Here is a 55,827-nt window from a genome sequence, read left to right on the forward strand (position 1 = left end):
ACGTCGATCGACGCGCGCCCGCCCGAGCAGGTGATGCGCCGCCGGTCGATCACGAACAGCCGGTCGGCGATCAGCAGGTCGGGGTCGGCGGCCGGGAAGCGCTCGATGAAATCCCAGTAGTGGAACCAGCTCACGCAGGTGCGATGCCCGTCGAGCACGCCCGCGCGCATCAGCGTGAACACGCCGGTGCAGATGCCGACGACGGTCGCGCCGTCGGCGGCCGCGCGGCGGATGAAGCCGAGCGTTTCCGGCCCGGCCTGCGGCCCCGAATGCAGCAGGCCGCCGACGACGACCACGTAGTCGAACGGCTCCGCATCGTCGAAGGTCTCCCACGGCGTGACCTGGATCCCGCAGCTTGCGCGCACCGGCGCGAGGGTTTCCCCGATCACGCTCCATGCGCAGCGCACCGGCTTGCTGTAATCGCCGTCGTCGGCGGACAGCCGCAGCATGTCGACGAAACCGGAGAACGCGGTCAGCGTGAAGTTCGGCAGCAGCACGATGCCGAAGCGGATGCGTTTCGGCGCAGGTTCGGCGAGGGGGGAAGCAGGTACGTCGGGTGTCATCGCGGCAAATCTCGTCACGGCTCGCGGGGGCGGGCGGGTCTCACTCTATACAGGGGCGGCACGGGCGGCACGGGCGGCACGGATGTCCCAGCGTCGCCGATCGATGGCGCGCGGACTTGCGTTTTTCCGTCGGGAACCATCGTCAAAACGCACATTCGGGCCAGGCGGCGCGGCGCTTGGCGGCGGCGTCCCACGCCGATGCCGTTTTTGTTCTATCGGCCGATTTTACGCTTTGGTGTACTGGCGTCCAACGTCACTTCACGTGTGTCCATCCAGAGGAAGCCAGATGAACGTCAGCGTCTTCGACCTGTTCAAGATCGGCATCGGCCCGTCCAGCTCGCATACGGTCGGCCCGATGATCGCCGCTTGCCGCTTCGCATCGCATATCGAGGACGCCAACCTGCTCGGCTTCGTACGGCGCGTGCGGGTCGAGCTGTACGGCTCGCTCGGCGCGACCGGCAAGGGGCACGGCACCGACAAGGCGGTGCTGCTCGGCCTCGAAGGCCATCTGCCCGATTCGATCGACCCGGACCTGATCGAGCCGCGCCTCGCGGAGATCCGCGCCGGCAAGTCGCTTTCGTTGCTCGGCAGGCAGGCGGTCCGCTTCGAAGAGAAGGAGCACATCGGCTTCTACCGGAAGCTGATGAGCGGCACGAGCATCGTGCATCCGAACGGGATGCGCTTCCAGGCGTTCGACGAGCACGGCCAGCTGCTCGTCGAGAAAGAGTATTACTCGATCGGCGGCGGCTTCGTCGTGAACCGCGACGGCGACCGCGTGAACGGCGTGCGCGCGGCGGCCGAGGTGCCGTATCCGTTCCGCACCGGCGACGACCTGATGCGCCAGTGCCGCGAGCACGGATTGTCGATCGCCGAGCTGATGCTGCGCAACGAATGCGCGCTGCGTTCCGCCGACGAAGTGCGCGCGGGCCTGCTCGCGATCTGGCGCACGATGGCCGCATGCGTCGAGCGCGGCTGCAAGGTCGAGGGCGAGCTGCCGGGCCCGATGCGCGTGAAGCGCCGCGCGGCCGAGCTGTACGGGCGGCTGCGCGCGCGTTCGGAAGAGTCGCTGCGCGACCCGCTGTCGATGCTCGACTGGGTCAACCTGTACGCGATGGCCGTCAACGAGGAGAACGCGGCGGGCGGGCGCGTCGTCACCGCGCCGACCAACGGCGCGGCCGGCGTGATCCCGGCGGTGCTGCACTACTACGTGAAGTTCGTGCCCGGCTCGAACGAGACCGGCATCGTCGAATTCCTGCTCACGGCTGCGGCGATCGGGATCATCTACAAGGAAACCGCGTCGATCTCCGGCGCGGAAGTCGGCTGCCAGGGCGAGGTCGGCGTCGCGTGCTCGATGGCCGCGGCCGCGCTCGCCGCGGTGATGGGCGGCACGCCCGACCAGGTCGAGAACGCCGCCGAGATCGGCATGGAGCACAACCTCGGGATGACCTGCGATCCGGTCGGCGGGCTCGTGCAGATTCCGTGCATCGAGCGCAACGCGATGGGCGCGATCAAGGCGCTGAACGCGTCGCGCATGGCGCTGAAGGGCAACGGCCAGCACTACGTGTCGCTCGACTCGGTCATCAAGACGATGCGCGAGACGGGCGCCGACATGAAGACGAAATACAAGGAAACGTCACGCGGCGGTCTGGCCGTGAACGTCATCGAATGCTAACGAAGGGTCAATCATCATGAGCCGCTACTCGATATTCAGCCTGTTCCGCAACGGCCTCTCGTATCACGAGAACTGGGAAAAGCAGTGGAAGAGCCCGGAACCGAAGAAGGAATACGACGTCGTGATCGTCGGCGGCGGCGGCCACGGCCTCGCGACCGCGTACTACCTCGCGAAGGAGCACGGCATCACCAACGTCGCGATTCTCGAGAAGGGCTGGATCGGCGGCGGCAACACCGCGCGCAACACGACGATCGTGCGCTCGAACTACCTGTGGGACGAGTCGGCCGCGCTGTATGAAAAGGCGATGAAGCTGTGGGAAGGGCTGTCGCAGGACCTGAACTACAACGTGATGTTCAGCCAGCGCGGCGTGATGAACCTCGCGCACACGCTGCAGGACGTGCGCGACACCGAGCGCCGCGTCAATGCGAACCGGCTGAACGGCGTCGACGCGGAGTTCCTGACGCCCGCGCAGGTCAAGGAAATCGAGCCGACGATCAACCTGAACAGCCGCTACCCGGTGCTCGGCGCGTCGATCCAGCGGCGCGCGGGCGTCGCGCGCCACGATGCGGTGGCCTGGGGTTTCGCGCGCGGCGCGGACCGCGCGGGCGTCGACATCATCCAGAACTGCCAGGTGACGGGCATCCGCCGTGAAGGCGGCGCGGTGGTCGGCGTCGACACGGTGAAGGGCTTCATCAAGGCGAAGAAGGTCGCGGTGGTCGCGGCCGGCAACACGACGACGCTCGCCGACATGGCCGGCGTGCGTCTGCCGATCGAAAGCCACCCGCTGCAGGCGCTCGTGTCCGAGCCGATCAAGCCGGTCGTCAACTCGGTGATCATGTCGAACGCGGTGCACGCGTACATCAGCCAGTCCGACAAGGGCGACCTCGTGATCGGCGCGGGCATCGACCAGTACACGGGCTTCGGCCAGCGCGGCAGCTTCCACATCATCGAAGGCACGCTGCAGGCGATCGTCGAGATGTTCCCGGTGTTCTCGCGCGTGCGGATGAACCGCCAGTGGGGCGGCATCGTCGACGTGTCGCCGGATGCGTGCCCGATCATCAGCAAGACCGACGTGAAGGGCCTGTACTTCAACTGCGGCTGGGGCACGGGCGGCTTCAAGGCGACGCCCGGCTCGGGCTGGGTGTTCGCGCACACGATCGCGCGCGACGAACCGCACCCGCTGAACGCGCCGTTCGCGCTCGACCGCTTCTACACCGGCCACCTGATCGACGAGCACGGCGCTGCCGCCGTCGCGCACTGACCGTCATCCACTGACAGAGGAGAAAGAAACATGTTGCTGATCGAATGTCCGTGGTGCGGGCCGCGCGCCGAATCCGAGTTCTCGTGCGGCGGTGAAGCCGACATCGTGCGCCCGGTCGCGAACGAGAACATGACCGACCGCGAATGGGGCGAATACGTGTTCATGCGCGAGAACAAGCGCGGGCTGCACAAGGAGCAATGGCTGCACACGCAAGGCTGCCGCCGCTGGTTCAAGGTCACGCGCGACACGGTGACCTACGACATCAAGAGCTACGAAAAATTCGGCGGAGCCGCCGCTAACGCTAAGGAAGAGGGCACCAGCAAATGAGCCAGAAAGACCGTCTCGGCACCGGTGGCCGCATCAATCGCGCGATTCCGCTGACCTTCACGTTCAACGGCCGCACCTATCAGGGCTTCCAGGGCGACACGCTCGCGTCCGCGCTGCTCGCGAACGGCGTGCACTTCGTCGCGCGCAGCTTCAAGTACCACCGCCCGCGCGGGATCGTGACGGCGGACGTCGCGGAACCGAATGCCGTCGTGCAGCTCGAGTCCGGCCCGTACACCGTGCCGAATGCGCGCGCGACCGAGATCGAGCTGTACCAGGGCCTCGTCGCGACCAGCGTGAACGCGGAACCGTCGCTCGAGCACGACAAGTACGCGATCAACCAGAAGCTGTCGCGCTTCATGCCCGCCGGGTTCTACTACAAGACCTTCATGTGGCCGCGCAACATGTGGCCGAAGTACGAAGAGAAGATCCGTGAAGCGGCCGGCCTCGGCAAGGCGCCCGAGGTGCTCGACGCCGATCGCTACGACAAGTGCTATGCGCACTGCGACGTGCTCGTCGTCGGCGGCGGCCCGTCGGGCCTCGCGGCCGCGCATGCGGCGGCGACGGCCGGCGCGCGCGTGATCCTCGTCGACGACCAGCGCGAGCTCGGCGGCAGCCTGCTGTCGTGCCGCGCGGAAATCGACGGCAAGCCCGCGCTGCAGTGGGTCGAGAAGATCGAGGCCGAGCTGCGCAAGCTGCCCGACGTGACGATCCTGTCGCGCAGCACCGCGTTCGGCTACCAGGACCACAACCTCGTGACGGTCACGCAGCGCCTGACCGATCACCTGCCGGTGTCGATGCGCAAGGGCACTCGCGAGCTGCTGTGGAAGGTCCGCGCGAAGCGCGTGATCCTCGCGACCGGCGCGCACGAGCGGCCGATCGTGTTCGGCAACAACGACCTGCCGGGCGTGATGCTCGCGGGCGCGGTGTCCGCATACATCCATCGCTTCGGCGTGCTGCCGGGCCGCGACGCGGTCGTGTTCACGAACAACGACCGCGGCTACCAGGCGGCGCTCGACCTGAAGGCATGCGGCGCGAAGGTGACGCTCGTCGATTCGCGCGCGTCGAGCAACGGCGCGCTGCCCGCGGCGGCGAAGCGCCAGGGCGTGACGGTGATGAGCGGCGCGGTCGTGACGGCCGCAGCGGGCAAGTGGCGCGTATCGTCGGTCGACGTCGCGTCCTACACGAACGGCCAGACGGGCGGCAAGCTGAAGACGCTGCCGTGCGACCTCGTCGCGATGTCGGGCGGCTTCAGCCCGGTGCTGCACCTGTTCGCGCAATCGGGCGGCAAGGCGTGCTGGAGCGACGAGAAAGCCTGCTTCCTGCCGGGCAAGGCCGTGCAGCCCGAGGCGAGCATCGGCGCGGCGGCGGGCGAATTCGGCCTCGCGCGTGCGCTGCGGCTTGCGGTCGACGCGGGCGCGGAAGCGGCGAAGGCTGCCGGCTTCTCCGCCGCGCAGCGCCCGGCCGCGCCGAAGGTCGCGGAAGTCACGGAAGGCGTGCTGCAGCCGTTGTGGCTCGTCGGCAGCCGCGAGGCCGCCGCGCGCGGGCCGAAGCAGTTCGTCGATTTCCAGAACGACGTGGCGGCCGCCGACATCCTGCTCGCCGCGCGCGAAGGCTTCGAGTCGGTCGAGCACGTGAAGCGCTACACGGCGATGGGCTTCGGCACCGACCAGGGCAAGCTCGGCAACATCAACGGGATGGCGATCCTCGCGCAGGCACTCGGCAAGTCGATTCCGGAGACGGGCACGACGACGTTCCGCCCGAACTACACGCCCGTGTCGTTCGGCACGTTCGCGGGCCGCGAGACCGGCGATTTCCTCGACCCGATCCGCAAGACCTGCGTGCACGAATGGCACGTCGAGCACGGCGCGCTGTTCGAGGACGTCGGCAACTGGAAGCGGCCGTGGTACTTCCCGAAGAAGGGCGAGGACCTGCACGCGGCGGTGAAGCGCGAATGCCTCGCGGTGCGCAACAGCGTCGGCATCCTCGACGCGTCGACGCTCGGCAAGATCGACATCCAGGGCCCGGACGCGGTGAAGCTGCTGAACTGGATGTACACGAACCCGTGGAACAAGCTCGAAGTGGGCAAGTGCCGCTACGGGCTGATGCTCGACGAGAACGGCATGGTGTTCGACGACGGCGTGACGGTGCGCCTCGCCGACCAGCATTTCATGATGACGACGACGACCGGCGGCGCGGCGCGCGTGCTCACGTGGCTCGAGCGCTGGCTGCAGACGGAGTGGCCCGACATGAAGGTGCGGCTGTCGTCGGTGACCGACCACTGGGCGACGTTCGCGGTGGTCGGCCCGAAGAGCCGCAAGGTCGTGCAGAAGGTGTGCCAGGACATCGACTTCGGCAACGAGGCGTTCCCGTTCATGAGCTACCGCAACGGCACGGTCGCCGGCGCGAAGGCGCGCGTGATGCGGATCAGCTTCTCGGGCGAGCTGGCCTATGAAGTGAACGTGCCGGCGAACGCGGGCCGCGCGGTGTGGGAAGCGCTGATGGCCGCGGGCACCGAGTTCGACATCACGCCGTACGGCACCGAGACGATGCACGTGCTGCGTGCGGAGAAGGGCTACATCATCGTCGGTCAGGACACCGACGGGTCGATCACGCCATTCGACCTCGGTATGGGCGGGGTGGTCGCGAAGTCGAAGGACTTCCTCGGCAAGCGTTCGCTGTCGCGCTCGGATACCGCGAAGGAGGGCCGCAAGCAGTTCGTCGGCCTGCTGACCGACGACGAGCAGTTCGTGCTGCCGGAAGGCGCGCAGATCATCGCGAAGGACACGCAGGTGTCGACGACCGAGCCGACGCCGATGATCGGCCACGTGACGTCGAGCTACTACAGCCCGATCCTCAAGCGCTCGATCGCGCTTGCGGTGGTGAAGGGCGGCCTGAACAAGATGGGCGAGAGCGTCGTGATACCGCTGGCCAACGGCAAGCGCATCACCGCGAAGATCTCGAGCCCGGTTTTCTACGATACCGAAGGGGTGCGCCAGAATGTGGAATGAAACCAGAAACCAGACGCAGGTGGCGGGCGCGGGCGGCGTGCAGCTCGAATCGCCGTTCGTCGGCGCGGCCGACCTGCTGAAGGCGCAGCAGGCGCGCGCATCGAAGAAGTTCACGCTGCGCGAGCGGCCGTTCCTCGACCTCGTCAACGTGCGCGGCGAGCTGAGCGACCCGGCGTTCGTCGCCGCGTTCGAGCGCGTGGTCGGCTGCCGGCCGCCCGCCGCGCCGAACACGGTTGCGCGCGGCGCCGAGTACGACGTGCTGTGGCTCGGCCCCGACGAATGGCTCGTGCGCTCGAACGGGCCCGTGCAGGCGGGCGTGCTCGAGGCGGCGCTGGCCGAGGCCGTGCAGGGCGCGTATGCGGCGGCGGTCGATGTCGGCAGCGGCTATACGGTCGTCGAGGTCAGCGGCGAGCGCGTGCGCGACGTGCTGGCGCGCGGCTGTCCGCTCGACCTGCATCCGCGCCTGTTCAAGGCGGGGCAGTGTGCGCAGTCGCATTACTTCAAGGCGTCGATCGTGCTGGTGCCGACCGGTGACGACACGTACGAGATCGTCGTGCGCCGCAGCTTCGCCGACTATTTCGTCCGCATCATGTTCGACGCGGCCGCACCGCTCGCATCATGAAGCCGGTCGACGAACCGTTCGTGTCGATCGACGCGTCGCGCCTGCGAGGGCGCGGCTGGAGCGTGTTCGTCGACGAACTGAAGGTGCCGGCGCGGATCGGCATCCATGCGCACGAGCATGACGCGCCGCAGCCGATCGTGATCGATGCGCAGCTCGGGTATCGCTGCGAGCCGAGCGAGGCCGGGGAGTGGATCGATTACGACGGGTATTGCGCGCGGGTGGCGGCGTTTCTCGCGCACAAGCCGCATACGCGTCTGCTCGAGACGCTGGTCGCCGAGATCGCGGTGCTGTCGTTTCGCGAATGGCCGGCGCTGGAGACGCTGACGCTTTCCGTCCACAAGCCGAAGATCCGGCCGGGGACGAAACGCGTCGGAGTGTCGCTCGACTGGACGCGGGGGGATTATCTGCGGTGGACGGGGGAGGTGGGGAGGGGCGGCTTGGCCGGGTAGGTGCTGTGATCGATCGACGCGAAATTTCATTCAAGTAACTTGGGGCTCGGATTGCGCATGCAATTGTCCTCTGAATTGTCTACTGTCTCCCAATCGTTAAGTAGACAGGCCGAGTCGCGTCGGCCTGTGTCGGGCACAAGCGGAATTTGCTAGTGCCATCCGGCGCATGTTCAGATATCGGTTTCTCCCCCTTCGTGTATATCTATGCCGCCAAATACATGGCCTTCGGGCGATGAATTCTCCGCGTAAGGCCAACGTACGGATTTGTGGGCGGGTGGGAAATGATTGGTGGTCGAACGGGGCGTATCTCTAATTCTGGTGTGTTGATTGTTTTTCTCTCGCTGGTGTCGTATGCATGCGTTTAAGATGTATGCAATTTCGCGTGCATAATTGCGAAATTCAAAAGAGAGCGTTGGTAGTGAGATATATTTTCCTATTTGGATGCATTTTTCGTTAATTCCAACTAGGGTTCTGTAGATGGGTGTTCTGGTGCCATCCTTGTGTGGTAAATAAGAGAATTCCTCGATGAGGTTTTTTGAGGTGCATCTGTCGATGAAGAATTGGGTGGTGCGTCCAAGTTTGTGAATATGTAAATTCCTGATCTCGTGGCAAAGTTCCATGAATCCGCTTAATTTTGGATTTATATTGAAAAGGAGATTCTTAATTTCTGGATTTATTTCGTCTATTATGGCGGATAGGATTTCAGGCAGTGAGGATTGTCGGATTGATTTGCTTGCATCTTTTTTGGAGTAGTTCAGCTCATCTGTCATGATGCTTTCCATGAACGCTTCGAAGAATGAATACACGGAAATGAATTCGAGTTTGTATAGATTTTCTTTTATGAAGCTTTCGTCATTGAGGAAATTGGTGTTTTTCTTTGAGTTGATAACTGCGGTTGAGATTGCCTCTTTTTCTTCTTGATCGATTGGTTTTCCGCCGAAAAAGGTGTCGCGTGGATTGTTTAGTGCGGGGTATCTAAAATACATTCTTGGAATCTCTATCTGAAAATCCATTTTTCCGGATTTTTCGTGGCGAATGTCTTCCATCATTAGTAGGTTTTCAAATAGATGTGCTGTCAGTAACACTGAATTAAATTCGGTTGAGAAAATCACATAAGATTGTGTGTCGAATTCGTTGAGATGGATTGGCCTGATGTTTTGGTGGTTTATTTCTTGAATATTTTGCCAGTTTGATTTTTTGGTGGTGATGAATTCATATTTTTCCCGCAAGATTGCAGGTAATTTTTCCCAGTCAATGCTAATTTTTTGTGAATTCATGATGTAAAACAAGGTTGCTTGATTTGTTGTGGGTTTTGAAGTTTCTGTAGATCAAACATGAGAGATAACCGTCCGCCGCCGTCCCGTCCTACCTTCCTGCCTTGCGTCGTGCCATATACCCGAGATACGCAATGATCCGGTCGATCTCCCGATCGCTCAGCTGATCCGGCGAGAACGCCGGCATGGCCCGCCCGTGCCAGTTCCGAACCGATGCCGGATTGCGAATGTACCGATGCAGCGCGGCGGGCTGGAAGTAATCGACCGGATTCATCGGCGTGTTGAGGTCGGGGCCGGTGTCCGCACTGCCCGCGCCGTCGAGCCGATGACACGCGAAACATTGCGTGATGAACAGGCTTTGGCCCGCGCGGGCCGGATCGGTCGCCGGCAGTGCCGGATCGACGGCGAGAGCCGGCCAGCGCGCGACGGGCGACTGTTGCATCGCGAGACGCACGATCTGGAAAGGCCACTGCTCGTTGCGGACGGACGACGCTTCCTTGCCGACCCAGATCAGGTAGAACGGCCCGGCGCTGACCGGCTTGCCCGGCAGCTTCGTCCACGGGTGTGCCGGGTCCTCCACCGCGAGCCATGCAACGGCGTGCGCGGCGTCGCGATTGCGCGCGAGGTCCATCGGCAGTTGCGCGGCGAAGCCGTCGGCCGCGCGCGTTTCGAGCACGCTGTCCGCAGGCAGGGCCGCGCCGTCGAGCAGGCTGGCGAGCGGCACCGCGCGGAAGGTCATCGGCCTGCCGTATGCGACATCGTGCGGGACATGGATCTCCGCCGCATCCGGGCGTGCGAGCAACGCCTGCGAAGTGAGCGTGCGGGTCTTGCCGTCCGTCGTGAGTTCGAGCGTGGACTGGGCGGCCGCTTGACGGCCGATCACGCAGATCGTCAGCAGCAGGAGCGAAAACATCGCGCGTTTCAGCATTTGCTCTCCGTTGGTTGTCGTTTTTGCGGCGGCGGGGGCATGCGTGCCGCAATCGCCTGGGGGGATCGGCCGACAGTTTATCCGGTGGGGCGGCGCTGCACGATAGCCGGTATCGGCGCTACGATCCGGTATAACGACTTTGGTTCGCTACTCCACCAACCGGAACGGCAAGCAGCCGCTCGATCAAATGGGCGATGCCGGGTTGGCGAATGCGGGCATGACGAAGCGAGGGGGAAGGTGCGGAAAAATAACGAAGAGATTGTTCTCTCTGGCGACGATGCGCTAACCGCGCTTGCCGAAATCGAATACTTGCTGATTTCCCTGAGAAATATTGGGCGGTACTACCATGCCGATCGGAACGAGTCCGGCGACGTGAATTTGATGTACTCGCTGGAGACGACGCGATTCATCGATGAAAACGGGGTAACCCGGAGACTGGCAAAGCTGAGGGAAATGCTATCCGCGAAGTTCGATCGCTCGCTGGGCGAGGATGATATGGATGACATCGAGCGTGCAGTGGAGGATCTCAAGGTCTGGGAGAAACCGGGAGATTGACCTGCGGTGGATCGCTCCCGCGCGACTGTGCGCCGAACGCGAGCGGGCGGCCCGCCTTGCACGGCCGTCGACAACGGCCCCCGTTACCGCGAATCCCGCACGGACACCGCCCGAACGTCCGACGCCGGCGCGCTCACCGGCATCATGCCCGCGTTCGCATCGTCGCGCGGCTCGAGCACGAACCGGAACGACTCGACGCGTTGCAGCACCTTCGACGCATAAGCGTGCGAGCCGCCATAGCTTTTCAGCGCGGCGCCGATGTCGCCGCCGGCGGCCTTCACATAGCCGGACAGGATCGCCGAGCCCGCATTGATGTTGGCGTTCGGCTCGGTCAGATCCTTCACGTTGCGCAGCAGCCCGCGGTGCGCGCTGGGCACCACCTGCATCAGCCCGGTCGCGCCGCCCCCGCCGCGCGCTTTCTCCTGGAAGCGCGATTCGATCGAGATGATCGCGTAGACGAGCGCCGGCGGCAGCGCGTATTTCGTCGCGGTGGCGTTCACGATGTCGGCGAGCTTCGCGGCCTTTTCCCTGGCGACGCCGAACTTCTTCATCAGGTAGGAGGTGATGCGGCGATTTTCCTCGTTCGGCTGGTTGGCGGCGAGCGGCGCGGAAGCGTCGGACGCGGCAGCGGCAGCAGCAGGCGCGGACGCAGGTTGCGCGGGCAACGATTGCGCAGGCATCTGCTGCGCCGACACGTATTGCGCACTGCCGAGCAAGAACACGAACAGCCAGGAAAACCGTCGCATGGTGAGGGTGGTGGAAACGGGAGGCGCACAGTATATCGGCCAATCGTCGCGATTGTCCGCAAACCACGCATGACTGAAAGCCGGATGTAGGTTGTTGCCCGGGCACGCATCGGAGTCCGCAAGAAGCGCGTGCTTCACGGCGCGCCGCGACTACGCGCGCCGGCCCATCACGCCGGCGATCGCGCCGATCGCGTCGCTGACCAGCACCGCCAGCAGCCCGACGATCATCCCGCCCTGCAGCACGAACGCGGTATTCGCGGTCTGCAGGCCGGCGATGATCACGTCGCCGAGCCCGCGCGCGGCGACCGTCGAGCCGATCGTCGCGGTGCCGAGGTTGATGACGACCGCGAGGCGGATGCCGTTGACGATCACCGGAAACGCGAGCGGCAGCTCCACGGACGTCAGTTGCTGCCAGCCGCTCATGCCCATCCCGCGCGCGGCGTCGACGACGTCGCGCGGCACGTCCTCGATGCCCGCGATCGTGCTCTCGAAAATCGGCAGGAGACCGTACAGCACGAGTGCGATCAGCACCGGCTTCAGGCCGAAGCCGACCGCGGGCACCGCGAGCGCGAGCACGGCCACCGGCGGGAACGTCTGGCCGATGTTGACGACGCTACGCGCGACCGGCAGGAAATCCGCGCCCCACGGCCGCGTCACCGCGATGCCCGCGGCGATCGCGAGCAGCGTGCCGATCAGGCTCGATGCGGCGACCGTGCCGAGATGCGCGAGCGTGAGGTCGAGCAGGCTCGCGCGATCGTAGATGACGGGCGCGCCGTTGTCCGCGAACGGTGCGAACAGCGCGTGCAGCCAGCCCGGTCGGAACAGCAGCACGAGCAGCAGCGCGAGCGCGGCCGCGCGTGCGACGGCGGGCGCGAGTCTGCGTGGAGCGATTGCCGCGGGCCGCATCGTCATCCGGGCCGCCTCGCGTGCGCGCGGATCGCGTCGAGCGTGATGCGGCGCGCGCCGGGGCCGGTGCCGGCCGGGCGCGGGGACGGGTTCCCGTCGTCGTCCGCGACCGGCAGCGCATCGACGCCGCGCCACAGCAGCTCCGAGATCGCGTCGCGCAGCGTGCGGGTCGCGGCAATCGGCGGACCGTCCGCGGAGCCGGGCTCGGCCACGTCGCCGACCGGCGTCAGCGCGAGCAGGCGCAGCGGCCGGTCGACGCCCGCGACAAGCTGCTCGACGACGCCCGCCGCCGGCCGGCCGAGGATCTCGGCGGGCGGCGCGACCTGCAGCAGCCGGCCGCCGTCCATCACCGCGATCGTGTCGCCGAGCTTCAGCGCTTCCTCGATGTCGTGCGTGACGAGCACGACCGTGATGCCGAGCCGCCGCTGCAGCGCGAGCAGGTCGTCCTGCGCCTTGCCGCGGATGATCGGATCGAGCGCGCCGAACGGCTCGTCCATCAGCAGCATCGCCGGCTCGGCCGCGAGCGCGCGCGCGACGCCGACGCGCTGTTGCTGGCCGCCCGACAGCTCGTGCGGCAGCTTTTCCGCGAATTCCTCCGGCGCGAGATTGAAGAGCGCGAGCAGTTCGCGCACGCGCGCGTCGATGCGCGCGGCGTCCCAGCCGAGCAGGCGCGGCACGGTCGCGATGTTGCGCGCGACGCTCCAGTGCGGAAACAGCCCGTGGCCCTGGATCGCGTAGCCGATGCGCCGCCGCAGCTGCTCGGGCGGCACGCTCGCCGTATCGACGCCGTCGATGCGAACCGTGCCCGTGCTCGGTGCGATCAGCCGGTTGATCATCCGCAGCAGCGTCGACTTGCCGCTGCCCGATGCGCCGACGAGCGCGGTGATGGTGCCGCGCCGCATCGTCAGCGACACGTCGTCGACGGCGACGACATCGCCGAAGCGCTTGCCGAGGCGTTCGATCTCGATCATGCGGTGCGTCCCCTCGCGAGCGCGGTCGCGGCTTCGAATACGACGGCGGCGATCAGCGCGAGCACGATGGTCGGGATCGCGCCGAGCAGCACGAGATCGGCGGCCGATTGCCCGATGCCCTGGAAGATGAAGGTACCGAAGCCGCCGCCGCCGATCAGCGCGGCGACCGCGGTCAGGCCGATGTTCTGCACGAGCACGATGCGCACGCCGCTCAGGATCACCGGCAGCGCGAGCACGAGGTCGACCTGCAGCAGGCGCTGCGCGGCCGTCATGCCCATCGCGCGCGCCGCTTCCGTCACCTGCGCCGGCACCTGCGCGAGCCCGACCGCGACGCTCGACGCGATCGGCAGCAGCGAATACAGGAACAGCGCGAGCAGGGCCGGCGCGACGCCGATCCCGCGCACGCCGAGCGCGGCCGCGAGCGGCACGTGCGCGGCGAGCATGCCGAGCGGCGCCATCATCAGCCCGTACATCGCGATACTCGGCACCGTCTGCACGACGTTGAGGACCGGCAGCAACGCCGCGCGCACGGCCGCGATGCGCGCGCACGCGATGCCGAGCGGCAGCCCGGCGACGAAGGCGGCCGCGACCGAGCCGCCGGCCAGCGCGACGTGCCGCACGGCCTCGCGCCAGAAATCGTCGCCGCGCACCGCGTATTCGCGCATCACGGACAGGCCGTCCCACCAGCCGGTCGACAGCGGCAGCGCGAGCGCCGCGGCGGCGACGGCCAGCGCGGCGAGCCGCCGCCACGGCCCGAACGCGAGCCGCGCGAGCGCGTCGGCGACCAGCACGGCCCATGCGAACAGCAGCAGCCAGATGCCGGCGGCCGGCGACACGCGCGCGAGCGCGTCTTCCGGCGCGACCAGATGCGCCGCGGCCGCGCCGGCCGCGTAGCCGAGCGTCGCGAGCAGGCCGCAGCCCGCGGCGAGGCGCGCTGCGGGCCGGCTCGTCGTCATCGTCCACAGCGCGGCCGCGATCCACAGCGCGGCGAGCGCGGCGGCCTGCGCGGCCGGCAGCGCGCCGAACACCGGCAAGCCGGCGCCCGCCGCGATCCGGTTCGGCCGCAGCACGACGAACGGCGCGAACAGCACCGCGCCGATCGTCAGCGTGCCGGTTAGGACGCCGACCTTGTCGATCGCGATGCGTCGCGCGCGGGCCGCCGCGCGTGCCGTCATTTGACGAAGCCCTTCGCTTTCAGGTATTGCGCGGCGACGCCCTTGGCCGGCTCGCCGTTGATCTGGATGCGGCTGTTGAGCGTCTGCAGCGTCTTCAGGTCGAGGCTCGCGAACACCGGCTTCAGATAGTCGGCGATCTGCGGATGCGCCTTCAGCACCGTTTCGCGAATCACCGGCGCCGGCGCGTAGACGGGCTGCACGTGCTTGTCGTCGTCGAGCACCGCGAGGCCGCTCGCCGCGATCCCGCCGTCGGTGCCGTAGACCATCGCCGCGTTCACGCCGTCGGTCTGGTTCGCGGCGGCCTTGATGGTGGCCGCCGTGTCGCCGCCGGACAGCACGACGAGCTGGTCCGGCTTCAGCTTGAAGCCGTACGCTTTCTCGAACGACGGCAGCGCGGACGCGCTGTTGACGAACTCGGCCGACGCCGCGAGCTTCACCTTGCCGCCGCCGGCCACCCACTTGCCGAAATCGGAGAACGTTTTCAGGCGCTGCGCCTGCGCGAGCGGTGCGAGCACCGCGACGCCCCACGTATTGTTGGCGGGCGACGGCGTCAGCCAGACGAGGCGGTTGGCCGCGTAGTCGAGCTTCTTCGCGGCGTCGTAGCCTTGGCTCGCGTTCTTCCACACCGGATCGTCGGCCTTGTTGAAGAAGAACGCGGCGTTGCCGGTGTACTCGGGATAGATGTCGATCTCGCCGCTGACGAGCGCCTTGCGCACGATCGGCGTCGCGCCGAGCGCGATCTTTTCGGTGACGGGAATGCCGTGCGCCTTCAGCACCTGGACGATCAGGTTGCCGAGCAGGTTGCCTTCGGTATCGATCTTCGACGACACCACGACGGCGTCGGCGGCGTGCACGGCGGGCGCCGCAACGGCGGCGGCGACGGCGAGGCCCAGTATCCGGGCGGGCAGGACATGCTTCATTGGGCCAATCTCCAGCGAATGACAAGAAAGGGACGTACGCCGAAACTTACTTGACCGGGCCTGCTTTGGCAAACCGCGCGCCCCGTTGCGCATGCGGGTTATCCCGGGCGCGGCCCGACGTCTTGCTATACACTGCCACGCATCCCTGCCGATGCGGAATTCCGTCATGAAGCCCGAGCTGCTGGTCCTGATCCCGTTGCGCGACGACGCGCGCCGCGAGATTGCCGCGTCGTTCGACGTGCACGATGCGCCGACCGGCGACGCGCGTGAACGCACGATCGCGGAACACGGCGGCGCGATCCGCGCGGTGCTGACCAACGGCAGCACGGGCCTCACCGCCGCCGAGATCGACCGGATGCCCGCGCTGACCCTGATCGGCTCGCTCGGCGCGGGCTACGAGCACATCGACGTCGCGCATGCGAAGGCGCGCGGCGCCGTGGTCGTGACCGGCGTGGGCACCAACGACGACTGCGTCGCCGATCACGCGTTCGCGCTGCTGCTGGCGGCCGTGCGCAGGATCGTGCGGCTCGACGGCGCGACCCGTGCGGGCATCTGGCGCGACGCGTTGCCGATGCCGCCGAACGTGTCCGGCCGGAAGCTCGGCATCGTCGGGCTCGGCAGGATCGGCGAGAAGATCGCGCGCCGCGCGGCCGGCTTCGATCTCGAGATCGGCTATCACAACCGCACGCCGAAGGACGGCGCGCCGTATCGCTATTTCGACCGGCTCGACGCGCTGGCGCGCTGGGCGGACTTCCTGGTCGTCGCGACGCCGGGCGGCGCGCTCACCCGGCACCTGATCGGCCGCGACGTGCTCGACGCGCTCGGCCCGGACGGCTTTCTCGTCAACGTGTCGCGCGGCAGCGTCGTCGATACCGCCGCTCTGGCAGAGGCGCTGCGCGCAGGCCGGCTCGCGGGCGCGGGGCTCGACGTGTACGAAGGCGAGCCCGATCCGCCGCGCGCGCTGGTCGGGCTCGACAACGTCGTGCTGACGCCGCACCTGGGCGGCTGGTCGCCGGACGCGCTCGATCGCTCGGTGCGGCAGTTTCTGGACAACGCGGCGCGGCATTTCGCCGGCAAGCCCGTGCTGACGCCGCTCTGAACCGCGCGGGCCACGCTTTTTCCGTCAACGAAGGAACCACGATGTCCACGTATTTCGCAGAAGTCGAATGGCAGGCGGGACCGGACGAGAAGTTCACCGACAACCGCTACAGCCGCCGGCACGAATGGCGTTTCGACGGCGGCGCGACGGTGCCCGCGTCGAGCTCGCCGCATGTGGTGCGGGCGCCGTTCTCGGACCCCGCCGCGGTCGATCCCGAGGAGGCGTACGTCGCGGCGCTGTCGAGCTGTCACATGCTGTGGTTCCTGTCGATCGCCGCGCAGCGGCGCTTCGTCGTCACGCGCTATCGCGACGCGGCGGAGGGCACGATGGCGAAGAACGACGCGGGCAAGGAGGTGGTGACGCGCGTCGTGCTGAAGCCGGCCGTGACGTTCGGCGGCGAGCGCGCGCCGACGGACGACGAGGTGAAGGCGCTGCATCATGCCGCGCACGACGAATGCTTTCTCGCGAATTCGGTGCGCACGGTGATCGATATCGAAGGGACGTGGGAGCATCGCGCGGCGCTTTGAGCGCGCGGCCGCTTCCGCGTGAACGGAAGCGGCCGGCTTGCCGCGCGACGCATCGACTGCGTCAGTCGCGCTTCGGGGAGTGCTGCGGAGAGGGCAGTGTTGCGAAGTCCGAATTCAGGCTCGCTATCGCACGCGCGCGGACCTCCGGGTCCGGATGATCCAGGTAGGTCTGGAGATCTCGCGCGGGCCCGACGGTCATCGAAGCAGCGGCATTGACCGCCGAGCCGAACGCAGTGACCGCGCTGTCACGGAGTTCGCCCTGCCGGGCATGTCGGAACGCGTCAGCGGCGAACGTCTGGCTTTCGGCCATGTGCGCGCCGGTATGCGTCTGCGTGCCTTGGGAGATGCCGTGGAGATTGCCCAGCACGCTGTCGTGCGAGCGCTGCGTGATGCCGAGCGAGTTGTTCTGCAGCACCGAGCTGACGCCGTGCACGGCCGCCGAATAGTACGTGGCGCTCGGTTGCGCCATATAGGTGGCCGCCTGCTCCGTCACGTGCTCGCGGCGGCCAAGCGGCGTCGACTGCAGCCCGCTCAGCGGCCCGCCGGCCAGCGGCCGAGTATGCGGCTGCGTGGTCGGCTGCGATTCGCTGCTCGACGACGAAGGCGTGGAGGAAGTGTGCAGCGGCGCGGTGCTGCCGCCGGTGATTTTGTTGCCGGACATGGTCGGTTCCTTCGATCAGGAGGAGGAAAGGGCGTCGGGCACGACAGCGCTCGACGCAGGGATAATGCGCGTCGCGGCGGCGTGTGATGGCCGGATGCGCGAAGCGGGCGGCGCGAACGCGAAACGTCGGGCGCGTGCATCGGTCATGCAGCGTTCGCTCACCGCCGCTGCAGCACCGTGCGCATCGCCGCGACGTCGTCGGGCGCGCGTTCGCCCGATGCCGCCTGCTCCGCATACTTCCGGCCTGCCTCCGTCGCACGGGCGCGCGACGTCGTCGCATCGTTCGCGAGGCCGATCTCGATGCGCCGCGCGATCAGGCTTTCGATCGCGACGCGCGCCTCGCCGTTGCGCATGCCGAGATCGCAGAGCAGGTTGTGCGCGTCGACGAGGTCGGCATCGTTGCCGATCGCGTTGCGCAGCGCGCGCTTCTTCTGCGACGTCGACGCGTTCTTCACATGAATGTCCGCGTAAAACGCATGCAGCTTCGCAGGGCCGTCACCGGCGAAGCGATCGATGCTGCGGTCGATGATCGTCAACGCGTGCTTGGCCGTCAGTTCGGCCATGTCGTTCTTGTTCGTCGTCGATTTCTTCTCGTTGACCCAGCGTCCCGGAAAGACCTTGCCGAAGCGCTGGCGATTGGCCTCGATCCGGCCGTTGTCCTTCAGCACCGCATGAATGCCCTCGATCACTTCGTCGGGCGTCGCGTCGTTGATGACACTCGCATCGAACGTCATGCGGTTACGCAGTGCATTGCGGTCGATCTCGCGCGCCTTGTCGTTGCGCATCCGCTGCTTCAGGCCGCGCACGCCCTTGGCGATGTCGAGCGCGTTCAGCAGCGCGAGCGCGAAGCCCGCCTGTTTCGCCCCGACGGCGGCCGCGCTCGCCGGCGCGGCCGCGAGCCCGTGCGTGCCGGCGATCAGCGCGGCGCCCGACGCGACGCCGAGCGCGTTGCGCACGAGCTCGCAGGCGGCACGGTTCATCCGCTTGCCGGCGACTTCGTGGCGGATGTACATCGTCAGCAGCACGTCCTTCGCATGCGCGCTTTCCGCCGCTAGCTGCGGATCGTCGCTCGCCGCTAGCTTCATCACCTTGTCGAGGTGGTAGTCGAGCTTGCCGTTGCGATCGCGCGCGAGGATCAGCCGGTCGATGCGGCGCACGTTGCTGTCGATGTCCGCCGCGAGGAACGCCGCGACGTCGCGGTCGCGCATCGCCGACAACTGCCGGTCGTAGCGCCGGCGCTTGCGCCACGACGCGAACAGCGCATGGCCGTTCATGCCGGCGCCGGCCGTCTCGTGCGCGAGGCCCGACGCGAGTCCGCCGATCGCGAGCCCGGTTGCGACGTCGCCGTGCCGACCGGCAGCGGCGGCGTTGAACAGCGATGCGAGCGGGCGGATGCCGTTCGTTTCGGCGAACGTGAAGCCCGGCTTGCTGCGGTCGTAGGCCTGGCCGGGCTGGCGCTCGGGGTGCGGCGCGCGGAATTCGTCCGTGGCCGGCGGGGGCGGCGGATCGGTCTGCGGGATCGCGGCCGGCGGCGTCGGTGACGGTGGGGGAGAGGGGGGCTCGCCGCCGAGACCGCCGAGCGACAGCGGCTCGCCGAGCGATAGCGGCGGCAATCGGGGCGGCAATCGGGGCGGCAATCGGGGCGGCCCGTCGTTTCGGATCCGATCGACCGTTTCGCGCGCGCTGTGCAACTGGCCGTGCGGGAACGCGCCGAGCGAGCGCCTCGGCTGCCGACCCGACCGGTTCGACGACGGCTCCGACGCGCTCCGATTCGGATCGGCGACGGTGGACGAATGCGTTGACTGCCGAATCGACTTCAACATGACGACGTGCCTCCTGAATGGACCGGTGCAGGCAAAACGACATCAGCGACATCAGCGACGCTGCGCGCGATGCCCGCTAATGACCGGCAAGCTGTTTAATCTGCTGCGCGAGCCCCGCCAGCGAAATCTGCCCGCGCATCTCGCTCACGAAACTCCCCGCCAGCACCGCGACGATCAGCACCGCGATCGCGCCCTTGAGCGGCTGGCTGACCGACATCAGGTCGAGCTTCTGCGCCGATCGCGACACGAACGCGAGGCCCAGGTCGACGAGCAGCAGCATCGCCATCATCGGCGTCGCGATCCGCGCGACCATGTTCATCAGCATGTCGATCCGCGCTTGCGCGAACAGCTCGAGCAGCGGCGCGGGAACCGGATCGAACGACCCGAGCGGCCACCACGCATACGATTCGTACAGCGCGCCGAGCAGGAACGTCATGCCGCCGAGCATCCAGAACGACGCGATCGTCAGTTGCCCGAACAGCGTCGCCATCAGCGACGTCTGCGTGCCCGAACTCGGGTTCTGCATCTGCACGTTGTTGAAGCCGGCGAGGTCGTCGACGTAGGTGCCGATCGCCTCGGCGGCCCAGAACACGGTCGACGCCGCGATGCCGAGCACGAGCCCGATCACGGCCTCCTTCGCGCACGCGATCATGAGAAACGCGCCGTGAAGCTGCGGCATCAGCGCCTGTTGCCCGCCCGCGACGAACAGGCACCAGACCGCGGCCGCGCCGCTGCGCATCGGGCCTTTCATCACGTTGTCGGCGGTCGCGGGCAGGATCGTCATGATCACGAGCAGCCGCTCGCTCGACAGCGCGAGCAGCACGATGAAGCCGATGAATTCGTCGCCCAGGTGCTGCAGCGGAAAGATGTCGTAGGGGGTCATGCGTCTGTCTCGTGTGATGCCCGCCCGGTCGCGAGCCGGCGTGCGAGCACGCCTTCCTCGATTTCCTCGTCCTGCGCGTCTTCGGCGGCGGCCTCGGCCGCGCGCGCGAGCCGGCCGATCCGCTCGCGCACGACGTCGATCTGCGCGTCGTTGCGCGCGATCCGGCGCGCGCTCGCCGCGAGCTGGTCGAGCTTTTCCTGCAGCGCCGCGCGCAGCCGCGCGCATTGCGCGCTCGCAAGCGCGTGCTCGTCGAGCAGCGCGTCGCGATAGCGGCGGCATGCCGTGTAGTCGCCGATCAGGAATGGAGCCTGGCCGGCGGCCATCGCGTCGACGCGCGCCGCATAGCGATTCGCGGCATCGAGCTTCGCATGCGCATGCGCTTCGCCCTGCGCGAGCGCGGCCGCCGCCGCGTCGCGTTCGGCGCGCAGCACACCCTGCTCCGCGCGCAGCTTCGCGCCGCGCTGCTCGCGCCGCGCGAGCAGCGTCTCGAAGGCGCGCTGCTTGCGGCTCTTCACTGGACGAGCGCGTGCAGCGCGGCGAGCGTCGCGTCGGGCGGCGAGTACTCGTCGGTGCGCTGGTTGAGGAACGTGCGAATCCGGTCGATCTTCGCGACCGCTTCGTCGGCCGCCGGGTCGCTGCCGGCCTGGTATTCGCCGAGCTGCAGCAGCGTCTCGATCTCGCGGTGCTTCGCGAGTAGCTGGCGCAGCCGGCCGGCCGCGCCGACGTGCTCGCGCGTCGCGACCTGCGGCATGATCCGCGACAGGCTGCCGAGCACGTCGATCGCCGGATACTGGTTGCGCGCGGCGATCTCGCGCGACAGGATGATGTGGCCGTCGAGAATGCCGCGCACCTCCTCGGCGATCGGGTCGCTGCCGGAATCGTCCTCGGCGAGCACCGTGTAGAGCGCGGTGATCGAGCCCTGCTCGCCCATCCCGGTGCGTTCGAGCAGGCGCGGCAGCTCGGCGAACACGGAAGGCGGGAAGCCGCGCCGCGCGGGCGGCTCGCCGGCCGCGAGGCCGATCTCGCGGCCGGCGCGCGCGAAGCGCGTCAGCGAATCCATCATCAGCAGCACACGCTTGCCCTGGTCGCGGAAATACTCGGCGATCGCGGTGGCGGCGTACGCGGCCTTCGCGCGCTCGATCGACGAGCGGTCGGAGGTCGCGCACACGACGACCGAGCGCGCCATGCCGTCCTCGCCCATGATCAGCTCGACGAACTCGCGCACTTCGCGGCCGCGCTCGCCGATCAGCGCGATCACGTTGACGTCGCACGACGCGCCGCGCGCGAACATGCCGAGCAGCGTGCTCTTGCCGACGCCGGCGGGCGCGAAGATCCCCATCCGCTGGCCTTCGCCGAGCGTGATCAGGCCGTCGACGATGCGCACGCCGGTCGCGAGCGACGCGTCGACCATGCGTCGCGACATCGGGTTCGGCGGCGGCGCGAGCACGGGGCGCAGCGCGTCGAAGTCGAGCGGGCCGCGCCCGTCGATCGGCTCGCCGAAGCTGTCGATCACGCGCCCGAGGATGCCGTTGCCGACCTTCACCGACAGCGGTCGCCGCAAGCCGATTACGCGCGTGCCGCGATTGATCTCGCCGAGCGTGCCGAACGGCGACAGCAGCGCGACGTTGCGCGTGAAGCCGACGACTTCCGCATGCTGGAGCAGCGCACCCGACGCGCTGCGCAGCTCGCACAGCTCGCCGAGCGTCGCTTCGAGGCCGACGACGCGCACGAGCGTACCGATCACTTCGAGCACCTTGCCGGTCATGCCGACGGCGGGCTCGATCGCGAGCCGCGCGGCCATCGCGTCGGCGACGCGGGACAGGTCGGTCAGCGCGTTCATGGGCGGCTCGCGTCGTCGAGCGCGCGGGCGAGCGCCGCGCGGATCGCGTTCAGCTGCGTGTCGAGGCTCGCGTCGACGGTGCCGAAATCGGATTCGCACACGCAGGTGCCGGGCGCGACGCGCGGCTCGACCACGACGTCGACGGGCACGTTGCGTCCCTGCCGGCGCCACGCGTCGGCGAGCAGCCCGAACTGCTCGCGCGCGGCGTCGTAATCGGCGTCGCACACGCGCACCGTCAGATAGCTCGCGCCGGCGACGACGCGCTCGACCGTTTCCGCCGCGCGCGCGAACAGCCCGCGCGCGTCCTCCGCGCGCACCATCTGCTGGACGGCGGCGGCGACGAGCTCCGCGAGCCGCTCGCGCATCCGGTCGCGCACGCGCCGCTCCTGCTCGAACGAATCGGCCGCCTGCGCGTGCCAGTCGGCGATCGCCTGCGCGCGGCCCGCGTCGTAGCCGCGCGCGTACGCGCTGTCGTGCTCGCGCTGCGCGGCCGCGCCGAGCGCGTCGGCCCGCGTGCGCGCGTCGGCGGCGATCCGCTCGGCGTCGTCGCGGGCCGCGCGCAGCACGGCGTCGCGTTCGGCCGCGAGCGCATCGAGCGCGGCGTCGAGCGCTTCGACCGTCTCGAACGCGTCGCGGCGCAGCACGCCGTGCGGCGCGTCGATGCAGAGATCGTCGGCGAGCGGAATCCGCCGGTTCTTCAGCCAAAAAGCCATGACCACTCCGGAAACAGCGACGGCAGGCGCGCGAGCAGCGTCGCGCCGTCCGCGTCCGCCGCCGCGCGTTCGATCCACGGCGCGCGCGCGGCGTCGCGCGGCAGCGCGAGGCGCACGATGCGCATCGGCCCCGCCGGCGACCACGCCCGCTCGCGCTCGAACAGGCACCAGCCTTCCCATGCGAGGTCGTCGCCGGATCGTTGCGCGAGCGGCACGGGCGGATCGCGGCGCTCGAGATCGCGCGCGCGCGGCGCGTCGGGCAGCTCGGCGAGCGCGCGGCAGCCGTCGGCGCCGACCCAGCCGGCGAGGCGCATGCGGCTCGCGCGGTCGATCCAGTGGCGCAGCTCGGTGCGCCGGAACAGCAGCGCCCGCACGCGCAATAGCCGCAGCGTGTCGGCGACGGGCAGCGCGGCGAGCCGGTCGGCGGGCACATCGAAGCCGTCGAGCGACGGCGACGGCGCCCCGAGCGTGCGCAACAGCAGCAGCGAGCACGCGGCGCGCAGCGCGGGCGCATGGTCGTGCATCGTCGCGACGAGCGGTGCGAGCGCGCCGTGCCAGCTCGCGTGAACCCAGTCGGCCGCGCATCGCGCGTTCGCGTCGTAGCCGGCGAGCCACGCGGCCCGCGTCGAGACGCTCGCGACACTGGCGATGCTCGCGGCCGGCGCGCCGCCGCTCATCGCGCGCCAGCCTGCTGAGGCGCGGCCGCGGCGTTCGCGCCGCCGCCGCCATTGCCGCCGCGCAGCCGTGCGGCGAGGCCGCCCGCGCCCGCGCCGCCGTGCTTGCGCGCGCGCCACCACAGCGCGCCGCCCGCCGCCGCGAGCGCGACGCACGCGAAGATCGCGATCAGCACGCCGACGAGCGTCGCGCCGCCGGACTTCTGCGCGGGAGGCTGAGCGGCCGACACGAGATCGACCGGATCGGCGGCGACCGACGTGACGCTCACTTCGTCGTAGGTCAGCCCTTCGACGCTGTGGACGACGAGGTTCTTGATCTGCGGCGTGAGCGTCGCGAGGTTCGCGTTCGGCCGGTACTTGATGAACACCGACGCCGACGACGGCTTCGCGACCTGCGCGAGCGGATCGTTGTTCGGCAGCACGATGTGCACGCGCGCGACGACGACGCCGTCGATCTTCGACAGCGTGTCCGACAGCTCCTGCGACACGCCGTAGATGAAGCGCACGCGCTCCTCGGTCGGCGTCGACACGAGGCCGTCCTTCTTGAACAGCGCGCCGAGATCGTCGTAGCGGGTCGCGGGCAGCCCGCGCGCGCGCAGCACTTCCATCGCCTTGACGATCTGCTTGTCGTCGACGGCGAGCGTCCACGTCTTGCCGCCGTCGGGCGTCTTCTTTTGCGCGTCGACGCCGTTCTGCAGCAGCGCGGCCATCATCTCGTTGCAGTCGCGTTCGGCGAGGCCGCCGTACAGCTCCTGCTGGCAGCCGGCGACGAGCACGGCGCTCGCGAGCAGCGCGGCGAGCCGGGCCGTGCGGCGGTGGCCGGCGGCTGAGGTCGGGGGGCGGAGTCGGTGCATGGTCATTGGTTCTTCATCAGCGAGCCGATCGCGTCCTTCGTCGACGTGACGACGCCCATCTTCGCCTGCAGGTCGATCTGCATCGCGGTCGCCTCGGCCGACGCCTGGATCGACGCCGCGAACATCTCGTTCATCGACAGCTCGTTCGCGTGCTGGCTCAGGTACGCGGCGTTGTCGAGCGCCTGCCTGATCGCGGCGTCCGACGTCTCGACGAGCTTCGATACCGCGCTCGCGTCGTGCGCGTGCGCGACGGGCGGCGTCGGCGTCGCGTTCGACATCAGCGCCTGGAAGCGGCCGGCGACGTCGGGCGGGACCTCGGCCGGGACATTGGGCGCCGATGCGGCCGGCGCGGCCGCCGCGTCGGAAAACGCGACGTCGAGCGCGCGGGTCAGGTCGATCGGGGAAAGCGGGGCGTTCATGCGGGTCTCCTCGTCAAAGACGCAGATACTGCTGATGCGCGAACGTGGCCTGCGCATCGAAGCCAGCCGCCGGGTGCGCGGGCGATGCATTGGCCCCATCCGTCCCATCGGCCGTGGAGCCGTTCGCCGCCGCGGCCGATTCGGGCAGTTCCCAGACGCCCGTGCGTTCCGCGTGCTCCTTCGCGAGCAGCACGTCGTGCTGCCGCTCGAGCGCGCGCACGAGCGCGATCGCCTGCGCGGGGCTGCCCGCCGCGAGCACTTCGTCGGCGGCGATCCGCCATTCCGGATCGCGCTTCAACTGCAGCGCGAACGCGAGCAGCGCCTTGCCGTAGATCGCGTTCGTCTTGCCGTTCGCGACCTCCGCGAACACGCGCACCGCGTCGTCGAAGTTGCCGAGCGCGACGTGCAGCATGCCGTCGAACATGTCGGCGGCGGGCAGTTGCGGCGCGAGCACGCGCAGCGCGTCGATCAGCAGGCCGATGTCGTAGGGGTCGGCGGCCGGACCGTCGAGCGCGCCGCCGACCGCGAGGCTCGCGGCGTCGATCAGTTCGTTCAGCGCCGCTTGGCTGCATCGCAGATAGGTCGGCCGGGATTCGTCCATGGTGTGCGCTCCGTGTCGCCGCGCGAGCGGCGCATGTCGTTGAGGGAAAGGCGTATGGAGCGCAAGGTAGCAGCGCGCGGCAGCCGTCCGGCCATCGATGCGAAGCGCGCGCGCGCGGCGCGAAGCGTGCTGCGCGCTTCGCGCCCGGCGGCGCGGCTTCGGGTCGGCGCGCGCCTGCGGCGCCGCGCGCCGCTAACGTACGCGCCATGTCCTACTCTCGACAGGAACGGCGGCGATGGCCGAAGAGAAAACCGAAGAGCCCTCCGAGAAAAAGCTGAAGAAGGCGCGTGAGAAGGGCCAGGTCGCAAAGAGCAAGGACGTCGCGGACGCGGTGACGCTGGCGGCCGCGATCGGCGTGATGACGGCCGGCGAATCGATGCTGACGGGCGGCCTGACGCGCGCGATCCGCACCGCGCTCGACTTCGTGCAGGGCGAGCGCACGCCGCAGGCGACGCTCGCCGCGCTGCACGACCTCGCCGCGAGCGCCGCGCTGACGATGCTGCCGTTCGTCGTCGCCGCGATCGTCGCGGGCATCGTGTCGCAGGCGCCGCAGGCGGGCTTCATGATCACGCTCGAGCCCGTGATGCCGAAATTCGACGCGATCAATCCGATGGCGGGCATCAAGCGGATCTTCTCGCTGAAGTCGCTGCTCGAGCTCGTGAAGATGATCATCAAGGCGGTCGTGCTCGCATGCGTGATCTGGAAGATGATGACGTCGCTGTTTCCGCTCGTCGTCGCGAGCGTGTACGAGCCGACGCCGCAGCTGTCGCGCGTGCTGTGGACCGTGCTGATGAAGCTGCTCGGCGTCGTCGTGCTGGTCGTCGTGGTGTTCGCGGCGGCCGACTACAAGATTGCGCGCGTGATGTTCATCCGCGACAACCGGATGACGAAGGAAGAAACGAAGCGCGAGCACAAGGAGAGCGAAGGCGATCCGCACACGAAGGGCGAGCGCCGCCGGCTCGCGCGCGAGATCGCGACGAGCGCGCCGCCGCGCCAGAAGGTCGGGCAGGCGAACGTGCTCGTCGTCAACCCGACGCACTATGCGGTCGCGATCCGCTATGCGCCCGACGAGCATCCGCTGCCGCGGGTGATTGAGAAGGCCGTCGACGACGGCGCGCTCGCGCTGCGCCGCCACGCGCACGCGCTCGGCGTGCCGATCGTCGGCAACCCGCCCGTCGCGCGCGCGCTGTACCGCGTCGAGCGCGACGCGGCGATTCCCGAAGAACTGTTCGAAACGGTGGCCGCGATCCTGCGCTGGGTCGAATCGGTCGCGGGCGCCCGCGCCGATGCCGCCGCCGTTCCCTCCGCGAGGTCGTCATGACGCTGAAAACCCTCAAGTTTCCCGCCGGCGGCGAGGTCGGCATCACGGTGCTGGTCGTCGCGATCGTGTCGCTGATGATCCTGCCGCTGCCGCCCGAAGTGATCGACGTGCTGCTCGGCTTCAACATCGCGATCAGCGTCACGTTGCTGATGGTGACGATGTACGTCGGCAGCATCGTGTCGCTGTCGGTGTTTCCGTCGATCCTGCTGTTCACGACGTTGTACCGGCTGTCGCTGAACATCGCGTCGACGAAGTCGATCCTGCTGCACGCGAACGCGGGCGACATCATCGAGAGCTTCGGCGAGCTCGTTGTCGGCGGCAATCTCGTCGTCGGCCTCGTCGTATTCCTGATCATCACGATCGTGCAGTTCATCGTGATCGCGAAGGGCTCGGAGCGCGTCGCCGAAGTCGGCGCGCGCTTCACGCTCGACGCGATGCCCGGCAAGCAGATGAGCATCGACGCGGACCTGCGCGCGAACATCCTGACGCCCGACGAGGCGCGCCGCAAGCGCGCGACGCTCGCGAAGGAGAGCCAGCTGCACGGCGGGATGGACGGCGCGATGAAGTTCGTGAAGGGCGACGCGATTGCGGGGCTCATCATCACGCTCGTCAACATCGTCGCGGGCATCGCGATCGGCGTGATGTACCACGGGATGACGGCGGGGGAAGCCGCGAACCGCTTCTCGATCCTGTCGGTCGGCGACGCGATGGTGTCGCAGATTCCGTCGCTGCTGATCTCGGTCGCGGCGGGCGTGATGATCACGCGCGTCGCCGACGATCACGACGAAGGCGAAGGCACGTCGCTCGGCGCCGAGATCGCGAAGCAACTGGGCGGCAGCCATCGCGCGCTGTATTTCGCGGCGGTGCTGCTGGTCGGCTTCGCCGCGGTGCCGGGCTTTCCGGCGGCGCTGTTCGTGCTGCTGTCGGGGACGCTCGCGTTCGCCGGCTACCGGCTGCAGAAGGGCGCGCGCCGCACGGCCGCGCGCGGCGAGCCGGTGATCGCGCTGCAGCGCGCGGGCGCGAAGAGCAGCACGCCGTCGATCCTGCCGCGCGCGCCGCTGTTCACGTGCGCGATCGGCGTGCGGGTGTCGCCGGATCTCGTCGCGCGGCTCGCGCCCGCCGCGCTCGATCGCGCATTCGACGAGGAGCGCGCGAAGCTGCAGGAGGAGCAGGGGCTGCCGTTTCCCGGCATCACGCTGTGGACGAGCGACGCGCTGCCCGAAGCGACGTGCGAGATCCTGATGCGCGACGTGCCGCAGGCGCGGCTCGAATTGCCCGCCGACCAGACGATGCTGCCCGACGCGGCGTCGGACCCGGCGCTCGCCGGCCGCTGCACGAAGCGCGGGCCCGCGGGCGGCCTCGCCGAGAGCTACTGGATCGACGACAAGGCGGTGCCGGCCGGCGCGCGCGCGTGGCAGGCCGAGCAGGTGATCGCGCACGAGACGATCGCGCTGCTGAGGCGCAACGCGCACCTGTTCCTCGGCATCCAGGAAACCCAGTGGATTCTCGACCAGCTCGGCCTCGACTATCCGGGGCTCGTCGCCGAGGTGCAGAAGGCGCTGCCGACGCAGCGCATCGCCGACGTGCTGCGCCGCCTGCTGGAGGAGCACATCCCGATCCGCAACGCGCGCGACATCATGGAGAGCCTCGTCGCGTGGGGGCCGAAGGAGAAGGACATGCTGATGCTCGCCGAATACGTGCGCGGCGACCTGTCGCGCTATCTCGCGTATCGCGCGTCGCGCGGCGCACGGCAGTTGCCGGCCGTGCTGCTCGACCTGCCGGTCGAGCAGCACATCCGGCAGTCGATCAAGCAGACGCCCGCCGGCAACTTCCTCGCGCTGCCGCCCGAGCAGGTCCGCTATCTGGTCGACAGCGTCGCGTCGTTCGTCGGCGAGACGCCGCGCGACGGCGTCGTGCTCGTCACGTCGATGGACGTGCGCCGCTACACGCGGCGAATGATCGAGGCGCGGCTCGGCTGGCTGCCCGTCTATTCGTACCAGGAGCTCGGCGACCAGGTCGAATTGCAGCCGGTCGGCCGCGTGACGATGCCGACGGCGGCCCACGCATGAGCGCCGCCGACCTGAGGCCCGTGCGGATCATCGCGGGCGAGCCGGTGGCCGAAACGGGCGGTATGCCGACGACGCGCACGGCCCGGCGCGGCTTCGACTACGCGCAATTGATGCGGCGCTCGCGCGTCGCGCCCGCCGGCGAGCGCGCGTCGGCCGACGACGAGCGGCGGCGTGATGCGTCGCTGCCGTGGCGCGACGGCGCGCTGCCGTCGTTCGAGCGCGACCCGGCCGCGCTGCCGGACGCGGTCGGGCGCGAAGCGATGGCGCGCGCGTGCGCGGGCTCCGATGCGTTCGTCAACCAGGTGTTCGCGCAGCGCGAGCGGATGGTGCGCGTCGCCGAGGCGCTCGCGGCCGAGATCGCCGCGCTGTGCGGCGACGACGCGGCGGGCCGGTGGGAGATCAGCCTGCCCCTCGACGCCGCGCTGCTGCCGGACACGGTGCTGCACCTGGTTCTTTCGCGTTTCGACTTGCGGCTTCGGTTCGAGACGCCGGACGCGGCGACGCGGCACTTACTCTGCACCCATGGCGCGACGCTGCACGCGCGACTCGACACGCTGCTCGCGCACCACGGCGCGCCGCGCGAGATCGAGATCGACGTCGACTGAGCGAGCGCAATCGAACCCGCAACCGATCCCGACCAGCCGCGACGATGGATACCGAGCCGATCGAACTGGAACCCGACACCGCCGCGCCGCGCGGCATCGACGCCGCACTGCCGCTGCCCGCGTGCAGCGCGTTCGACGCGGCGCTTGCGCGCATCGTCGCCGACGCGCGGCTCGCCGCGTGGCTCGCGCGCTTCCCGGCGATGTCCGGCTGGCGCGCGGCGACGGGCGAGCGGCCGCGCTTCGAGCGCCCCGGCGTGCTCGACCTGCGATGGCACGGCGCGACCGCGCGTGTCGCGATCGATCTCGCCGCGTTTCCGGCGCTCGATGTGGTCGCAGCGCCCGCGCTCGACGCACGGGGCGACGCCAGCGTGTCGCTGCGCACGGCGCTCGCGTCGGCGCTGCTCGCGCCGCTCGTCGCCGCGTTCGCGGCGGCGGGGCTCGACGGCGTGACGATCGGCGGGCTGCGCGCCGTGAATGCGGCGGCGCTCGACGCGACGCGCTGCGTGCTGTCGTTTGCGCTCGACGGCGCGCCGCTGCGCTGCGCGCTGCTCGACGCGTCGATGCCGTGGCTCGACGCGCTCGCGGCGCGATTGCGCGGCGAACGGCTGCCCGACGCGGCGGGCCTGCTGGCGCGCGTGCGCCTGCCCGGCCGCGTGCGGCTCGGCTCGCGCAGGCTGCCGCTCGCGGTGCTGCGCAGCCTGCGGCCGGGCGACGTGCTGCTGGACCTGGCGCCGGCCGCGCTCGGCGCCGCGCGGGCGGGGCCGCTGCACGCATGGTGGGGCGCGCGTCGCGCGACGCAATGGCATGCAACCGTTCTGATCGAGGGAACCACGATGACGATGATCGAAACACCCGACACCGCCGACGATCTCGACGAGCCGATCGTCGCGGGCGACCTGCCGGCCGGTTCAGCGGCCGATTCACCCGCCGATGCGCCGGACGGCGACGCGCCGGGCGCTGCGCCCGAGCCGGCCGACCTCGGCGACGTCGACCTGCCCGTGCACGTCGAGATCGACACGCTGTCGCTGTCGATCGCCGAGCTGGCCGCGCTGCGGCCGGGCTACGTGCTCGAGCTGCCGCTCGCCGCGCGCGACGTGCCGGTGCGGCTCGTCGCGTACGGCCAGGCGATCGGCGGCGGCCGGCTGGTCGCGGTGGGCGCGCATCTCGGCGTGCGGATCGACCGGATGGCGGGCGACGATGGTTCAGTTTAACGACATCACCGGCCTGCTGATCGCCGTGCTCGTGATGAGCATGGTGCCGTTCATCGCGATGGTGGTCACGTCGTACGCGAAGATCGTCGTCGTGCTCGGCCTGCTGCGCAACGCGCTCGGCGTGCAGCAGGTGCCGCCGAACATGGTGCTGAACGGCATCGCGATCCTCGTGTCGCTGTACATCATGGCGCCGATCGGCTTCGCCGCGCAGCAGCAGCTGCAGGGGCAGGCGCTGTCGCCGCAGCCGACGCAGGCGATGCTGCAGGCGTTCGGCGCGGCGAAGGAGCCGTTCCGCCAGTTCCTCGTCGCGCACTCGCGCGAGCGCGAGAAGCGCTTCTTCCTGCGCTCGGCGTCGGTGATCTGGCCGAAGGCCGCGGCCGCGCAGCTGCGCGACGACGACCTGATCGTGCTCGCGCCCGCGTTCACGCTCGCGCAGATGACCGACGCGTTCCGCATCGGCTTCATCCTCTACATCGCGTTCATCATCGTCGATCTCGTGATCGCGAACGTGCTGATGTCGATGGGGATGAACCAGGTGCAGCCGACCAACGTCGCGATCCCGTTCAAGCTGATGCTGTTCGTCGTGATGGACGGCTGGTCGACGCTCGTGCACGGGCTCGTGCTGACCTATTCCTGAATTCCGATTTCCCGTTTCGAGGAGGCTCGCCCGATGGAAACCGACGACCTGATCCGGCTCACGTCGCAAGGCATGATGCTGTGTCTCTACATTTCGCTGCCCGTCGTGCTCGTCGCGGCCGCATCCGGGCTCGCGATCTCGTTCCTGCAGGCGATCACGTCGCTGCAGGAGCAGAGCATCTCGTACGGCGTGAAGCTCGTCGCGGTGACGGTGACCGTCGCGATCGCCGGGCCGTGGGCCGCCGCCGAGATCCTGCATTTCGCGCAGCAGCTGCTGTCGGCGGCGGTGCCGTCGTGAGCCGCGTCACGCGCGCGATCGCGCACACCATCCATGCGGCAAAGCCCGATCCGCGGCGGCGCCGGCCGGTGCGCGCGCGTACCGCGACGACCTACGGCAAGTACGGCACGCGCTTCACGTATTCGAACGGCTTTCAGGCGAACGCGGCCGCCGCGCGCAACCAGATGCTCGCGAAGCTGAAGCCGCGCCTGAAGACGGCCGTGGCGGGCTCGCTCCGGCGGCGGCGTGCCGAGAGCCAGGAGGAATCGTTCGACGGTGGAGATGAAGCGGCGGCGTCGCACGCGCACGTCGCGCCGCACGACGAGCACGACCGGCATTCGGGCGGGCAAGGCGGCGGCCGGCAGCAGCGCGACCAGGACGAACGCGACGACGAGCCGGCCGGTGTATCCGCGCTGCCGCGCGTGCGCGCGCGGCCCACGGCCGCGCCTGCACCGGAGCAGCGCGCGCTGCGCGACATCGCGCATACCCTCGCGGACGCGGCGCAGCGCGAGCAGGCGCTGCGCCACCTGTGGGCCGACACGCTGCTGCAGCTCGGCCGGCGAGTCGACGCGGACCCCGCCGCGCGCATCACGCCCGCGCTGCTGAATCACAACGCGGACCTGCTCGCCGCACGCTTGCGTTCCGGCCCGTGGATGCCGATCGGCTGGAGCGGCGTGAAGCAGGTGCTGCTCGATGCGATGCAAAGCGCGGGCGCCGCGCCGCGCGACGCATCGGCTGCGCGCGGCGAGCGCGCGAGCACGCACTATCTGTTGCTGCCGCTCCTCGTATTCAACGCGGAACGTCCGTCGACGAACGCGCAGCTCGCACGCGCGATCGCAAGTGTCGGGACGCTGCACGGCGGCGTGTCGGCCGCATCGCGGCCGCGATCGTGAGTGTCGCGGCGCACGCGATGCTTCGCAAACGCGGCGATGAATTCGCATGACGAACCAGATGTGAGGCCGCGACGAATTATTCTGGCTGCATGGACGAACGAAGCGGCACACCGAAGCGGCGAGCCGATCGCGATCGATTCGATCGACGCCGATGAAACCCACGACGCAACGATGAGGAGCAACCGATGAAGCTGCTGCGAATCCTGACCGGCCTGCACGCCGGCGTGGAAATCGCGCTCGGCGCCGGCGAGCACCGGATCGGCGCGGGCGACGATGCGGCGATTCGCATCACCGACTGGCGCGACGGCGACCTGCTGCTGTCGATCGACGCACAGGGCGCGACGCGCGCGCAGCGCGCGGCGCCGGTGCCGGCCGAGACGGCCGCCGATTCGTTCGACGCGGACGGCTCGCCGCTGCTGATGCAGGACTTCGTGCCGGTGCCGTTCGGCGAGACCGCGTTGTGCGTCGGGCCGGCGGACGGCGCATGGCCGAGCGATCTCGAACTGCTCGCGACGTTGTGGGCGCCGCCGCCCGGCGCCGATGCGGCGCGGCGCGGCGCGCAGCGCAAGCTCGCCGCGTGTGCGGCGGCGGGCGGCGCGCTGGTCGCCGGCCTGCTCGCGATGGGCGCGATGCTCGCGAGCGCGCATCCGAATGGGCCGCCCCCGGTCGAGCACGCCGACGCGCTCGCAACGCGCATCGGCGCGGAGCTGACGCGCGCCGGCTACGCGGAGCTGCATGCGGCGCCGCGCGGCGCGATGGTTGCCGTCACCGGCATGGTGGCGACGCCCGCCGACGACCTCGCCGCGCGCAAGCTGCTCGACCGGCTCGCCGCGCACCGCGTCGAGCGGCAGTACGACGTCGCGCAGGACGATGCGCAGAGCATCGGCGAATCGCTCGGCGCATCGGGCGCGACGGTCGCGTACGCGGGGCAGGGGCGCTTTCGGGTGTCGGGCGTCGTGCCGGACCTCGCGCAACTGCGCAAGGCGGTCGAGCGCGTGCGCGCGGACGTCGGGCCGAACGTGCGCGCGATCGAAATCGACGCGCGCCAGTCCGGCGATGCGCCGGTGCCCGTCGCGTATTCGGGGATGCTCGAGATCGGCGACGTGCGCTACATCGAGACGCCGGACGGCGTGAAGCACGTGTTTGCGGGCGCGCCGGCCGACGGCGAGCCGGACCTCAATTGACTGGACTCAACTGACGGGGGAAGCGGTATGTACGAAGCATTGGAACGGGCAGCGGACGTATGCGGACCGCTCGAGCAGGCGCTCGCGGCGCCCGACGCGGCCGTGCGGATCGGCGCGCTGCGCCAGGCGCTCGGCGAGACGGCCGAGCGGGTGAGCGCGGCCACCGTGCAGGCGGCGAGCGACTACGACCGCGACGCGATGCAGAAGATCTATCGCGGGCTGCTCGCGGCGCAGCGAATCGTCGCGACGCTGCACGACGCGAATTCGACGGCCGCCTGACGGCCACGGTTTCGCCGCGCAGCGTGCGGCGGTGGACGGAGCGGCGCGAGCCGTTCCCGACGATGCCGCACGCTGCGTGGCAAAAAAGCGGCGGGCCGAGCGATGTGCAATCAGCGCGGCTGCGCCGGATCTTTGTCGATGCGTGTACGCACGCACTATCTATGGAGTGTTGAACATGAGCATCATCAATACGGCGTTGCATGCTGGTGGAGCCCTGCTGAGCGCAGGCGGCAGTACCGACGCGGGCATCGCGGCGATGAACCAGATGGCCGAGAATCAGATGAAGATGACGATCGCGCAGGCGGAAATGGAAGTGAAAAAGACGGCCGTCGGCCTGATGCAGAAAGGTGCGGAGAAAATTCAGTAAGTTCGCCGCCGCTCGACGAGAGTCGAACAGCCGGCGCCTCGTGCGCCGGCTGTTTTTTTGCAGCGTGCGGGATTCCAGAACGGAGCAGCCATGAGCCAGGAACATTACGAGGAAGTCATCGCCGAGCTTTGCGCGATCGTCGATTTGCCGGATGTCGACCAGGTGCTCGCCACGCGCTCGATCGAGGTCGAAGGTTTCGACGTGCGGATCGAGTACTTCGAGGACGATCCGGACTCGATGTACGTGAACTTCCATTACGGGATCGTCAGCGCGGGCCGCACGCTCGCGGTGTACCGGCTGCTGCTCGAGGCGAACCTGCTGATCTATGCGCAGGACCAGGCGCAGCTCGGGATCGACGCGGACACGGGCAGCATCGTGCTGCTGATGCGGCTGCCGCTCACGCCCGACGTGACGGGCGAGACGCTCGCCAGTCTGTTCGCGCACTACGCGGAGCACGGCCGCTACTGGCGGCAGAACATCATCGAATCGGGCGACGAGATGTTCAGCGGGATCGCGTCCGGCGAGTATTTCTGGCTGAGGGTGTAGCGGCGCGCAGCGGGCGGGCCCGACGTGAGACCCTGACGGGCGAGCCAATCGTAACGGAACGTCACAAACTGCTGCGCGGATTCGGCGCGAACGAGACGATAGCGGCACGCATCCACGCGCTGCGCCCCGCGACGAGCGGCGGCGCGGCGTGCGGATCGAGCCCGAACCCTTCGTATTCGAACCCGCTTGCCGAGAGGACCCGCGATGTTTTCGACACTCTATTTTGCCGCTGCCGCCGCGCTCGCCAACCCGTCGTCGACCGACGCGTACGCCGCGCGCGTGCTCGACGGCCGCTTCGCCGAAGCGGCCGCGTGCGTCGCCGCGCGCTGCGACGCCGAGCCCGGCGACCCGGCCGCCGACGTGCGCGACGTCCACGCGTATGCCGACATTCAGCTCGTGCTCGGCCGCTTCGAGGAAGCCGAGGAGACGTTCCGCCGCGCGCAGAAGCTGCTGCGCGAGTCGCGCGACCAGACGCGCGTGATGACCTGCCGCAACGCGAGCTGGCAGGCGTTCTTCCAGAACCGTTTCGGTGTCGCGCAGGCGGGCTTCCGGCGGATCGCCGACGACCGCGCGGCGAGCGCCGGGCAGAAGCTCGAGAGCCTCGTCGGCGAATGCGTGGTTATGCATCACCTGGGCCGCGCCGAGGACGCGATGACGGCGCTCGACGTGCTCGACGCGGCCGCCCGCGACGCCGATCCGCGCTGGCTGCAGCTCACCGGCGCGCTGCGCGCGGACTTGCTGCTGCAATACGGGGTCGGCTGCGCGGACGCGCTCGGCGACCACGTCTACTGGCGCTCCACGCTGACCGACCTGCCGCTGTCCACGTTCGCGGAAGCGGCCACGCCTGCGGCCGGCGCCGACGCGCTGCCGCTGCTGCGGATGCGCGTCGACTACATGCGGCAGGTGCATGCGCTCGCGGCCGGCGACCACGCGGCGCTCGCGCGGATCGATGCGCACGTGAGCTGGTGCGCGAAGGCGGGCCTCGCCGACTACCAGCGCAGCGTGCGCCTCGAAGTCGCGCTCGCGGCGCTGGCCGGCCAGGCGCCGAATGTCGCCGACACGATGATCGCGCCGTATCGCGACGCGGCCGGGCGCTGCGGCTCGCACGTGCGCTGGACGCTCGACTATCTGTATTGCGCGGCGAAGGTGCGCGAGCAGCAGGGGCGGATTCGCGAATCGTCGTCGCTGTATGCGCGCTATGCGCTCGCGTCGGTGCGGCACGTGCGCTCGGACGGCGCGGCGCTCGCGCCCGCGCTGGCGATCGCGCGCTGCGGCACGCATGCGGCCGCGCCGAGCGACGACGTCAGCGCGCGGCTGCCCGGCAAGTACCGGCGCGCGTATCGCTATCTGATGGAGCGGCTCGACCAGCGCGATCTGTCGGTGCGGGAAATCGCCGCGCACATCGACGTGACCGAGCGCGCATTGCAGGCGGCGTTCAAGACCTATCTCGGCCTGTCGCCGAGCGAGCTGATCCGGCGGCAGCGGATGGAGCGGATTCGCGGCGAGCTGCTGTCCGACGCGCCGCGCGCGGCGAGCGTGCTCGAGATCGCGAGCCGCTGGGGAATCCAGCATCGATCGACGCTGGTCAACGGCTATCGGCGGATGTTCGACGAAGCGCCTTCGCAGACGTTCGACCGGTAAAGGCACAGGCGGCGACGCATGACGCCGCCGCCTTCCTGATCTCGTCGAGCCTCTGCGCCACCGCCAGCCGCACGGTTGCTCGACCGGTTGCGTGCTGCATCTCGAATGTCCGCGCATCGTTCGCGCCGCGCGCCGCCGATCCCGAACGATCCTGCCCGTTTCGACGCATCCGTTTCACCCCATCCCGCTCGCATGCACATGCCGCGCCCACTGATACCGGTCGAGCCGCAGCAGTTGCGAGATGCGTGCGGCGACGTCGTCGTCGTCATGCATGCCGACGGCGTCCGCGAGTTCGTTCACCTTCAGGAACCGGCCGACGAGCACCGCCGACGCCCGGTCCCCCGACAGCACCACGGTCTGCGCGTAACGCCGCCAGTCGTCGTCCTGCAGCGCGTACAGGCACCAGCTCTGCAGCGCCGCGCACAGCGGCGTGCCGCGCTGCTGGTCTTCGAGCGTGCGCAGGATGTGCAGCGCGCCGATCCAGTCGCGCCGGCTGATCCGCAGCCGCACGTCGCACAGGTCGACCGCGGCGTTGCGCGGCTGCAGGACCCGCAGCGCGAGCAGCAGTTCGTCGAGGTCCGCGTGCGCGCTTGCGCGCAGCCCGGCCGAGAAGGCCGAGAGCAGCGCGCGCAAGGCGGCCTTGTTGCACGGTTTGATCGCCATGTCGGTGCGATGCGTCGAGTAGAGATGATCCGGCGACGATGATCGCCGTCACGCGCGCGAGAGCGATCGGCGCGTGCGAAGCGGCGTCATGCGCGGCGAAGCGGGGCGCGTCGCGCGGCGGCGGCGCGCGATGCGCGTCCGGTCGTTTCGGCCGCCGCGACGTCGCTTCGCGCGCTTCGCCGCGCGTGCGAACACGCTGCCTAAGCTTGTCGTCGAACCGCGGGCACACGAAGGCCGCGCGCGTTCCTTTACTTTTCCATCAATCGATTCACATTCATAGCGAGACGGTCATGAGCGTAAACGGCATTTCGAACACGACTCTCAATCCGACGCAGTTCAACTCGTCGTCGACGTCGGGCAGCCGCGATCAGAAGATCGAGGAGCTGCTCCACGAAATCGAGGAGCTGCTGATGCAGGACGATTCGGGCGGCGGCGACGACACGAACGTCGGCGACGATCCGTCCGGCAACACGCCGACGGGCAACAACACGCCGGGCGGCAAGAACGGCCCGACCAACCACGCCGTGACGCCGACCGGCGGCAAGCCCGGTGAGGACATGCGCGACGTGAAGCTGAACACGAAGGCGGGCGGCGAGGCGCTGCACCTGAAGATGGACTCGCAGGGCAACCTGTACAACGGCAGCGGCAATTCGGTCGGCACCGTCGACAAGGACGGCAACGTGAAGCTGAACTCAGGCGCGACGAAGGAGCTGGAGCGCCTCGAGACGGGCGGCAATCCGTTCGTGAACGCACACGTCGGCAAGCAAGGCGCGGGCGGCAACATGGAGTTCACGTCGGACGAAGTGACGGTGAGCGCGGGCGACCTCAAGCAGAAGGCCGACTTCTGACCGTGCGGACGACGCGGCGCGGCGGCACTGGACAAGCGCTTTCGAATCGGGTCACACTGCGCGCTCGCGCCGCCGCGTCGCGGCCCGTCCAATCATTCGCGGACCGCGACGTCCGCCGGAGCAGAACTTGAGCGTGCCGCAACGGGCCGATGCCCGAATCTTCGAGGTGATGCAGGCCCGGCAGGCGTGGGGCACGCTCGCGCTCGACCGCGACGGCGCGATCGTCGCGGCCACCGAGCGCGCTCACGCGCTGTTCGGCCGCACGCTGCCGGCCGGGCTGCCGCTCGCCGCCTTGCTCGGCGATGCGGCGCACGCGGCGTTCGCGGATCCCGCCGCGCTGTTCGACGCACTCGAACAAGGATTCGAATTCGAATCCGACGATGCGATCCTGTGGCTCACGCTGCAGCCGGTCGAGCACGATCCGGTGCTCGCGGCGACGGTCACGGTCGCCGACGTCACGCCGCTGCGCCGCGCGCTCGACGAGCGCGTTGCGTCGCTGCGCTTTCTTGCGCACGACCTGCGTTCGCCGCAGAATTCGATTCTCGCGCTGACCCAGCTGCACGACGCCGATCCCGACGCGTTCGCCGCCTGCGGCGGCCTCGAACGGATCGCGCAGCTCGCGCGGCACGCGCTGCTGCTCGGCCAGGACTACCTCGTCGCGTCGGCGGCGGACGATCTCCGGCAGCGCCATTTCGTGCGCTTCGACCTGCGCAAGATGCTGCGCGAGCTCGTGCCGAAGCTCGAAGTGGGCGCCGTCTATCGCGGCGTCTCCTTGCAGCTCTGGCTCGACGACGCCGCGCCGCTGTGGTTGCGCGGCGCGCGCGTGTTCGTCGCCCGCGCGCTGCAGAACCTGATCGACAACGCGGTGCAGGCGTCGCGGCAGGGCGCACGCGTCGAGATCCGGCTGCACGTGCGCGACGCGCACGCGGAACTGACGATCCGCGACTGGGCGGGCGGCCTGCCCGGCCTCGCGACGGACGCCCGGATGACGGATTTCGCGCCGCTCGCCAAGCGCGGCTCGATGGGCTTCGGCCTCGGGCTGCAGCTCGCCGCGCAGGTGGTGGCCGCGCATGCGGGCGCGCTGTACGCCGAATCGAATCGCGGCGTCGGCACGACGTTCGTGATGCGTCTGCCGATGCTCGCGCCGGCGGCCGGCGCGGCGCCGCCGGCCGTGCCAGAAGGCATCGCGCGCTGGCGCGCGAGCGTCGCGCCGGACGGCTGAGCGCGCGCGTTCTCCCTCAATTCGCTTGACGACCCCTGATTTCACGATGTCCGAACCGAACATGCAGCGCACCGTGCAGCAGCCCAAGCAGATCGTCGTCGTCGAGGACGATCCGGTGCAGCGCACGCTGCTCGTCACCTGGCTCAAGGCCGAGGGCTACCGCGTCGAGGCGTTCGACGACGGGCTCGACGCGCGCCGCTTCCTCGGCGACAGCTGGGCCGACCTGCTGCTGCTCGACTGGGACCTGCCCGGGATGACCGGCGAGCGGCTGCTCGCGTGGGTGCGCGGCCGCGCGCGCTCGATCGTCCCGGTGATCTTCCAGACCGTGCATTCGGACGAAGAGGACATCGTGAAGATCCTCGACGCCGGCGCGGACGACTTCCTCGTCAAGCCGCTCGAAAAGCAGACGCTGCTCGCGCGCGTGCGCGCGCTGCTGCGGCGCTTCGCGGCGCTGTCGGTCGACAGCGGGCGCATGCAGCTCGGCGGCTACGTGCTGGCGCGCGCGACGCTGACCGTGTCCGACGACGGCGCGTCGCACGCGTTCAGCGCGAAGGAATTCGACATTCTCTGGCACCTGGCCGAGCATCCCGGCACCGTCGTGCAGCGGCAGGACCTGCTGCGGCTCGTGTGGGGCGCGGACGCGTCCGCGCAGACCCGCACGGTCGACATGTACGTGAGCCGGCTGCGCAGCCGGCTGAAGGCGGCGGGCATCGGCTGGACCGTGCATGCGGCCTACGCGACCGGCTATCGCCTGAACCTGGGCGCGGACGCGGAACCGGCGGATCGCGCATCGTGACGCCGCGCGCGGCCGTGTCGGCCGCCGCGCTGGCGCTCGCGCTCGCCGGCCATGTGCCCGCACTGCACGCGGTGCCGCTGACGTGGCCGCTCGCGCGCTTCGACTATCGCGTCGGCCCGGTGAACGCCGCCGACGCGTTGAGCGAGCTGAGCCGCCGTTCGGGCGTCGCAATCGACATCGAGACAGACGCACCGTGCCGGCTCGACGTGCGCGACGCACTGCCGCCGCAGCGCTTCGCCGACTGGGTCGCGCGCACCTGCGGGCTCGCGTCGTACTACGACGGCGCGGTGCTGCAGCTCGTCGCGCCCGCTGCATTCGAGCGCGCGGCGGTGCGGCTCAATTACGCGACGCCCGCCGAGCTGCGCGCGACGCTCGCGCGGCAGCGGATCGTCGACGCGCGCCGGCGGCCCGGCTACGACGACGCGGCGCGGATCGTGCGGGTTGCCGGCCCGCCGCGCTACGTCGCGCTCGTGCTCGCCGCCGCGCGCGCGCTCGACGAGGCCGCGCAGGCGCGGGTTCGGACCGAGACGCGCGCGTTCCGGCTGCGCTTGCGCGCGGCGGCCGACCACGCGGCGCGCGGTGACGCGGGCGATACGGTCGTGCCGGGGCTGGCGACGCGGCTGCGCCGCCGGCTCGAGCAGGACGGCGGCGCGCCGCGCGCGGTGCCGGGCGTGCGCGAATTCACCGCGTCGCTGCCGATCGTCGACGCGGACGCACGCTCGAACACCGTGCTGATCCGCGACGTGCCCGCGCGGCTGGCGCGCGACGCGCGGCTCGTCGCGCAGCTCGATACGCTGCCGGCGTCGATACGGATCGACGCGTTCGGCGTGACGCTCGCGCCCGCGCGGCTCGACGCGCTGGGGCTGCGGTGGCGCGACGGCGCGCAGGCGTCCGGATCGTCCGAACTTGCCGGCGCATCCACCCCGCGCGTCGCGATCGCGCCCGCGCCGGACGGCTGCGCGGCAACGCGCGCACGCGTTGCCGAACTCGCCGCGCACGGCGACGCGTCGATCGACGCCGACGGTTCGACGCTGACGCTCCCCGACGGCAGCGCGGATTTCGGCCGTCTGCGGCAGGTGTTCGTCGCGTCGGGCGACGGCGATGCACGCTCGCTCGACGCGCAGCGCAACGGCTTCGCGATGCGGGTCACGCCGCGCGAGACTGCGCAGGCGGGCCGCTACGCGCTCGACATGCGGATCGTCGAGCGCTGGGCGGACGGCGCGTCGCCGTCGCGCGAAACCGTGTCCGGCGTGACGCTCGCGGCAGGGGAATGCGCGGCGCTCGCGCTGCCGCTTGCCGCCGGGCGGGGGGAGCAGCGGCTCGTGCTGGTGACGCCGCGCGTGAGCGCCGCCAGCCCGCCCGAACCCGCGAAGCCCGCGGTACGGCCGCGCGCGCCGTCGCGAGCGCATCCGCCGGCGACGCAAGACGACCTCGGCCTCAGGGCGCAGACGCGCCTGCTCGGCAATTGATGCCTAATCGGCTCATTATTAAAATGGCGATCGCGCCCGATTTTACCGCTGGACGGCAAACGTCTATTGGAATTAATGCGGAAAGTCAATTAACGCAGATTTTTGCGTGTTTATATTGTTTTTTTCCGGTTTTAGATCGACGGCTAAAAATGCCGGATCGGGCGCGCGTGTGGCTAACAGGTTAACTAACGGTTAACAATGGACTGCATCATTTCGTGCAGCTCGATCCGGTTGTAAGTCGCCCGTAACGCGTCCTTCGTCGTGATCCGGTTGCGGGCCGCGAGCGCGGCGAGATCGTCGTTCAGCGAGCGCGACATGTTGTCCTCGCGGCGCCGCAGGAACTCGTTGACGAGGTGCAGCTTCGTCGGGTCCGCGATCAGCTTCGCGACCTGGTTGTTGTTGTTGAACAGCAGCTCGCTCGCGAGCACGAGGCTCTCGCCGTCCGCGCTCGGCACGAGGCTCTGGCAGACGATGCCGATCAGCGATTCGGCGAGCGCGACCGCGTGCCGGTCGCGCTGCTCGACCGGAAAGAACGACAGCAGCTTGTTGAGCGCGCTGACCGCGCTGCCCGTGTGCATCGTCGCGAGCACGAGGTGCCCCGATTCGCCCGCCTGCAGCAGCGTGTCGGCCGTCTGCGCGTCGCGCACCTCGCCGACCATCACCACGTCCGGCTTCTGCCGCAGCGCCTCGCGCAGCCCGTGCTGGAAATTCGGCGTATCGGTCGGCACTTCGCGCTGCGAGATGATCGACTCGCGGCGCTCCAGATAGTATTCGATCGGCTCCTCGATCGTGACGATATGCGTGTTGCGCGTCGCGTTGACGTGCTCGAGCAGCGACGCGATCGTCGTCGTCTTGCCCGAGCCCGTCGGGCCGGTGACGAGGATGATGCCCTTCGTGTTGTCGAGCATCGAGCGCACGTAGACGGGCAGGCCGAGCTCCTCGAGGGGCAGCGGCTTGAGCGGCAGGCGGCGCATCGAGATCACGATCTTGCGGCCGCCGCCCGCGCGGTATACGTGGCAGCGCAGCCGGCAGCGCGTGAGGACGAACGGGCGGTCGAGCGTGCCTTGATGCAGCGCGCTCTCCCAGTGCTCGTCGATCGCGTCGAGCAGCGGCCGCATGTCGTCGGCGAGCACCGGCTCGTCGCTCGTCTCGACCCAGCCGCGCGGCGTCTTGATCGTGATGGGGCGATCCTGTTCGATGTGGATGTCGGTGAACATCTGCTTCAGGTCGATCAGGCCGAGGACTTCACCCGCGAGATCGCGCAGCGGGGCGGCGGCATGCTGGTTCATTTGGGCGATTCGAATGAATGGAATGGGCGGCGCAATGCGCGCGGTGACTGGGAATTTGAATGGTCTATTTAATTTTGCACGCAAACTAGCTTTTGTCAAACTGTTCGGGGTATATTTGCCGCGCAATAATCAATTCAATAATGCGACTGCATGCGTAGACCTATTATGTAAAGCCGAGGTAATCCCGGAATCGGAAAGTCTTTTCCGACCGCGCAGGCGTTCCGAGGCGTCGGATGCGGCCTCCGGGATCGACACTCGGCAAAGCGCGGGGCCAGCGGCGCACGGCAGTCGAGTAACGAGGACATTCATGATGCACGGCGCCACGGTCGCCGCGGCCGCGTTCATCGCGCTCGCGCTTTCTGCAACCGACTGCGCGGCGAGCGGCCCGCCCGTCGGCACCGATCCGGCGCCGGGCGGCCCGTTTGCCGAGCGCTTCGATCACGCGCCGCTGACGGCGCAGCGCGGTGACGTCTTTCGCGCACCGGCTTCGGCCGGGGCCGCGCCGGGCGCGCAGGCGCTGCCCGCGGCGGCGACAGCGACGACGGCGGCCGCCGCGCCTGTCCCGGCCGCGTCGAGCTGGGACGTGCGCGCATCCGACGGCACGATTCGCGGCGTGCTGTCGCGCTGGGCGCGCACGGCGGGCTGGCAGCTCGTCTGGGATGCGCCGGTCGATTTCAGCATCGACGCGCAGGCGACGCTGCGCGGCTCGTTCGAGGACGCGCTGCAAGCGCTCGTCGCGAGTCTCGGCCGCACGTCGACGCCGATCCAGGCGATTCTCTATCAAGGCAATCATGTGTTGCGCGTCGTCGCGCAAGGAGCGGGCTGATGCGCGTCTTTTTCGTCATTTCGTTACTCGCAGCGCTGCTGAGCGGCTGCACCGGGCTGCGCAGCGGCATCGAGCGGGACGCGCAACGCGATTCGAACGAATCCGGCGCGCTGCTGAAGCGCGTATCCGACGGCGACAACAGCGTGCACGCGCTCGCGCCCGTCGTCGTGAACGACGGGTTATGGGTGTCGGCGGGCGCCGTCAAGCTGCAGCACGGCGAGCAGTTGCCGTCGCTGTTCGACGAGCCCGCGTCGTTTGATCGCCCGGTCGCTTCGTTGTCCGAATTCGCCGAGCAGGTCACGCGGCTCACGCAGGTGCCGACGCAGGTTGCCGCGAGCGCGCAGCAGGCGGCCGCGCGTTCGCAGAACGGCGGCGCGGACGGCGCCGCGCGCAGCGCGCCCGCGTTCCTCGACGCGTCGGGCGCTCGCTCGGTGCCGCCGCTGCCGCCCGGCATGCCGGCCGGCGCGTCGTCCGGCGGCGGCAAGGCGGGCGGCGGCGGTGCGGGTTCGGACGGCGGCGGCACGTCGTTCGCGCCGGTGCGGATCGTGTATGCGGGCGGCACGCTGCGCGGCCTGCTCGACGCGGCGTGCGCGCGCTTCGGCGTCTTCTGGAAATACGAGCAGGGCACGATCCGCTTCTTCTTCACCGATACCCGCACGTTCCAGGTCAACGCGATTCCCGGCGACTCGTCGCTGAACGCGTCGGTGGTGAGCGGCGCGACGAGCGACGGCACGTCGGGCGGCTCGCAGTCCGGCGGCGCGGGCGGCGGCGGCAACGGCGCGAATTCCGGCTCGACGGGCCTCACCGCGAACAACACGGCGAACACCGCGGTGAACTCGCAGCTGTCGGTGTTCAACGGCCTGCAGAGCGCGATCCAGTCGATGCTGTCGCGCTACGGCAGCTCGGTGTCGTCGCCGGCCACCGGCTCGATCTCGGTGACCGACACGCCCGACGTGCTCGAGCGCGTCGCCGCGTTCATGACGCAGCAGAACCGCTCGCTGTCGCGGCAGGTGCTGCTCAACGTGACCGTGCTCAGCGTGTCGCTGAAGGCGGGCGACGCGTACGGGATCGACTGGAGCCTCGTCTACAAGACGATGTCGGCGAGCTTCGGCATCACCAACCCGTTCACGCCGGCGGCGCTGACGACGACGCCCGCCGACCTGTCCGCGACCGTGCTCAGCCCGACGAGCCGCTTCAACGGCACGAAGCTGCTGATTCGCGCGCTGTCGGAGCAGGGCACGGTGCGGCGCAAGACGTCGGCGTCGGTCACGACGCTCAACAACCAGCCGGTGCCCGTGCAGGTCGCGACGCAGACGGGCTACCTCGCGTCGGTGTCGACGACCAACACCGCGAACGTCGGCTCGTCGACGGCGCTCACGCCGGGCACCGTGACGACCGGCTTCAACATGACGCTGCTGCCGCACGTGCTCGACGACGGCACCGTGATGCTGCAGTTCTCGACGAACATCTCGGCGCTGCTGCAGCTGAAGAACGTGACGAGCAGCGAGGCCAAGGACTCGACGCGGATCCAGACGCCCGACGTCGACATGCGCAACTTCCTGCAGCGGGTCGCGATGAAGTCGGGCGAGACGCTCGTCATCAGCGGCTACGAAGGCACGAACGATTCGCTCGACGAGCAAGGCGTCGGCACGCCGAAGATGATCGCGCTCGGCGGCGGCTACGAGGCGCAGCGCCAGCGCGAGGTGATCGTGATCCTGATCACGCCCGTCACGCAGCGCGGCGGCGCGTGACGGAGCCGGCGATGAGCGCGCAAGTGATTCAAATCGGCCGCCACCGCTTCGTCGGCGGCCTGTTCTGGCAATCGCTGTCGCGGCGCAACGAGCTGCGCGCCGAAGCGGTCGAGCTCGCGAAGAAGCTGAAGTTCGACCTGATGGTGCTGCGGATCGATCGCGGCGGCGCGGCGGCGGGCTATGCGAACACGCGCGACGGCTTCGTGCCCGGGCAGTTGTCGCTCGGCGCGATGGTGTCGCGCTCGATCGCGCTCGAAGGCGCGTTCTACAACGGCCGCCGGCAGCCCGCGCCGAACTGGCTCGGCGCGTTCGCGCTGCCGGACGGACGCTGGGCGTACTTCGCGGTGCGCGACCACGCGTTCATGCCGCAAGGCGACTGGATCGGCACCCGCGAGGAAGCGCTGGAGCGGCTGCACACCGATTACGCGTGGGGCGGCTGGAACGTCGTGATCGGCGAGCCGGAGCTCGAGCGGCAGGGCTTCCAGAATTTCCAGCCGAAGCGGCTCGACGAACTGCTGCCGCGCCGCGGCGGCCGGCCGCGCACCGAGCGCTGGTGGGCGCTGCGGCCCGTCGAGCGGCGGCTGTCGGCGCGCACCGCGCTGATCGCCGCGACGGTCGTGTGCGTCGCGGCCGGCGGCGCCCTCGCGTACTGGCATCATCGCGCGAAGGTCGAGGCCCAGGAGCGCGAGGCGGCGCTCGAGCGCGTGCGCGCGGAGCTCGCCGCGCGGCAGGCGACGAGCGCGCCCATCGTGCATCCGTGGGCGACGCTGCCCGACGCGGTCGGGTTCGCGCGCGCCTGCGCGGCGCGTTTCGGCCGGCTCGCGCCGGGCGGCTGGCGGCTCGAGCGCTACGAATGCACGCCGGACGCCGCGCACTACGCGTGGGCGCGTAACGGCTCGAACGTGCGCTACCTGCTCGCGGTGGAGCCCGGCGCGACGGTCGACACCGACGGCGAGCGCGCGACGCTCGACGTGCCGCTCGCGGCGCCGAAGGCCGGCGACACGCCGCTCGTCGACGATTCGGCTGTCAGGACACAACTTCTGGCGCGTCTCCAATGGCTCGACACGGCCGCTAAACTCGACCGGCTGCTTCCCGATCAGGCGCCGGGCGCCCCGCTCGCGAATCTCGCGCAGCAGGCGGCCGCTGTGACCGGGTGGCGCGCGTACCGGCTGAACGCGACCCTCGGCGGCATCGCGCCGCCCGAGTTCGTGCGCGCGATCGACGTGCCGGGGCTGCGCGTGCAGCGCATCGCTTACCAGAACAATCAGTGGACTCTCGAAGGAGTGCTCTATGCGAAATAGTTGCGTTCGATCGATGTGCGCGCTTGGCCTGGCGTTGCTCGCCGGCGTCGCGCGCGCGGCCGGGCCCGCGTCGCCCGACGACGGCGCCGCGACCGCCGCGCGGCTCACGCAGCTGCAAAGCGAAACGGTGCTGCTGCAGGCGCAGCTGAAGAAGCTCGAAACCCAGCAGCAGGTCATCGAGCGTTCCGCGCAGCTCGCGCGTGCGCTCGGCGGCGGCGTGCCGGCTGCCGGGCAGTTCACGGTGACGGCGATCGAAGGCGTCGGCAAGCGCGCATTCGCGACGCTGCGGATGAACGGCGGCGCTGAATTCGAGGTGCAGCGCGGCGATGCGCTGCCGGACGGCGGACGCGTCGTCGCGATCGAGCCGCGCGCGGTCGTCGTGTCGAATCGCGGGCGCACGACCCGGCTGTCGACGGCGTCGCCTTCCTATGCGGGCAATCCGCCGCTGCCGGCCGACGTGGCCGCGCCGCTGCCGTCGCTGCCTTCGTCGCCTGCGAGCGGATCATGAACCAGGGCGCGCAACGACCCGACCCGGCGCTCGCGCGCGCGACGCCGTCCGCCGGCACGGACGCCGCGCAGCCGCGCGGCCCGCACGCCGTCAGCGAAGCGGGCGATTTCGCCGCGAGCGTCGAGGAGCGCAAGTTCGTCTGCCTGTTCGACGACGGGCGCCTGCTGATCGCCGAAGGCCACGAGATGAATCCGTTCGTGCTGTCGTATCGCGCGCGGCTCGACCGGATGGGCCGGCCCTACCGGCTGACGCCCGCGACGCTGACGCAGGTGCGCGAGGCGTACCGCCGGCATGTGGCGGGCGGCGGCGAGCGGCTCGATCACACGGTGATGCAGGTGCTCGCGAAGGAGCTGATCGGCCGCGCGTGCCGCGAGCGCGCGTCGGACATCCATATCCGCGTGCGCCGCTTCAGCACCGAGGTCTACTTCCGCATCCACAACGAGCTCGTGCGCGTGAACGAGCACACGCGCGAGCACGGCGAGCGGCTGCTCGCGACGCTGTACGGCGCGATGACGACCGTGTCGGACAACAGCTACCGGCCGAACGAGCGGCAGGACGCGAGCATCGGCGACCGCGACAAGCTGCCGGACGACCTGTACGGCGTGCGGATCGCGACGACGCCGACCAACGAAGGCAGCCTGATGGTGCTGCGGCTGCTCTACAACGATGCGGGCGACGCGTCCGATCTCGCGGCGCTCGGCTTTGCGCCCGAGCACGTCGCGGCGTTCCGCACGCTGCGCGCGCAGCCGCACGGGATGAACATCATCAGCGGGCCGACGGGCTCCGGCAAGTCGACGACGCTGCAGCGGATGCTTGCCGCGCAGATCGACGAATCGCGCGGCAGCCTGCACGTGATCACGGTCGAGGACCCGATCGAATATCCGATCGGCGGCGCGGTGCAGACGCCGGTGGCGAACGCGCCGACCGAGGAGGCGCGCGCGCTCGCGTTCGCGGCGGCGATCACGAACGCGATGCGGCTCGACCCGGACACGATCATGATCGGCGAGATCCGCGACCGCGCGTCCGGGCAGACGGCGCTGCGCGCGTCGATGACGGGCCACCAGGTGTGGACGACGGTGCACGCGAACAGCGCGCTCGCGATCGCCGACCGCCTGATCGATCTCGGCCTGCACGCGCGGATGGTCACCGATCACACGGTGGTCTCCGGGCTCATCAGCCAGCGTCTCGTGAAGCTGCTGTGCCCGCATTGCAAGCTGCGGCTCGTCGATCATCCGGACCGCATCGAGCCGGGCCTGTTCGCGCGGCTGCGGCTCGCGCTCGACAGCCGGATGCACGACGTGTGCATCGCGGGCGACGGCTGCGCGCATTGCCGCACGGTCGGCACGATCGGCCGCACGGTCGTCGCGGAGGTGATCCTGCCCGATGCGCGGCTGTTCGAGTTCCTGCGCGACGGCTACAAGGCCGGCGCGCTCGAATACTGGACCCGCACGCTCGGCGGGATGACGCTCGCCGAGCACGCGCTGCGCAAGGTCGCGGCGGGGCTCGTCGATCCGCGCGGCGTCGAGCGCGTCGTCGGCACGCTCGCGCCGGTGTCGGGCGAGGCGCGGCAACAGTTGTCGCTCGTCGGATTCAGCTATGGCACTTGAGCTGAACCGCCGCTGGGCGAAGCTGTGCCTGAATGCCGACGAGCGGCTGCGCGTCTACCGGAAGATCGCGAAGATGCTCGGCAACGGGCTGCCGCTGCTCAAGGTGCTCGAAGAACTCGAATGGCGCGCGTCGCGCGAGGGCCGCAAGCCGCGCGAGCCGCTCGCGATCGTGCTGTCCGACTGGCGTTTCGCGGTGCAGAACGGCCGGATGCTGTCGGAGGCGATGGAAACGTGGGTGCCCGCGACCGAGCAGATGATCGTCGCGGCGGGCGAGCAGGCGGGGCGCATCGAGGATGCGCTCGCGTCGGTGGCCGACATCGTGCAGTCGGGCCGCAAGATTCGCCGCGCGGTGACGGGCGGCGTCGCGTATCCGGTCGGGCTCGTCGTGATGGTGATCGGCTACCTGTACCTGTTCGGCACGCACGTGATCCCGAAATTCGCGCTGATCGCCGATCCGACCCACTGGCACGGCGCCGCGCGCTCGCTGTATCTGATGTCGCTGTTCGTGCAGGGCTGGATGCTCGTCGTCGTCGCGCTGCTGGTTGCGGCGCTTGCCGCGCTCGCATGGTCGCTGCCGCGCTGGCGCGGGCCGCTGCGCATCTATGCGGACTGCGTGCCGCCTTATTCGATCTATCGGCTCGTCACGGGCAGCGGTTTTTTGATCGCATTCTCGGCGCTGCAGGCGTCGGGCGTCACGGTCGAGAAGGCGCTGCTCAAGATCGGCGCGGTCGCGGGGCCGTGGCTGCGCGAGCGGATCGACGACACGCTGGACGGCGTGAAGTCGGGCCTCAACGCCGGGGAGGCGCTGCACAACACCGGCTATCAGTTTCCGTCGCGCGAGATCGTCGAGGATCTGTGCATCTACGCCGAATTCGGCGGCTTCGACGCGGCGCTCAAGATGCTCGCCGACGAATGGCTCGAAGAGGGCGTCGCGCGGATCGCCGCGCAGATGCGCGTGCTGAACGGCGTCGCGATCGTCGTGCTCGCGCTGCTGATCGGCTGGCTCGTGACGGGGTTTTTCGGAATTCAGCAGGAAATCGCCGCGATGACGCGCGCGATGCATTGACGTCGCGCATTTTCAATTCAGGAGAAGACCATATGAAACCACTCGCTAATCATCCCGCTTATCGACACCAGCCGGCGTTTTGTCGGCGCTACCGCAAGCAGCGCGGCGCGTCGCTGCTCGAAAGCATCGCGTATCTCGGCGTCGCCGCGATCGTGATCGTCGGCGCAATCGCGCTGCTCGGGTCGGCGTTTTCGAGTGCGAATACGAACCGGCTTGCGGAGGAGCTGAATGCGATTCAGACGGGGACGAAGAAGCTTTATATGGGGCAGGTGAACAACTACGGAAATGGCGTCGATCTCAACGCGAACCTGATCGCGGCGAAGGTGTTTCCGGGCACGCTGCCTGTCAACAATGCAATCGTATCGAACGCATGGGGCGGGAACGTCACGGTGACGGGGCAGGGACAGACCTTCACCGTTCAGTACACGAACATTCCGCGCGACATCTGCATCAACACGTTGACGGCGGGCGGCAACTGGCGGTTGGTTGCGGTCGGTCAGAATGCCGGAATCAACTATCCGGTCACGCCGGCCGCCGCGACGGCGGCCTGCGTGGACAACGCCACGATCATCTGGACGTCGAACTGACGCCACCCGACTCGTTCGCCATCGCCCACGCCGCTCATGTACGCCCTCGCCGCCGTGCTGGCCTTCGCATCGATCGCCGCCGTTTACGCGACGCTGCAAGGCCCGTCCGCCGTTCCCGCGCTGCAACCGTCGCGCAACGCGCAGGCGCTTGCCGAAGACCTCGCCATCTACCGTCAGGCGGCGCTCGACTACGCGCGCACGCATCCGGGCACGCACGGCGCGGTGCCGAACGCGCTGCTTCCGTTTCCGACCTGGTATCCGGGTGCGAATCCAGCATGGCGCAACTATGTCGCGGACGGCACTGTTGTCGCGTATGCGGTGACGATGCCGCCAGTCAACATCGCGGGCGAGATCGCGACGCTTGCCGACGGCTCGCTGCTAGCGGGCGTCGCGTATCGCAACGCGGTCGTGCGCCCCGGCCATGCGAATCCGAACGCGCCGGCGGATGGCGTGCCGTTGCCGGCCGGGCTCAATATTGCGAACGGTCTTCCGGTGTGGATGGGGCAAGCGTACTGATGCATTTCATTTCTTACCGCCGCCGCCGCGCGCGCGGCTTCGCGCTGATCGAAATGCTCGCGGCGCTCGCAATTGCCGCGCTGATGCTCGCAGGCATCGCGATGATGATGGATACATCGCTCGACGATGTGCGCGCACAGCAGGCCGCGCAATACCAGGCGCAGGTGACGGCCGCGGCGACGCGCGCGTTGAAGCGCGATTACGACGCGTGGATACAACGGACCGCCGCGAAGCAGCCGGTCGTGATGACGCTCGCTGAATTGCAGGCGAGTGGTGACCTATCGGGCACGCTGCAGTCGCGCAACGCCTATGGCCAGAACACCTGCGTGATGGTCAAGCAGACCGCGAACGGGCTCGGCCTCGACGCGCTCGTCGTGACGACGGGCGGCGAGGTGATCGGCGACGTGGACCTGGGGCCGATCGCCGCGGGGTCCGGTCCGGGCGGCGGCTCGATCAGCGCACGCTTTCCGACGGAGGCGCGCGGCGCGTACGACGCGTGGCGGATGCCCCTCGCCACGTTCATGGGCGGCGCCGCGACGAAGTGCGATCCGAACGACGCTGCGCCGCCGAACGCGGGCCATCTCGCGAACGAAATCTTCTTCAACGGCCCGGGCCAGCAGGTCAATAACGAATACCTGTACCGCGTCGGCATCGGCGGCCATCCGGAGGTGAACGCGATGCAGGTGCCGATCTGGCTCACGCATACGTTCGAAGATGGCAAATCAGACGCGGCAAACTGCGGAACGGCCGGCAGCTTCGCGAACGGCAAGCTCGGTGCCGACAAGTACGGCAAGTTGCTTAGCTGCAAGGACGGCGTGTGGCGTGGCGCGGGCGGTCACTGGAAAGACCCCGTCAAAACGGCCGACTATCTGCCCACCGATGCATCGAACGAGGAAGGCGACGTGCGCCTCACGCTCGACAAGTTCCGCGCGTATGCATGGACGGGCCTGGGCTGGCAGGCACTCGCCGTCGACAAAGACGGCAACATGATCGTGCCGGGGATCGTCGCCGCGAATCAGCTCGAGATCACGGGGAGCGTCGTCGTCAACACGCCATGCGCGCCCGATCCGCAGCGGCCGGACGCGGGGCTCGTGTCGATGAGCCAGGACGGACAAGTACTGTCATGCCAGAACGGCAAATGGCTCCCGCAGTCGAGGATCACGATCGGCAGCACCGACATCGATTGCCAGATTCTGATGGCGACGCCCGGCGCGAAGGACTTCCCGCAATGCTCGTTCACCTACACCGGCGGCTATCCGAACGGATCGTTCATCACCTACGAATCGGACGGCACGTACACGTACACGATCGACCGGCAGGTGAAGCTCGACAACAACGGGCTGATTGCGGTGAGTGCGTACATGCACATGGCCTATTCGACGTGTGACCAGAAGGGACGGGAAGGACAGATGCGTCTCGTCGTCGAGGTCATCGACGTCAGGAGCGGCAAGGCGATCGCTCACAACGAGGCACAGTCGTCGAAGCTTAGGGAAGACGCCGCGACGATCAACGTCACGCTGAACGTGGCCGCCGAGCCGCGCAGCGGCTACACGGTCAGGCTGTCGAGCAAATGGGCGACGTACGACAGCTACGCGAAGACGCCGTGGACGTCCACTTATTGCAGCAACGGCCAGACCTTCCTCCAGACGCCGCTCGCCACCGGCTGGACCATCAATTCGTTCTATTGAACGGACCTTCGCCGCGCGCGGCCGTCGCCGCGCGCGGCTGCGGTTTACTGCACGGGTCTCCCATCTGCGGCGCGCACGTCCGACCGACCTGCCGCGCGCCCCCACCGGACGGACCCATGAAGGCCAAGATCCCCGTTTTGCTGTCCATGCTGTGCTCGCTTGCCAGCCTTTCCGTCGACGCCGCGCCGATCCGCTGGCGCAGCACCGAAATCCAGTACGCGGCGGAAGGCAAGGACGTGAAGGACGTGCTGCGCGACCTCGCCGCGAGCCAGAACATCGCGGCGAACGTCGCGCCCGGCGTGGGCGGCGCCGTCAGCGGCAAGATGAAGATGTCGCCGCAGCGCTTCCTCGACACGCTCGCCGCATCGTTCGGCTTCGTCTGGTACTACGACGGCACCGTGCTGTACGTGACGCCCGCGAGCGACATGAAGAGCACCCTCGTCAAGCTCGATCGCGCGAACACGGGCGACCTGCGCGACCTGCTCGAACAGATGAAGATCGCCGACCCGCGCTACCCGGTCACCTACAACGCGCAGCAGCGCACCGCGCTCGTCGCGGGGCCGCCGCGCTACGTGGAGCTCGTGACGAGCGTCGCCGCGCGGCTCGACGAGAATTCCGCGCGCACGGGCGGCACGCAGATCCGCGTGTTCTCGCTGAAGCACGCATGGGCCGCCGATCGCGACGTGAACGTCGACGGCACGACCGTGACGATGCCGGGCGTCGCGTCGCTGCTGAACCGGATGTATCACCCGGGCGACGGCAAGCGCGCGTCGCAGACGACGGTCGGCAAGCCGATCAGCCGCGCCGCGCCGATGACGGACCTCGGCGGCGGGCGCAGCGGCACGCCGCCGTTGCCGCCGCTGCCGCCGTACATGCAGGGCGCGCAGTCGGGCGAAGCCGCGGGCATGCAGGGCGGCGGCCAAGGGGGCGAGCCGCGTCCGAGCGGCATGCTCGCCGCGGCGATCGCGAACTCGGGCGCGGCGCGCTCCCAGGGCGGCGGCGTGCTCGATCCGCTCGGCGGCGCGAGCGGCGTGCCGGTGGGCGCGGGCGATTCGACCGACCTGCCGGTGATCCAGGCCGATCCGCGCACGAACTCGATTCTCGTGCGCGACGTGCCCGAGCACATGGCGCAGTACCCGGACCTGATCGCGCTGCTCGACGTGAAGCCGCGCCTGATCGAGATCGAGGCGCGCATGATCGAGATCGACGAAGGCGCGCTCAGGCAGCTCGGCATCGACTGGCGCGCGCACAACAGCCATTTCGACCTGCAGACGGGCACGGGGCTCACGTCGCAGAATTCGTATGCGAACGGCGCGCTGAATCCGACCTTCGGCTCGATCTCGCTGTCCGGCAACGACTCGGTCAGCGTGCCGGCGAGCCCGCTCGGCCTGTCGCTGACGGCCGTGCTCGGCGACGCGGGCCGCTATCTGCTCGCGCGGATCAACGCGCTCGAATCGTCGAACCAGGCGCGCACCGACGCGAGCCCGAAAGTCACGACGCTCGACAACGTCGAGGCGGTGATGGACAACAAGAGGCAGTTTTTCGTGCGCGTCGCGGGCTACACGTCGGCCGACCTGTACAGCATCTCGACGGGCGTGTCGCTGCGGGTGCTGCCGATGGTCGTGGAGGAGGGCGGGCGCACGCAGATCAAGCTCGACGTGCGGATCGTCGACGGCGAGCTGTCGCGGCAGACGGTCGACAACATTCCGGTGATCGTGTCGACCGAAATCAACACGCAGGCATTCATCGAGCAGGGGCAGGCGCTGCTGATCGCGGGCTACAAGATGGATGCGCGCTCGAGCACGCAATCGGGCGTGCCGGTGCTGTCGAAGCTGCCGCTCATCGGCGGGCTGTTCCGCTCGACCGACAAGGAGGACAGCCACAGCGAGCGGCTCTTTCTGGTGACGCCGAGGGTGATCGAGCCTTGAGCGGATGTCGATCGGCCGGCGCATGCCGCCGCCGGCCGGGTGTTCGTCAAGCCGCCGTCATTGCGGCTTGCGATAGCGGATTCCGTCGATCTTCGTGCTGATGCGCGTGCCGGCACGGCCTTCGGCGATCGCGACGATGTCCGCGAGCGAGCCGATCACGGCGTCCCGCCCGGTCTCGCGCGCGAACTCGATCGCCGCCTGGACCTTCGGCCCCATCGAGCCGGCGGCGAAGCCGAGCCGCTCGAGCGCATCCGGATGCGCGGCCTCGATCAGCGCCTGCGTCTGCTTGCCCCAGTCGATGTATGCGCCGTCGACGTCGGTCGCGATCACGAGCAGGTCCGCGTGCAGTTCGCGCCCGAGCAGCGCCGCGCACAGATCCTTGTCGATCACCGCCTCGACGCCCGCGAGCTTGCCGTTCGCGTCGTAGCGCGTCGGAATGCCGCCGCCGCCCGCGCAGATCACGATCGAGCCTTTCTCGAGCAGCCACTTGATCGGCCGGATCTCGAAGATGCGCCGCGGCCGCGGGCTCGGCACCACGCGGCGGAACTTGTCGCCGTCCGGTGCGATGCTCCAGCCCTTCTCGTGCGCGAGCCGTTCGGCCTCTTCGCGCACGTAGACGGGGCCGATCGGCTTGGTCGGATGGTCGAACGCCGGATCGGCCGGATCGACCTCGACCTGCGTGAGCAGCGTCGCGAACGGTACGTCGGACGGCAGCAGGTTGCCCATTTCCTGTTCGATCAGGTAGCCGATCATTCCTTCCGTCTGCGCGCCGAGCACGTCGAGCGGGTAGGGGGCGACCGCGGTGTAGGCCGCGCCCTGCAGCGCGAGCAGGCCGACCTGCGGCCCGTTGCCGTGCGCGATCACGAGCTCGTTGCCGGGCGCGATCTGCGCGATCTGCGCGACCGCGATCTTCACGTTCTCGCGCTGCTGGGTCTCGGTCATCGGCTGATTGCGCTGCAGGAGCGCATTGCCGCCCAATGCGATGACGATACGCATCGTGTTTCTCCTTGTAGGTGCGCCCGGCGCGCCGTGGCACGCCGGACGCGTGGACGCGTCAGATGTCGCCGAGCGTCGACACGAGGACCGCCTTGATCGTGTGCATGCGGTTTTCCGCCTGCTCGAACGCGATGCAGCGCGGGGATTCGAACACCTCGTCGGTGACTTCGATGCCGTCCTTCAGATGCGGATAGCGCTCGGCGATCTGCTTGCCGACCTTCGTCTCGCAGTTGTGGAACGCGGGCAGGCAGTGCATGAAGCGCGTG

Annotated in this window: 56 protein-coding genes and 1 pseudogene (2 of these 57 running past the window's edge); 35 read left to right on the forward strand and 22 right to left on the reverse strand. The window is 69.1% G+C overall.

Translation table 11 applies throughout. From position 1 onward, the window contains the following. Positions 1-563, reverse strand: the 5' portion of a protein-coding gene (locus HWX31_RS21895) for a GlxA family transcriptional regulator (protein ID WP_059552911.1). Its footprint begins 490 nt before the window's first position; only the first 563 of its 1,053 coding nucleotides appear in the window; its start codon is at positions 561-563; its stop codon lies off the left edge, out of view. A 286-nt stretch (positions 564-849) separates the two neighbouring features. On the opposite strand from HWX31_RS21895, the gene HWX31_RS21900 reads away from it, so the two are divergent. The 6 genes from HWX31_RS21900 to HWX31_RS21925 are packed head-to-tail and all read left to right on the forward strand — an operon-like array spanning position 850 to position 7,902. Further along, positions 850-2,235, forward strand: coding sequence for an L-serine ammonia-lyase (locus tag HWX31_RS21900; RefSeq protein WP_174964527.1), 1,386 nt, complete (start codon positions 850-852; stop codon positions 2,233-2,235). Between the two features lie 16 nt (positions 2,236-2,251). Further along, positions 2,252-3,496 carry a sarcosine oxidase subunit beta family protein gene (locus tag HWX31_RS21905; RefSeq protein ID WP_059609821.1) on the forward strand — a complete coding sequence of 415 codons (1,245 nt, stop codon included), beginning with the start codon at positions 2,252-2,254 and terminating at the stop codon, positions 3,494-3,496. 30 nt (positions 3,497-3,526) lie between these two features. After that, the gene (locus tag HWX31_RS21910; protein ID WP_059609820.1) at positions 3,527-3,823 is read left to right on the forward strand and encodes a sarcosine oxidase subunit delta; all 297 of its coding nucleotides are present in this window, start codon (positions 3,527-3,529) and stop codon (positions 3,821-3,823) included. After that, entirely contained in the window at positions 3,820-6,831 is a 3,012-nt protein-coding gene (locus tag HWX31_RS21915; RefSeq protein WP_174964528.1) for a sarcosine oxidase subunit alpha family protein, read from the forward strand. Before HWX31_RS21910 ends, HWX31_RS21915 begins: the two co-directional genes overlap by 4 nt. Further along, positions 6,821-7,453 carry a sarcosine oxidase subunit gamma gene (locus HWX31_RS21920; protein ID WP_174964529.1) on the forward strand — a complete coding sequence of 211 codons (633 nt, stop codon included), beginning with the start codon at positions 6,821-6,823 and terminating at the stop codon, positions 7,451-7,453. Before HWX31_RS21915 ends, HWX31_RS21920 begins: the two co-directional genes overlap by 11 nt. Further along, complete coding sequence (locus tag HWX31_RS21925; RefSeq protein ID WP_059609817.1) at positions 7,450-7,902, forward strand: dihydroneopterin aldolase; 453 nt, start codon at positions 7,450-7,452, stop codon at positions 7,900-7,902. Before HWX31_RS21920 ends, HWX31_RS21925 begins: the two co-directional genes overlap by 4 nt. A 170-nt stretch (positions 7,903-8,072) precedes the next feature. Here the strand turns inward: HWX31_RS21925 and HWX31_RS21930 are convergent, their stop codons facing one another. Together HWX31_RS21930 and HWX31_RS21935 are read right to left on the reverse strand one after the other, a co-directional pair. After that, positions 8,073-9,179 (reverse strand): hypothetical protein, encoded by a 1,107-nt coding sequence (locus tag HWX31_RS21930; RefSeq protein ID WP_174964530.1) that lies wholly within the window; start codon positions 9,177-9,179, stop codon positions 8,073-8,075. An 88-nt stretch (positions 9,180-9,267) separates the two neighbouring features. After that, entirely contained in the window at positions 9,268-10,104 is an 837-nt protein-coding gene (locus HWX31_RS21935) for a c-type cytochrome (RefSeq protein ID WP_174964531.1), read from the reverse strand. 39 nt (positions 10,105-10,143) lie between these two features. On the opposite strand from HWX31_RS21935, the gene HWX31_RS34775 reads away from it, so the two are divergent. Then, complete coding sequence (locus tag HWX31_RS34775; protein ID WP_208456086.1) at positions 10,144-10,659, forward strand: hypothetical protein; 516 nt, start codon at positions 10,144-10,146, stop codon at positions 10,657-10,659. Positions 10,660-10,742: 83 nt separating this feature from the next. Here HWX31_RS34775 and HWX31_RS21945 read toward each other — a convergent pair whose 3' ends face one another. From HWX31_RS21945 to osmF, 5 genes are all read right to left on the reverse strand, one after another. Beyond that, a complete protein-coding gene (locus HWX31_RS21945; RefSeq protein ID WP_059659828.1) occupies positions 10,743-11,405 on the reverse strand; it encodes a lytic transglycosylase domain-containing protein in 663 nt (220 codons plus the stop codon). Between the two features lie 150 nt (positions 11,406-11,555). Next, positions 11,556-12,317: an ABC transporter permease gene (locus HWX31_RS21950; protein ID WP_174964532.1), complete on the reverse strand. Its 762-nt coding sequence runs from the start codon at positions 12,315-12,317 to the stop codon at positions 11,556-11,558. Beyond that, the gene (locus HWX31_RS21955; RefSeq protein WP_174964533.1) at positions 12,314-13,282 is read right to left on the reverse strand and encodes an ABC transporter ATP-binding protein; all 969 of its coding nucleotides are present in this window, start codon (positions 13,280-13,282) and stop codon (positions 12,314-12,316) included. The genes HWX31_RS21950 and HWX31_RS21955 overlap by 4 nt, the downstream gene beginning before the upstream one ends. Further along, positions 13,279-14,457 (reverse strand): ABC transporter permease, encoded by a 1,179-nt coding sequence (locus tag HWX31_RS21960; RefSeq protein WP_175933954.1) that lies wholly within the window; start codon positions 14,455-14,457, stop codon positions 13,279-13,281. The genes HWX31_RS21955 and HWX31_RS21960 overlap by 4 nt, the downstream gene beginning before the upstream one ends. Beyond that, positions 14,454-15,377, reverse strand: a complete 924-nt coding sequence (gene osmF, locus HWX31_RS21965) for a glycine betaine ABC transporter substrate-binding protein OsmF (RefSeq protein WP_174966128.1) — start codon at positions 15,375-15,377, stop codon at positions 14,454-14,456. The genes HWX31_RS21960 and osmF overlap by 4 nt, the downstream gene beginning before the upstream one ends. Positions 15,378-15,543: 166 nt before the next feature. Between osmF and HWX31_RS21970 the strand changes: the two genes are divergently transcribed. Both HWX31_RS21970 and HWX31_RS21975 read left to right on the forward strand, forming a co-directional pair. Continuing rightward, positions 15,544-16,476, forward strand: a complete 933-nt coding sequence (locus HWX31_RS21970) for a 2-hydroxyacid dehydrogenase (RefSeq protein WP_174966127.1) — start codon at positions 15,544-15,546, stop codon at positions 16,474-16,476. A 41-nt stretch (positions 16,477-16,517) separates the two neighbouring features. Continuing rightward, positions 16,518-17,003, forward strand: a complete 486-nt coding sequence (locus HWX31_RS21975; protein WP_174966126.1) for an OsmC family protein — start codon at positions 16,518-16,520, stop codon at positions 17,001-17,003. A 61-nt stretch (positions 17,004-17,064) separates the two neighbouring features. Here HWX31_RS21975 and HWX31_RS21980 read toward each other — a convergent pair whose 3' ends face one another. The 10 genes and pseudogenes from HWX31_RS21980 to HWX31_RS22025 form a co-directional block, all read right to left on the reverse strand. Beyond that, positions 17,065-17,664, reverse strand: a complete 600-nt coding sequence (locus HWX31_RS21980; protein WP_244143802.1) for a hypothetical protein — start codon at positions 17,662-17,664, stop codon at positions 17,065-17,067. A gap of 158 nt (positions 17,665-17,822) precedes the next feature. Further along, a complete protein-coding gene (locus tag HWX31_RS21985) occupies positions 17,823-19,487 on the reverse strand; it encodes a hypothetical protein (RefSeq protein ID WP_174966125.1) in 1,665 nt (554 codons plus the stop codon). A gap of 85 nt (positions 19,488-19,572) precedes the next feature. Further along, positions 19,573-20,370 (reverse strand): annotated as a pseudogene (gene sctT, locus HWX31_RS21990) (type III secretion system export apparatus subunit SctT); the annotation flags it as partial. Then, positions 20,367-20,885, reverse strand: coding sequence for a type III secretion protein HrpB7 (locus HWX31_RS21995; protein WP_174966123.1), 519 nt, complete (start codon positions 20,883-20,885; stop codon positions 20,367-20,369). The pseudogene sctT and the gene HWX31_RS21995, both read right to left, overlap by 4 nt. Further along, on the reverse strand, positions 20,882-22,210 hold the full coding sequence (sctN, locus tag HWX31_RS22000) for a type III secretion system ATPase SctN (RefSeq protein WP_059611121.1): 1,329 nt from the start codon (positions 22,208-22,210) through the stop codon (positions 20,882-20,884). Before sctN ends, HWX31_RS21995 begins: the two co-directional genes overlap by 4 nt. Beyond that, positions 22,207-22,923 carry a type III secretion system stator protein SctL gene (gene sctL, locus HWX31_RS22005; RefSeq protein WP_175933955.1) on the reverse strand — a complete coding sequence of 239 codons (717 nt, stop codon included), beginning with the start codon at positions 22,921-22,923 and terminating at the stop codon, positions 22,207-22,209. Before sctL ends, sctN begins: the two co-directional genes overlap by 4 nt. Next, positions 22,908-23,600, reverse strand: a complete 693-nt coding sequence (locus HWX31_RS22010) for a type III secretion protein HrpB4 (RefSeq protein WP_175933956.1) — start codon at positions 23,598-23,600, stop codon at positions 22,908-22,910. The genes sctL and HWX31_RS22010 overlap by 16 nt, the downstream gene beginning before the upstream one ends. Continuing rightward, positions 23,597-24,457, reverse strand: coding sequence for a type III secretion system inner membrane ring lipoprotein SctJ (gene sctJ, locus HWX31_RS22015; RefSeq protein WP_175933957.1), 861 nt, complete (start codon positions 24,455-24,457; stop codon positions 23,597-23,599). Before sctJ ends, HWX31_RS22010 begins: the two co-directional genes overlap by 4 nt. Continuing rightward, a complete protein-coding gene (locus HWX31_RS22020; RefSeq protein ID WP_174966160.1) occupies positions 24,454-24,870 on the reverse strand; it encodes a type III secretion protein HrpB2 in 417 nt (138 codons plus the stop codon). The genes sctJ and HWX31_RS22020 overlap by 4 nt, the downstream gene beginning before the upstream one ends. A 13-nt stretch (positions 24,871-24,883) precedes the next feature. After that, positions 24,884-25,471, reverse strand: a complete 588-nt coding sequence (locus HWX31_RS22025) for an HrpB1 family type III secretion system apparatus protein (RefSeq protein ID WP_174966161.1) — start codon at positions 25,469-25,471, stop codon at positions 24,884-24,886. Between the two features lie 235 nt (positions 25,472-25,706). Between HWX31_RS22025 and sctU the strand changes: the two genes are divergently transcribed. The 12 genes from sctU (at position 25,707) to HWX31_RS22085 (ending at position 36,500) form a co-directional block, all read left to right on the forward strand. Beyond that, positions 25,707-26,792: a type III secretion system export apparatus subunit SctU gene (gene sctU, locus HWX31_RS22030; RefSeq protein ID WP_174966162.1), complete on the forward strand. Its 1,086-nt coding sequence runs from the start codon at positions 25,707-25,709 to the stop codon at positions 26,790-26,792. Further along, entirely contained in the window at positions 26,789-28,861 is a 2,073-nt protein-coding gene (gene sctV / locus HWX31_RS22035) for a type III secretion system export apparatus subunit SctV (RefSeq protein ID WP_174966163.1), read from the forward strand. Before sctU ends, sctV begins: the two co-directional genes overlap by 4 nt. Further along, on the forward strand, positions 28,858-29,466 hold the full coding sequence (gene sctP / locus HWX31_RS22040; RefSeq protein WP_174966164.1) for a type III secretion system protein SctP: 609 nt from the start codon (positions 28,858-28,860) through the stop codon (positions 29,464-29,466). The genes sctV and sctP overlap by 4 nt, the downstream gene beginning before the upstream one ends. Before the next feature lie 44 nt (positions 29,467-29,510). Further along, a complete protein-coding gene (sctQ, locus tag HWX31_RS22045; protein WP_175933958.1) occupies positions 29,511-30,677 on the forward strand; it encodes a type III secretion system cytoplasmic ring protein SctQ in 1,167 nt (388 codons plus the stop codon). Beyond that, on the forward strand, positions 30,664-31,314 hold the full coding sequence (gene sctR / locus HWX31_RS22050; protein ID WP_174966195.1) for a type III secretion system export apparatus subunit SctR: 651 nt from the start codon (positions 30,664-30,666) through the stop codon (positions 31,312-31,314). The genes sctQ and sctR overlap by 14 nt, the downstream gene beginning before the upstream one ends. A gap of 33 nt (positions 31,315-31,347) precedes the next feature. After that, positions 31,348-31,611, forward strand: a complete 264-nt coding sequence (gene sctS, locus HWX31_RS22055) for a type III secretion system export apparatus subunit SctS (protein WP_010089251.1) — start codon at positions 31,348-31,350, stop codon at positions 31,609-31,611. Then, the gene (locus tag HWX31_RS22060; protein WP_174966194.1) at positions 31,608-32,483 is read left to right on the forward strand and encodes a type III secretion system protein; all 876 of its coding nucleotides are present in this window, start codon (positions 31,608-31,610) and stop codon (positions 32,481-32,483) included. Before sctS ends, HWX31_RS22060 begins: the two co-directional genes overlap by 4 nt. 185 nt (positions 32,484-32,668) lie before the next feature. After that, positions 32,669-33,667: an HrpD5 family protein gene (gene hrpD5, locus HWX31_RS22065; protein WP_175933959.1), complete on the forward strand. Its 999-nt coding sequence runs from the start codon at positions 32,669-32,671 to the stop codon at positions 33,665-33,667. 27 nt (positions 33,668-33,694) lie between these two features. Continuing rightward, the gene (locus tag HWX31_RS22070) at positions 33,695-33,946 is read left to right on the forward strand and encodes a type III secretion protein (protein WP_174966141.1); all 252 of its coding nucleotides are present in this window, start codon (positions 33,695-33,697) and stop codon (positions 33,944-33,946) included. Between the two features lie 175 nt (positions 33,947-34,121). Further along, a complete protein-coding gene (locus HWX31_RS22075; RefSeq protein ID WP_076482426.1) occupies positions 34,122-34,313 on the forward strand; it encodes a hypothetical protein in 192 nt (63 codons plus the stop codon). 90 nt (positions 34,314-34,403) lie between these two features. Next, entirely contained in the window at positions 34,404-34,859 is a 456-nt protein-coding gene (locus HWX31_RS22080) for a CesT family type III secretion system chaperone (RefSeq protein WP_174966142.1), read from the forward strand. A gap of 204 nt (positions 34,860-35,063) precedes the next feature. Next, positions 35,064-36,500 (forward strand): helix-turn-helix transcriptional regulator, encoded by a 1,437-nt coding sequence (locus HWX31_RS22085; RefSeq protein ID WP_174966143.1) that lies wholly within the window; start codon positions 35,064-35,066, stop codon positions 36,498-36,500. A gap of 174 nt (positions 36,501-36,674) precedes the next feature. Here the strand turns inward: HWX31_RS22085 and HWX31_RS22090 are convergent, their stop codons facing one another. After that, positions 36,675-37,163 (reverse strand): HrpB1 family type III secretion system apparatus protein, encoded by a 489-nt coding sequence (locus HWX31_RS22090; protein WP_174966144.1) that lies wholly within the window; start codon positions 37,161-37,163, stop codon positions 36,675-36,677. 290 nt (positions 37,164-37,453) lie between these two features. Between HWX31_RS22090 and HWX31_RS22095 the strand changes: the two genes are divergently transcribed. From HWX31_RS22095 to HWX31_RS22110, 4 genes are all read left to right on the forward strand, one after another. Next, on the forward strand, positions 37,454-38,011 hold the full coding sequence (locus HWX31_RS22095) for a hypothetical protein (protein WP_244143803.1): 558 nt from the start codon (positions 37,454-37,456) through the stop codon (positions 38,009-38,011). Between the two features lie 133 nt (positions 38,012-38,144). After that, the gene (locus HWX31_RS22100) at positions 38,145-39,233 is read left to right on the forward strand and encodes a sensor histidine kinase (protein ID WP_174966148.1); all 1,089 of its coding nucleotides are present in this window, start codon (positions 38,145-38,147) and stop codon (positions 39,231-39,233) included. A gap of 46 nt (positions 39,234-39,279) precedes the next feature. Next, positions 39,280-40,029, forward strand: a complete 750-nt coding sequence (locus HWX31_RS22105) for a response regulator transcription factor (protein WP_174966146.1) — start codon at positions 39,280-39,282, stop codon at positions 40,027-40,029. Next, a complete protein-coding gene (locus tag HWX31_RS22110) occupies positions 40,026-41,498 on the forward strand; it encodes a secretion protein (protein ID WP_175933960.1) in 1,473 nt (490 codons plus the stop codon). Before HWX31_RS22105 ends, HWX31_RS22110 begins: the two co-directional genes overlap by 4 nt. Before the next feature lie 185 nt (positions 41,499-41,683). On the opposite strand, the gene HWX31_RS22115 is transcribed toward HWX31_RS22110, so the two are convergent. Further along, on the reverse strand, positions 41,684-42,787 hold the full coding sequence (locus HWX31_RS22115; RefSeq protein ID WP_174965859.1) for a type IV pilus twitching motility protein PilT: 1,104 nt from the start codon (positions 42,785-42,787) through the stop codon (positions 41,684-41,686). 307 nt (positions 42,788-43,094) lie between these two features. On the opposite strand from HWX31_RS22115, the gene HWX31_RS22120 reads away from it, so the two are divergent. From HWX31_RS22120 to sctC, 10 genes are all read left to right on the forward strand, one after another. After that, entirely contained in the window at positions 43,095-43,613 is a 519-nt protein-coding gene (locus HWX31_RS22120) for a toxin co-regulated pilus biosynthesis Q family protein (protein WP_174965860.1), read from the forward strand. Further along, positions 43,613-45,364 carry a PilN family type IVB pilus formation outer membrane protein gene (gene pilN, locus HWX31_RS22125; RefSeq protein ID WP_174965861.1) on the forward strand — a complete coding sequence of 584 codons (1,752 nt, stop codon included), beginning with the start codon at positions 43,613-43,615 and terminating at the stop codon, positions 45,362-45,364. Before HWX31_RS22120 ends, pilN begins: the two co-directional genes overlap by 1 nt. Positions 45,365-45,375: 11 nt before the next feature. Further along, a complete protein-coding gene (gene pilO2 / locus HWX31_RS22130; RefSeq protein WP_174965862.1) occupies positions 45,376-46,665 on the forward strand; it encodes a type 4b pilus protein PilO2 in 1,290 nt (429 codons plus the stop codon). A 13-nt stretch (positions 46,666-46,678) separates the two neighbouring features. Further along, a complete protein-coding gene (gene pilP / locus HWX31_RS22135) occupies positions 46,679-47,173 on the forward strand; it encodes a type IV pilus biogenesis protein PilP (RefSeq protein ID WP_174965873.1) in 495 nt (164 codons plus the stop codon). Beyond that, positions 47,170-48,780 (forward strand): GspE/PulE family protein, encoded by a 1,611-nt coding sequence (locus tag HWX31_RS22140; protein ID WP_174965863.1) that lies wholly within the window; start codon positions 47,170-47,172, stop codon positions 48,778-48,780. Before pilP ends, HWX31_RS22140 begins: the two co-directional genes overlap by 4 nt. Next, on the forward strand, positions 48,770-49,846 hold the full coding sequence (locus HWX31_RS22145; RefSeq protein WP_174965864.1) for a type II secretion system F family protein: 1,077 nt from the start codon (positions 48,770-48,772) through the stop codon (positions 49,844-49,846). The genes HWX31_RS22140 and HWX31_RS22145 overlap by 11 nt, the downstream gene beginning before the upstream one ends. 32 nt (positions 49,847-49,878) lie before the next feature. Continuing rightward, a complete protein-coding gene (locus HWX31_RS22150; protein ID WP_174965865.1) occupies positions 49,879-50,433 on the forward strand; it encodes a type 4 pilus major pilin in 555 nt (184 codons plus the stop codon). A gap of 36 nt (positions 50,434-50,469) precedes the next feature. Then, complete coding sequence (gene pilM / locus HWX31_RS22155; RefSeq protein ID WP_174965866.1) at positions 50,470-50,949, forward strand: type IV pilus biogenesis protein PilM; 480 nt, start codon at positions 50,470-50,472, stop codon at positions 50,947-50,949. Then, the gene (gene pilV, locus HWX31_RS22160; RefSeq protein WP_174965867.1) at positions 50,949-52,637 is read left to right on the forward strand and encodes a shufflon system plasmid conjugative transfer pilus tip adhesin PilV; all 1,689 of its coding nucleotides are present in this window, start codon (positions 50,949-50,951) and stop codon (positions 52,635-52,637) included. The genes pilM and pilV overlap by 1 nt, the downstream gene beginning before the upstream one ends. A gap of 116 nt (positions 52,638-52,753) precedes the next feature. After that, a complete protein-coding gene (sctC, locus tag HWX31_RS22165; protein WP_174965868.1) occupies positions 52,754-54,565 on the forward strand; it encodes a type III secretion system outer membrane ring subunit SctC in 1,812 nt (603 codons plus the stop codon). 57 nt (positions 54,566-54,622) lie between these two features. Here sctC and arcC read toward each other — a convergent pair whose 3' ends face one another. Beyond that, positions 54,623-55,561, reverse strand: a complete 939-nt coding sequence (arcC, locus tag HWX31_RS22170) for a carbamate kinase (RefSeq protein WP_174965869.1) — start codon at positions 55,559-55,561, stop codon at positions 54,623-54,625. A gap of 58 nt (positions 55,562-55,619) precedes the next feature. Continuing rightward, positions 55,620-55,827, reverse strand: the 3' portion of a protein-coding gene (locus tag HWX31_RS22175) for an ornithine carbamoyltransferase (protein WP_059609766.1). Its footprint extends 803 nt past the window's final position; the window shows 208 of its 1,011 coding nt (coding positions 804-1,011); the start codon falls outside the window, past its right edge; the stop codon is at positions 55,620-55,622.

The organism is Burkholderia ubonensis, from assembly GCF_902833085.1.
GTDB lineage: Bacteria > Pseudomonadota > Gammaproteobacteria > Burkholderiales > Burkholderiaceae > Burkholderia > Burkholderia ubonensis.

Coding starts and splice junctions, on each gene's coding strand:
- osmF (WP_174966128.1), bottom strand. CDS start 15,377: ATGAAGCATGTCCTGCCCGCCCGGATACTGGGCCTCGCCGTCGCCGCC.
- pilN (WP_174965861.1), top strand. CDS start 43,613: ATGCGCGTCTTTTTCGTCATTTCGTTACTCGCAGCGCTGCTGAGCGGC.
- HWX31_RS22080 (WP_174966142.1), top strand. CDS start 34,404: ATGAGCCAGGAACATTACGAGGAAGTCATCGCCGAGCTTTGCGCGATC.
- HWX31_RS21980 (WP_244143802.1), bottom strand. CDS start 17,664: ATGTCCGGCAACAAAATCACCGGCGGCAGCACCGCGCCGCTGCACACT.
- HWX31_RS34775 (WP_208456086.1), top strand. CDS start 10,144: ATGCGTGCCGCAATCGCCTGGGGGGATCGGCCGACAGTTTATCCGGTG.
- sctL (WP_175933955.1), bottom strand. CDS start 22,923: ATGGCTTTTTGGCTGAAGAACCGGCGGATTCCGCTCGCCGACGATCTC.
- HWX31_RS22095 (WP_244143803.1), top strand. CDS start 37,454: ATGAGCGTAAACGGCATTTCGAACACGACTCTCAATCCGACGCAGTTC.
- HWX31_RS21955 (WP_174964533.1), bottom strand. CDS start 13,282: ATGATCGAGATCGAACGCCTCGGCAAGCGCTTCGGCGATGTCGTCGCC.
- HWX31_RS21985 (WP_174966125.1), bottom strand. CDS start 19,487: ATGTTGAAGTCGATTCGGCAGTCAACGCATTCGTCCACCGTCGCCGAT.
- sctJ (WP_175933957.1), bottom strand. CDS start 24,457: ATGACCATGCACCGACTCCGCCCCCCGACCTCAGCCGCCGGCCACCGC.
- HWX31_RS21905 (WP_059609821.1), top strand. CDS start 2,252: ATGAGCCGCTACTCGATATTCAGCCTGTTCCGCAACGGCCTCTCGTAT.
- sctQ (WP_175933958.1), top strand. CDS start 29,511: ATGGATACCGAGCCGATCGAACTGGAACCCGACACCGCCGCGCCGCGC.
- hrpD5 (WP_175933959.1), top strand. CDS start 32,669: ATGAAGCTGCTGCGAATCCTGACCGGCCTGCACGCCGGCGTGGAAATC.
- pilM (WP_174965866.1), top strand. CDS start 50,470: ATGTACGCCCTCGCCGCCGTGCTGGCCTTCGCATCGATCGCCGCCGTT.
- HWX31_RS21970 (WP_174966127.1), top strand. CDS start 15,544: ATGAAGCCCGAGCTGCTGGTCCTGATCCCGTTGCGCGACGACGCGCGC.
- pilP (WP_174965873.1), top strand. CDS start 46,679: ATGTGCGCGCTTGGCCTGGCGTTGCTCGCCGGCGTCGCGCGCGCGGCC.
- sctR (WP_174966195.1), top strand. CDS start 30,664: ATGGTTCAGTTTAACGACATCACCGGCCTGCTGATCGCCGTGCTCGTG.
- sctC (WP_174965868.1), top strand. CDS start 52,754: ATGAAGGCCAAGATCCCCGTTTTGCTGTCCATGCTGTGCTCGCTTGCC.
- sctP (WP_174966164.1), top strand. CDS start 28,858: ATGAGCGCCGCCGACCTGAGGCCCGTGCGGATCATCGCGGGCGAGCCG.
- HWX31_RS21975 (WP_174966126.1), top strand. CDS start 16,518: ATGTCCACGTATTTCGCAGAAGTCGAATGGCAGGCGGGACCGGACGAG.
- HWX31_RS21935 (WP_174964531.1), bottom strand. CDS start 10,104: ATGCTGAAACGCGCGATGTTTTCGCTCCTGCTGCTGACGATCTGCGTG.
- HWX31_RS22025 (WP_174966161.1), bottom strand. CDS start 25,471: ATGGACGAATCCCGGCCGACCTATCTGCGATGCAGCCAAGCGGCGCTG.
- HWX31_RS22105 (WP_174966146.1), top strand. CDS start 39,280: ATGTCCGAACCGAACATGCAGCGCACCGTGCAGCAGCCCAAGCAGATC.
- HWX31_RS22070 (WP_174966141.1), top strand. CDS start 33,695: ATGTACGAAGCATTGGAACGGGCAGCGGACGTATGCGGACCGCTCGAG.
- HWX31_RS21960 (WP_175933954.1), bottom strand. CDS start 14,457: ATGACGGCACGCGCGGCGGCCCGCGCGCGACGCATCGCGATCGACAAG.
- HWX31_RS22090 (WP_174966144.1), bottom strand. CDS start 37,163: ATGGCGATCAAACCGTGCAACAAGGCCGCCTTGCGCGCGCTGCTCTCG.
- HWX31_RS21920 (WP_174964529.1), top strand. CDS start 6,821: ATGTGGAATGAAACCAGAAACCAGACGCAGGTGGCGGGCGCGGGCGGC.
- sctN (WP_059611121.1), bottom strand. CDS start 22,210: ATGAACGCGCTGACCGACCTGTCCCGCGTCGCCGACGCGATGGCCGCG.
- sctS (WP_010089251.1), top strand. CDS start 31,348: ATGGAAACCGACGACCTGATCCGGCTCACGTCGCAAGGCATGATGCTG.
- HWX31_RS21910 (WP_059609820.1), top strand. CDS start 3,527: ATGTTGCTGATCGAATGTCCGTGGTGCGGGCCGCGCGCCGAATCCGAG.
- pilV (WP_174965867.1), top strand. CDS start 50,949: ATGCATTTCATTTCTTACCGCCGCCGCCGCGCGCGCGGCTTCGCGCTG.
- HWX31_RS22145 (WP_174965864.1), top strand. CDS start 48,770: ATGGCACTTGAGCTGAACCGCCGCTGGGCGAAGCTGTGCCTGAATGCC.
- HWX31_RS21945 (WP_059659828.1), bottom strand. CDS start 11,405: ATGCGACGGTTTTCCTGGCTGTTCGTGTTCTTGCTCGGCAGTGCGCAA.
- HWX31_RS21950 (WP_174964532.1), bottom strand. CDS start 12,317: ATGACGATGCGGCCCGCGGCAATCGCTCCACGCAGACTCGCGCCCGCC.
- HWX31_RS22150 (WP_174965865.1), top strand. CDS start 49,879: ATGAAACCACTCGCTAATCATCCCGCTTATCGACACCAGCCGGCGTTT.
- pilO2 (WP_174965862.1), top strand. CDS start 45,376: ATGAGCGCGCAAGTGATTCAAATCGGCCGCCACCGCTTCGTCGGCGGC.
- sctV (WP_174966163.1), top strand. CDS start 26,789: ATGACGCTGAAAACCCTCAAGTTTCCCGCCGGCGGCGAGGTCGGCATC.
- sctU (WP_174966162.1), top strand. CDS start 25,707: ATGGCCGAAGAGAAAACCGAAGAGCCCTCCGAGAAAAAGCTGAAGAAG.
- HWX31_RS22020 (WP_174966160.1), bottom strand. CDS start 24,870: ATGAACGCCCCGCTTTCCCCGATCGACCTGACCCGCGCGCTCGACGTC.
- arcC (WP_174965869.1), bottom strand. CDS start 55,561: ATGCGTATCGTCATCGCATTGGGCGGCAATGCGCTCCTGCAGCGCAAT.
- HWX31_RS22120 (WP_174965860.1), top strand. CDS start 43,095: ATGATGCACGGCGCCACGGTCGCCGCGGCCGCGTTCATCGCGCTCGCG.
- HWX31_RS21900 (WP_174964527.1), top strand. CDS start 850: ATGAACGTCAGCGTCTTCGACCTGTTCAAGATCGGCATCGGCCCGTCC.
- HWX31_RS21925 (WP_059609817.1), top strand. CDS start 7,450: ATGAAGCCGGTCGACGAACCGTTCGTGTCGATCGACGCGTCGCGCCTG.
- HWX31_RS22010 (WP_175933956.1), bottom strand. CDS start 23,600: ATGAGCGGCGGCGCGCCGGCCGCGAGCATCGCCAGTGTCGCGAGCGTC.
- HWX31_RS22075 (WP_076482426.1), top strand. CDS start 34,122: ATGAGCATCATCAATACGGCGTTGCATGCTGGTGGAGCCCTGCTGAGC.
- HWX31_RS21915 (WP_174964528.1), top strand. CDS start 3,820: ATGAGCCAGAAAGACCGTCTCGGCACCGGTGGCCGCATCAATCGCGCG.
- HWX31_RS22115 (WP_174965859.1), bottom strand. CDS start 42,787: ATGAACCAGCATGCCGCCGCCCCGCTGCGCGATCTCGCGGGTGAAGTC.
- HWX31_RS22085 (WP_174966143.1), top strand. CDS start 35,064: ATGTTTTCGACACTCTATTTTGCCGCTGCCGCCGCGCTCGCCAACCCG.
- HWX31_RS21930 (WP_174964530.1), bottom strand. CDS start 9,179: ATGAATTCACAAAAAATTAGCATTGACTGGGAAAAATTACCTGCAATC.
- HWX31_RS22140 (WP_174965863.1), top strand. CDS start 47,170: ATGAACCAGGGCGCGCAACGACCCGACCCGGCGCTCGCGCGCGCGACG.